This is a genomic window from Streptomyces carpinensis, assembly GCF_002154505.1.
Classification (GTDB): domain Bacteria; phylum Actinomycetota; class Actinomycetes; order Streptomycetales; family Streptomycetaceae; genus Streptomyces; species Streptomyces carpinensis.
Window position 1 is genome coordinate 1 of the sequence record NZ_MUBM01000073.1, and the last position, 48,776, is coordinate 48,776.

The 48,776-nt window shown below is 67.7% G+C and carries 42 protein-coding genes and 7 pseudogenes; 36 read left to right on the forward strand and 13 right to left on the reverse strand.

What is annotated here, in order from left to right; translation table 11 throughout:
- Window positions 1-51 precede the first annotated feature (51 nt).
- Complete coding sequence (locus tag BZY54_RS10360) at window positions 52-615, forward strand: HPP family protein (protein WP_244217075.1); 564 nt, start codon at window positions 52-54, stop codon at window positions 613-615.
- A gap of 128 nt (window positions 616-743) precedes the next feature.
- Here the strand turns inward: BZY54_RS10360 and BZY54_RS52995 are convergent.
- Both BZY54_RS52995 and BZY54_RS10365 read right to left on the reverse strand, forming a co-directional pair.
- Window positions 744-895 (reverse strand): annotated as a pseudogene (locus BZY54_RS52995) (IS5/IS1182 family transposase); the annotation flags it as partial.
- Window positions 896-1,009: 114 nt separating this feature from the next.
- Window positions 1,010-1,408: an OsmC family protein gene (locus tag BZY54_RS10365; RefSeq protein ID WP_086724779.1), complete on the reverse strand. Its 399-nt coding sequence runs from the start codon at window positions 1,406-1,408 to the stop codon at window positions 1,010-1,012.
- 695 nt (window positions 1,409-2,103) lie between these two features.
- Between BZY54_RS10365 and BZY54_RS10370 the strand changes: the two genes are divergently transcribed.
- Window positions 2,104-2,319, forward strand: a complete 216-nt coding sequence (locus tag BZY54_RS10370; RefSeq protein WP_244217076.1) for a DUF427 domain-containing protein — start codon at window positions 2,104-2,106, stop codon at window positions 2,317-2,319.
- A 190-nt stretch (window positions 2,320-2,509) separates the two neighbouring features.
- On the opposite strand, the gene pdxR is transcribed toward BZY54_RS10370, so the two are convergent.
- Window positions 2,510-4,207, reverse strand: coding sequence for a MocR-like pyridoxine biosynthesis transcription factor PdxR (gene pdxR, locus BZY54_RS10375; RefSeq protein ID WP_107419680.1), 1,698 nt, complete (start codon window positions 4,205-4,207; stop codon window positions 2,510-2,512).
- 288 nt (window positions 4,208-4,495) lie between these two features.
- Between pdxR and BZY54_RS10380 the strand changes: the two genes are divergently transcribed.
- From BZY54_RS10380 to BZY54_RS10400, 5 genes and pseudogenes are all read left to right on the forward strand, one after another.
- Entirely contained in the window at window positions 4,496-5,413 is a 918-nt protein-coding gene (locus BZY54_RS10380; RefSeq protein WP_086724780.1) for an NADP-dependent oxidoreductase, read from the forward strand.
- A gap of 147 nt (window positions 5,414-5,560) precedes the next feature.
- Entirely contained in the window at window positions 5,561-6,478 is a 918-nt protein-coding gene (locus BZY54_RS10385; RefSeq protein ID WP_086724781.1) for an NADP-dependent oxidoreductase, read from the forward strand.
- A gap of 336 nt (window positions 6,479-6,814) precedes the next feature.
- Window positions 6,815-7,036 (forward strand): annotated as a pseudogene (locus tag BZY54_RS53000) (transposase); the annotation flags it as partial.
- 528 nt (window positions 7,037-7,564) lie between these two features.
- On the forward strand, window positions 7,565-8,719 hold the full coding sequence (locus BZY54_RS10395) for an MFS transporter (protein WP_244217077.1): 1,155 nt from the start codon (window positions 7,565-7,567) through the stop codon (window positions 8,717-8,719).
- Window positions 8,720-9,142: 423 nt separating this feature from the next.
- A complete protein-coding gene (locus BZY54_RS10400; RefSeq protein ID WP_158103834.1) occupies window positions 9,143-11,107 on the forward strand; it encodes a SpoIIE family protein phosphatase in 1,965 nt (654 codons plus the stop codon).
- Between the two features lie 127 nt (window positions 11,108-11,234).
- Here BZY54_RS10400 and msrA read toward each other — a convergent pair whose 3' ends face one another.
- Complete coding sequence (gene msrA, locus BZY54_RS10405) at window positions 11,235-11,747, reverse strand: peptide-methionine (S)-S-oxide reductase MsrA (RefSeq protein WP_086724787.1); 513 nt, start codon at window positions 11,745-11,747, stop codon at window positions 11,235-11,237.
- 301 nt (window positions 11,748-12,048) lie between these two features.
- Here msrA and BZY54_RS10410 point away from each other — a divergent pair.
- From BZY54_RS10410 to BZY54_RS10425, 4 genes and pseudogenes are all read left to right on the forward strand, one after another.
- Window positions 12,049-12,252, forward strand: a pseudogene (locus tag BZY54_RS10410) (FAD-dependent oxidoreductase); the annotation flags it as partial.
- Window positions 12,253-12,596: 344 nt separating this feature from the next.
- Window positions 12,597-13,268 carry a TetR/AcrR family transcriptional regulator gene (locus BZY54_RS10415; protein WP_244217078.1) on the forward strand — a complete coding sequence of 224 codons (672 nt, stop codon included), beginning with the start codon at window positions 12,597-12,599 and terminating at the stop codon, window positions 13,266-13,268.
- A 443-nt stretch (window positions 13,269-13,711) separates the two neighbouring features.
- On the forward strand, window positions 13,712-15,469 hold the full coding sequence (locus BZY54_RS10420) for an AfsR/SARP family transcriptional regulator (protein WP_244217079.1): 1,758 nt from the start codon (window positions 13,712-13,714) through the stop codon (window positions 15,467-15,469).
- Window positions 15,470-15,601: 132 nt separating this feature from the next.
- Window positions 15,602-16,058 (forward strand): annotated as a pseudogene (locus BZY54_RS10425) (hypothetical protein).
- A gap of 166 nt (window positions 16,059-16,224) precedes the next feature.
- Here the strand turns inward: BZY54_RS10425 and BZY54_RS10430 are convergent.
- Window positions 16,225-16,806, reverse strand: a complete 582-nt coding sequence (locus BZY54_RS10430) for a GNAT family N-acetyltransferase (protein ID WP_086724793.1) — start codon at window positions 16,804-16,806, stop codon at window positions 16,225-16,227.
- A gap of 324 nt (window positions 16,807-17,130) precedes the next feature.
- Here BZY54_RS10430 and BZY54_RS53005 point away from each other — a divergent pair.
- From BZY54_RS53005 to BZY54_RS10450, 5 genes and pseudogenes are all read left to right on the forward strand, one after another.
- Window positions 17,131-17,409 (forward strand): annotated as a pseudogene (locus BZY54_RS53005) (SDR family NAD(P)-dependent oxidoreductase); the annotation flags it as partial.
- On the forward strand, window positions 17,355-17,708 hold the full coding sequence (locus tag BZY54_RS53010; RefSeq protein WP_244217084.1) for an SDR family oxidoreductase: 354 nt from the start codon (window positions 17,355-17,357) through the stop codon (window positions 17,706-17,708). The pseudogene BZY54_RS53005 and the gene BZY54_RS53010, both read left to right, overlap by 55 nt.
- Complete coding sequence (gene trxA / locus BZY54_RS10440; RefSeq protein WP_086724795.1) at window positions 17,693-18,022, forward strand: thioredoxin; 330 nt, start codon at window positions 17,693-17,695, stop codon at window positions 18,020-18,022. Before BZY54_RS53010 ends, trxA begins: the two co-directional genes overlap by 16 nt.
- Before the next feature lie 605 nt (window positions 18,023-18,627).
- Entirely contained in the window at window positions 18,628-18,975 is a 348-nt protein-coding gene (locus BZY54_RS10445) for a GNAT family N-acetyltransferase (protein ID WP_086724796.1), read from the forward strand.
- 187 nt (window positions 18,976-19,162) lie between these two features.
- Window positions 19,163-19,624 (forward strand): DUF5709 domain-containing protein, encoded by a 462-nt coding sequence (locus BZY54_RS10450; protein WP_086724798.1) that lies wholly within the window; start codon window positions 19,163-19,165, stop codon window positions 19,622-19,624.
- 142 nt (window positions 19,625-19,766) lie between these two features.
- Here the strand turns inward: BZY54_RS10450 and BZY54_RS10455 are convergent, their stop codons facing one another.
- Complete coding sequence (locus tag BZY54_RS10455; protein WP_086724800.1) at window positions 19,767-20,384, reverse strand: TetR/AcrR family transcriptional regulator; 618 nt, start codon at window positions 20,382-20,384, stop codon at window positions 19,767-19,769.
- 66 nt (window positions 20,385-20,450) lie between these two features.
- Between BZY54_RS10455 and BZY54_RS10460 the strand changes: the two genes are divergently transcribed.
- The 6 genes and pseudogenes from BZY54_RS10460 to BZY54_RS53015 all read left to right on the forward strand — a co-directional run bounded on the left by BZY54_RS10460 (window position 20,451) and on the right by BZY54_RS53015 (window position 25,983).
- Entirely contained in the window at window positions 20,451-21,713 is a 1,263-nt protein-coding gene (locus BZY54_RS10460; RefSeq protein WP_086724802.1) for a beta-ketoacyl-[acyl-carrier-protein] synthase family protein, read from the forward strand.
- Window positions 21,710-22,628, forward strand: a pseudogene (locus BZY54_RS10465) (IS481 family transposase). Before BZY54_RS10460 ends, BZY54_RS10465 begins: the two are co-directional and overlap by 4 nt.
- Window positions 22,629-23,541: 913 nt before the next feature.
- Window positions 23,542-24,126, forward strand: coding sequence for a sigma-70 family RNA polymerase sigma factor (locus BZY54_RS10475; protein ID WP_086724803.1), 585 nt, complete (start codon window positions 23,542-23,544; stop codon window positions 24,124-24,126).
- 222 nt (window positions 24,127-24,348) lie between these two features.
- A complete protein-coding gene (locus BZY54_RS10480; RefSeq protein ID WP_086724805.1) occupies window positions 24,349-24,948 on the forward strand; it encodes a sulfite oxidase-like oxidoreductase in 600 nt (199 codons plus the stop codon).
- Window positions 24,918-25,673 (forward strand): ferredoxin reductase, encoded by a 756-nt coding sequence (locus BZY54_RS10485; protein WP_086724807.1) that lies wholly within the window; start codon window positions 24,918-24,920, stop codon window positions 25,671-25,673. The genes BZY54_RS10480 and BZY54_RS10485 overlap by 31 nt, the downstream gene beginning before the upstream one ends.
- A gap of 1 nt (window position 25,674) precedes the next feature.
- Window positions 25,675-25,983, forward strand: coding sequence for a DUF6510 family protein (locus tag BZY54_RS53015; protein WP_086724809.1), 309 nt, complete (start codon window positions 25,675-25,677; stop codon window positions 25,981-25,983).
- A 38-nt stretch (window positions 25,984-26,021) separates the two neighbouring features.
- Here the strand turns inward: BZY54_RS53015 and BZY54_RS10495 are convergent, their stop codons facing one another.
- Window positions 26,022-26,639: a TetR/AcrR family transcriptional regulator gene (locus BZY54_RS10495; RefSeq protein ID WP_244217080.1), complete on the reverse strand. Its 618-nt coding sequence runs from the start codon at window positions 26,637-26,639 to the stop codon at window positions 26,022-26,024.
- Between the two features lie 19 nt (window positions 26,640-26,658).
- Window positions 26,659-26,844 (reverse strand): hypothetical protein, encoded by a 186-nt coding sequence (locus tag BZY54_RS10500; protein WP_086724813.1) that lies wholly within the window; start codon window positions 26,842-26,844, stop codon window positions 26,659-26,661.
- A gap of 464 nt (window positions 26,845-27,308) precedes the next feature.
- Between BZY54_RS10500 and BZY54_RS10505 the strand changes: the two genes are divergently transcribed.
- From BZY54_RS10505 to BZY54_RS10525, 5 genes are all read left to right on the forward strand, one after another.
- Window positions 27,309-27,863, forward strand: a complete 555-nt coding sequence (locus tag BZY54_RS10505; protein ID WP_086724815.1) for a carboxymuconolactone decarboxylase family protein — start codon at window positions 27,309-27,311, stop codon at window positions 27,861-27,863.
- Window positions 27,860-28,042 (forward strand): hypothetical protein, encoded by a 183-nt coding sequence (locus BZY54_RS10510; protein ID WP_086724817.1) that lies wholly within the window; start codon window positions 27,860-27,862, stop codon window positions 28,040-28,042. Before BZY54_RS10505 ends, BZY54_RS10510 begins: the two co-directional genes overlap by 4 nt.
- 129 nt (window positions 28,043-28,171) lie before the next feature.
- On the forward strand, window positions 28,172-29,062 hold the full coding sequence (locus BZY54_RS10515; protein WP_244217081.1) for an isocitrate lyase/PEP mutase family protein: 891 nt from the start codon (window positions 28,172-28,174) through the stop codon (window positions 29,060-29,062).
- A 59-nt stretch (window positions 29,063-29,121) separates the two neighbouring features.
- Window positions 29,122-29,769: a nitroreductase family protein gene (locus BZY54_RS10520; protein WP_086724821.1), complete on the forward strand. Its 648-nt coding sequence runs from the start codon at window positions 29,122-29,124 to the stop codon at window positions 29,767-29,769.
- A 165-nt stretch (window positions 29,770-29,934) separates the two neighbouring features.
- Window positions 29,935-30,318, forward strand: a complete 384-nt coding sequence (locus tag BZY54_RS10525; protein ID WP_086724848.1) for an MmcQ/YjbR family DNA-binding protein — start codon at window positions 29,935-29,937, stop codon at window positions 30,316-30,318.
- A 175-nt stretch (window positions 30,319-30,493) separates the two neighbouring features.
- On the opposite strand, the gene BZY54_RS55335 is transcribed toward BZY54_RS10525, so the two are convergent.
- The gene (locus BZY54_RS55335; RefSeq protein ID WP_244217082.1) at window positions 30,494-30,868 is read right to left on the reverse strand and encodes a GntR family transcriptional regulator; all 375 of its coding nucleotides are present in this window, start codon (window positions 30,866-30,868) and stop codon (window positions 30,494-30,496) included.
- 215 nt (window positions 30,869-31,083) lie between these two features.
- Here BZY54_RS55335 and BZY54_RS10540 point away from each other — a divergent pair, with 215 nt between their 5' ends.
- The 4 genes from BZY54_RS10540 to BZY54_RS10555 all read left to right on the forward strand — a co-directional run bounded on the left by BZY54_RS10540 (window position 31,084) and on the right by BZY54_RS10555 (window position 36,786).
- The gene (locus BZY54_RS10540) at window positions 31,084-31,998 is read left to right on the forward strand and encodes an NADP-dependent oxidoreductase (RefSeq protein ID WP_158103835.1); all 915 of its coding nucleotides are present in this window, start codon (window positions 31,084-31,086) and stop codon (window positions 31,996-31,998) included.
- Between the two features lie 325 nt (window positions 31,999-32,323).
- The gene (locus BZY54_RS10545) at window positions 32,324-33,715 is read left to right on the forward strand and encodes a C69 family dipeptidase (protein ID WP_086724826.1); all 1,392 of its coding nucleotides are present in this window, start codon (window positions 32,324-32,326) and stop codon (window positions 33,713-33,715) included.
- A gap of 104 nt (window positions 33,716-33,819) precedes the next feature.
- A complete protein-coding gene (locus tag BZY54_RS10550; RefSeq protein ID WP_086724828.1) occupies window positions 33,820-35,268 on the forward strand; it encodes an ABC transporter substrate-binding protein in 1,449 nt (482 codons plus the stop codon).
- Between the two features lie 81 nt (window positions 35,269-35,349).
- Entirely contained in the window at window positions 35,350-36,786 is a 1,437-nt protein-coding gene (locus BZY54_RS10555) for a purine-cytosine permease family protein (protein WP_086724830.1), read from the forward strand.
- Between the two features lie 65 nt (window positions 36,787-36,851).
- On the opposite strand, the gene BZY54_RS55020 is transcribed toward BZY54_RS10555, so the two are convergent.
- Together BZY54_RS55020 and BZY54_RS10565 are read right to left on the reverse strand one after the other, a co-directional pair.
- Window positions 36,852-37,316: a DUF6207 family protein gene (locus tag BZY54_RS55020; protein ID WP_341868679.1), complete on the reverse strand. Its 465-nt coding sequence runs from the start codon at window positions 37,314-37,316 to the stop codon at window positions 36,852-36,854.
- Between the two features lie 261 nt (window positions 37,317-37,577).
- Complete coding sequence (locus BZY54_RS10565) at window positions 37,578-38,483, reverse strand: Lrp/AsnC family transcriptional regulator (protein ID WP_158103836.1); 906 nt, start codon at window positions 38,481-38,483, stop codon at window positions 37,578-37,580.
- 157 nt (window positions 38,484-38,640) lie between these two features.
- On the opposite strand from BZY54_RS10565, the gene BZY54_RS10570 reads away from it, so the two are divergent.
- Together BZY54_RS10570 and BZY54_RS10575 are read left to right on the forward strand one after the other, a co-directional pair.
- Window positions 38,641-40,068, forward strand: a complete 1,428-nt coding sequence (locus BZY54_RS10570; protein ID WP_158103837.1) for a purine-cytosine permease family protein — start codon at window positions 38,641-38,643, stop codon at window positions 40,066-40,068.
- Window positions 40,065-41,684, forward strand: a complete 1,620-nt coding sequence (locus BZY54_RS10575; protein WP_086724836.1) for an amidohydrolase — start codon at window positions 40,065-40,067, stop codon at window positions 41,682-41,684. Before BZY54_RS10570 ends, BZY54_RS10575 begins: the two co-directional genes overlap by 4 nt.
- Before the next feature lie 33 nt (window positions 41,685-41,717).
- Here the strand turns inward: BZY54_RS10575 and BZY54_RS10580 are convergent.
- Window positions 41,718-42,340 (reverse strand): annotated as a pseudogene (locus BZY54_RS10580) (IS701 family transposase); the annotation flags it as partial.
- 338 nt (window positions 42,341-42,678) lie between these two features.
- Window positions 42,679-44,187 carry an FAD-binding oxidoreductase gene (locus tag BZY54_RS10585; RefSeq protein WP_086724838.1) on the reverse strand — a complete coding sequence of 503 codons (1,509 nt, stop codon included), beginning with the start codon at window positions 44,185-44,187 and terminating at the stop codon, window positions 42,679-42,681.
- Between the two features lie 296 nt (window positions 44,188-44,483).
- Here BZY54_RS10585 and BZY54_RS52160 point away from each other — a divergent pair, with 296 nt between their 5' ends.
- The 3 genes from BZY54_RS52160 to BZY54_RS10600 all read left to right on the forward strand — a co-directional run bounded on the left by BZY54_RS52160 (window position 44,484) and on the right by BZY54_RS10600 (window position 48,440).
- A complete protein-coding gene (locus tag BZY54_RS52160) occupies window positions 44,484-44,909 on the forward strand; it encodes an NUDIX hydrolase (RefSeq protein ID WP_208640613.1) in 426 nt (141 codons plus the stop codon).
- 156 nt (window positions 44,910-45,065) lie between these two features.
- A complete protein-coding gene (locus tag BZY54_RS10595; RefSeq protein ID WP_158103838.1) occupies window positions 45,066-46,487 on the forward strand; it encodes a vanadium-dependent haloperoxidase in 1,422 nt (473 codons plus the stop codon).
- 378 nt (window positions 46,488-46,865) lie between these two features.
- Entirely contained in the window at window positions 46,866-48,440 is a 1,575-nt protein-coding gene (locus BZY54_RS10600) for an FAD-binding oxidoreductase (protein ID WP_244217083.1), read from the forward strand.
- Window positions 48,441-48,776 lie beyond the last annotated feature (336 nt).

The following is a 48,776-nucleotide window of genomic DNA, read 5'->3' on the forward strand; positions in this document are numbered from 1 at the left end:
GTGCCGCGGAAAGGAACAGCAGTCGACCGCCCGCCCCTGTTCAGAACACGGGTGTCCGCGGGCGGTCGACTGCTGTTCCTTTCCGCGGCACTGCTCACGGCCACCGGTTTCATCGGTCACGCAATCGGCTGGATCCTACTGACAACGACCCTGGGGCCGACTGCGTGCCTCCTGCTGGCGCACCCCGACAGAGCAGGCCCACGAGTGAGAGATGCAGTGCTGGGGCACGCGTCAGCAACTGCCTGCGGACTTGCCTGCCTTGCAGTCTTCGGGCTGTGGAACCAACCCTCGGGGCTGGAACAGCACCACGACACCCTGCCGCAGATCGGCGCACAGGCGCTCGCAGTCGGGGTGACGCTGTTGATCCTCACCCTGTTCTGTGCCCACCATCCCCCGGCCGCTGCCACCGGCCTGCTCATCACCTCCGGCATCACCCGCCCCGGGCCTCTTCTGTACGGCATGCTCACCGGCCTCGCCATCGTGATCTGCGGCTCGGCCCTCCTGGCAAAGACTCGGTGGCACCGTACGCGCATCCGCCCTGGCCTCTTCGACTCCTCAGCCGGCAGCGCTGAGACCCGGCCGTACCCGGAAGCGACCGGCAAGCGCAGTGGCTGACGCCTACACCACACACCGCCCTTCAAACACGGTCGGCCTGCAAGCCGGGGTCTTGGCGGCCCGTACTTCTTCCCGCTCGGACCTTTCACCCCGGCGCCGCAGCAGGCTGCCCGGTAACGTCATATCCTCGAGCCGAAGCCCAGCTCCTGCGGCAGGTGCTCCCACGCGATGCACAAGCAGGATGCCCCCGCAGAACCCGCCGGTCGTCCAGGCGCTTACGGCCCCGGTAGCGCCTACGGCGTTCGATCTTCGGCAACAACGGCTCGACGACCGCGCGCAGTTTGTCACCAACCGCTCACGGCTTCGACCGAGCCACCAGAGCCCCCTCAGCGTGATCAACCTGGCGCCGAGGCAGACAGGCCTCCACGCTGTCGCGCGGAGCTCGTCTTGCGTCTCAGCCCGCGGAGCGGGTGACCGCGGCACCCTGGCGCAGGGCGCGGGGGATCTCGGCGACCTCGTCGACGGTTGCGATCAGTGCCGCGATGAGCGCCTGTGGCGCGTCGCTGTCGACCTCGACGGCGTAGGAGATGCCGATCGATGCCCATCTGGAGGTGTCGAAGCCGCCCTCCGCCCGCACCCGGACACCCCGCAGTTCCACCCCGCCGGCCTCGGCCTCGCGGTAGAGGTCGTTGAGCACGCACGCCGCCACCGCCAGGTTCAGCACGTGGCCACCGGTGAACGCCGACCGCACCCCGACGCCGCCGGGCGTCCACCGGTGCGGGAACCGGACGTCGTCGCCGTCTTCCTTCAGGAACGACCCGGCGCTCGCCACCACCGCGAACCGCTCATCCATGACCTGCCTCCTGTGGCCGCTTGCGCAGTTGCAGCCCAACCCGGATCCGTCCATGCATCATGGCGCAACTCGAAGTAATTAGGCGGGGACTTCGGATTCCCGGTGTCTACCCTGGCTCGATGCTCCTTGAGCTCACACCGCTGACCAGCATGGGGGCGCTGGTGCGGCGTGTGTTCGACCTGATCCGCGCCCGCCCGCGGGGGCACGATCACCGCAGTCTGCCCCTTTGTGGTCGACTACCTCTCGCGAACGGCCGCCTACGCCGATCTGGTCGATGCCCGACACTCGTGCTACTCCGATCGTGCTGCTGCCGAATCGGCGCGAGTGGCGGCCGGTGGCTGAGACTCCCGCGCCGCAGTCGGGAGTCCCCCGGAGGAGCCCCATCGCGGCCTCACACGTGCTGCCTCGAGCTCCTGGTGGCGGAGTACAGCGACCCAGCCGCAGGCCAGGGTGATTCGGCGCGGCTGGTCAACGCCGGTGAGCTCGCGTCTCCCCGATGGCCCGTGGCGTCAAGACATGGGTAAGAAGCGGAGTCCACCTGACGCCAACCGTCGGCCGAATGCGCGGGCCGGCTCTGGGTGCACCGGCTGGATGCCCGACTGAAGCCCGCCGTCTCGACTGGTACCTCCGGGCAACGCGCCTGGAGACGAGGGCGGATGTGGCCCACGCAAAGGGATCGATGAGGGGAAACACTGATGAAGGCAGTGGTCGGGGAGACCGTCGTGGCCGAGGCCGCGAGCGAGGCGGTAGTCAGTATCGAGGGAAATGTCTACTTCCCGCCGGACTCAGTTGCGGCCGGCACGCTCCGCGACAGCCCAACCCCCTACACCTGCCCTTGGAAGGGGAGGGCGCAGTATCACCACGTTGTGGTCGGCGAGATGGCGCTCACGGACGGGGCTTGGTCTTACTAGAACATCAAGGAGTCGGCGGCGACCCGTGTCGGTCGCGACTTCAGCGGCTACGTCGCCTTCGATGTACGCCAGGTCAGGATCGAGAGCTGACGAGGCACACCGATCACTGTCGGCAGAACAAATCCGTCGTTGGTGGCGCGCGATCGGAGGTGTTCTCGGCCGTCTATGTGCCCGGCCACTCGGGGGCGCGTCAGGAAAGGACCCGGACGAGTGCGGAGAGGGCCTGAGGCCACGCAGCGTCGGAGGGCCTCCCATATCCAACGACGAGGGCATCGGCCATGGCGTTCAGGGACTGTTCATGGCGGTATCGGGACAGGCCGGCCACCTTGAGGCCCTGCCGGGTCGCCGACTGAAGGACCCGCTGCTCGGTCCCGGGCGGCAAACCGAGCACGGTGTGCAGGCCGGCCGCTGTCCCGATGACGCGCACCTTTGGGGCGTGCTGGGCCAGGGCTGCAACGAGAGCGTCTCGTCGATCGCGGTAGCGCCGACGGGCACCACGTACGTGACGGTCGTAGGCGCCGGAGGTGATGAATTCGGCCATCGTCAACTGGCTGAACACCTCGCACGAGTCGATCTGCCCCTTGGCCGCCACGGCTTCCTCAGCGAGGGTCGGAGGCAGCGCCATCCAGGCCAGCCGCAGACCAGGAGCAAGGGTCTTGCTGGCGGTACCCAGGTAGACCACGCAGCCGGGGTCGAGGCCTTGGAGCGCCCCGACAGACTGGCGGTCGAACCGGAACTCACCGTCGTAGTCATCCTCCAGGACCAAGCCGCCGGTCCGTCTGGCCCAGTCCACGACGGCCGTCCGGCGATCGCGCTGCAGAGCCGTGCCCACAGGGAACTGGTGAGCCGGTGTGAGTAGGACGGCATCGGCGCCGACGGGCGGCACAGGGTCGGTCCCGTGGGTGTCTAAGGGAAGCGGGAGGGTCTTCAGCCCAGCAGCCGCCAGCAGGCCGCAGTCCCTGTCCAGGCCGTAGGACTCGACGGCGACGTTCCTCGCCCCCCGCCCGGCCAGGACTTTGCTCAGGATCTGCAGGCCGTGGGAGACGCCGGCGCAGATCAGTATGTGCTCCGGACTCACGTACACGCCCCGGGCTCGAGCGAGATGGTCTGCGAGCGCGGCCCGTAGTTCCGGCCGACCGCGGGGGTCGCCGTAGCCGAGCGCGTCGTCGGGGGCCGCGGCCAGGGCGCGGCGTGTGGCCTTCAGCCAGGCTGCACGAGGAAAAGCGGTGAGGTCGGGGCTACCTGGGATCAGGTCGTGGCAAGGGCCGCCGGGCGGCTCGGCGGGCGAGCGCTCCAAGATCGGCCGAGTGATCATCCTGTCTGCCACGAGTGTGCCCGAGCCTCTGCGGGCGGTAAGCCACCCCTCGGCGACGAGGTCGGCGTAGGCGTCAGCCACGGTGTTGCGGGCAAGGCCGAAGTCGGCGGCGAGCCGGCGGGAAGAGGGCAGCCGTGCGCCCGGGGTCAGGTGGCCGGTGCGGACGGCCTCGCGCACGGCTTCGGCCAGCGCACGGCGCACACCTCGTCCAGCTCGTATCAAATCATTCTCAATGGCCTGCCGTAGCTGCGCTGGACTGATCGTGGTGCGGCCGCCGAGGGGCTCAACAGCGGCCGCGTCGTTGATCGGAGTATCGACCGGGTCGTCGGACAGCAGGTCGTCGATGGCCGTGGTGCGCTGGCTTTCGTTGGTCAGATCGGTAGTCACGATGCGAACCTCAACACTCGACGCACTTGCTCTGATGGCGTCGGTGGTCTCGTCGAGTTGGTCGGCGGTGCGGGCGAGAAGGATGACATCGACTCCGGCCTGGGTAAGTCCGGTCGCGATCGCTGCGCCCATGCCGTGGCCAGAGCCGGTGATCAGTGCGGTCTTGCCAACAAGCCCAGCTGTCATGCATGAGGGTTCCTTTCAACGCGGTGTGTGGGATGGGCTCTCCCACACCCCGTGGCGCACCACGCGACTCCGATGAGCGGGAATGTCGACCGGACTGCCTCTGCACCCGTCTGATGAGCGTCGATCCTTCGCGCCGTCTTACCGAAATTTCGCCGTTGCGCTTGTTCCTCGACGCCCTCGCGCCCCACCCCAATCGATCAGCGTGGTAAGACGCCGAGGTCTGGCGCCGCTATTACTGTCGAACCGAGAAGACCGTGCAGGCGTGGACTGGATTCAGAGAGGCGCCGGATGAAGGCGATTGTGGTGACGGACCAGGCTGCGGGAACGGCCGGGATGACGCTGGTGGAGCGGCCCGAGCCGCAGGCGGCGCTGAACGATGTCGTCGTTCGGGTTCATGCGTCGGGATTCACTCCGGGTGAGCTGACGTGGCCCTCGACCTGGACCGATCGCTTCGGCCGCGACCGGACACCGTCGATTCCCGGGCAAGAGCTGGCCGGAGTGGTCACCGCTCTCGGCTATGGCACGAGGGGACTGTCGGTGGGGCAGCGGGTGTTCGGCCTCGCGGACGGGCATCGGGGCGGCACCCTGGCGGAGTATGTGGCGATCGAGGCGCGTAACCTCGCGCCGCTGCCGGCCGATGTCGACTTCACGGTGGGCGCGGCCCTGCCGATGCCGGGCCTGACCGCGTGGCAGGGGCTGTTCGAGCACGGCCGCCTTCAGGCGGGGCAGAGCGTCCTCGTGCATGGTGCGGCGGGCGCAGTCGGGTCGATGGTGACGCAGCTCGCGGGAGAGGCCGGCGCCTACGTCATCGGCACCGGACGTACCGCCGATCGACAGACGGCGCTTGGCTTCGGTGCGAGGGAGTTCGTCGACCTCGAGAACGACGCGCTGGAAGAGATCGGCGGAGTCGATCTGGTGTTCGATGTCATCGGCGGAGACATCGGCAGGCGGTCCGTAGATGTGATCCGTGCCGGAGGAACGCTGGTGTCCATCGCCGGCCCGCCTGAGGTTCGTCCCGCGGACGGCCTGGCGATCGATTTCGTCGTCGTGCCCGATCGTGCCCAACTGGGCCAGGTCGTCCAGCGGGTGCGGGACGGACGGTTGCGGACCAATATCGGCAACGTCTCGACCCTCGATGACGCCGTCGCCGCCTTCAATCCGACCGAGCGGATCACCGGGAAGACGATCATCAGCGTTCGTCCGTGAGCGACACGCGCCCATCGATGCACGCCGCCGGCCGGCGCCGTCGAGCTCGGCCGGCTGCTTCCTGGCCCCTGGCATTAGGTGTCGAACGCGCTTTCCATCCCTGCAACATTTCCACCAAAGAGACAAATGGGCGAGGAGACATTTCCCATGAAGGCGATCGTGGTGACGGACCAGGCTGCGGGAACGGCCGGGATGACGCTGGTGGAGCGGCCCGAGCCGCAGGCGGCGCTGAACGATGTCGTCGTTCGGGTTCATGCCTCGGGATTCACTCCGGGTGAGCTGACGTGGCCCTCGACCTGGACCGATCGTCTCGGCCGCGACCGGACGCCGTCGATTCCCGGGCACGAGCTGGCCGGAGTGGTCAGCGCCCTCGGTTATGGCACGACGGGGCTGTCGGTGGGCCAGCGGGTGTTCGGCTTCGCGGACTGGACTCGCGACGGCACCCTGACGGAGTACGTGGCTGTCGAGGCGCGTAACCTCGCGCCGTTGCCGGGCGACGTCGACTTCACAGTGGGCGCGGCCCTGCCGATTTCAGGCCTGACCGCGTGGCAGGGGCTGTTCGAGCACGGCCGCCTTCAGGCGGGGCAGAGCGTCCTCGTGCATGGTGCGGCCGGCGGCGTTGGATCGATGGTGACGCAGCTCGCGGGAGAGGCCGGCGCCTACGTCATCGGCACCGGACGTACCGCCGACCGACAGACGGCGCTTGGCTTCGGTGCGAGGGAGTTCGTCGACCTCGAGAACGACGCGCTGGAAGACGTCGGCGGAGTCGATCTGGTGTTCGATGTCATCGGCGGAGACATCGGGAAGCGGTCCACGGGGCTGATCCGTGCTGGAGGAACGCTGGTGACCATCGCCGGTCCGCCTGAGGTTCGTCCCGCGGACGGCCTGGCGATCGATTTCGTCGTCGTGCCCGATCGTGCCCAACTGGGTGAGGTCGTCCAGCGAGTGCGGGACGGACGGCTGCGGACAATCATCGGCAAGGTCTCGACCCTCGATGACGCCGTCGCCGCCTTCAATGCGACGGAGCGGATCAACGGGAAGACGATCATCAGCGTTCGTCCGTGAGGACTCGGGAACAGCGGCCGGTCCTGCCCTACCCGTGGATCGGCGTCAGATCCGAACCGGGTCGGGCAACTCGTGCCGGACGCGTGTGGGCTTGATCGGGGCTTGATCCGCTTTGACGGACATCGGAGATGATCAGGGGCTTCGGCCCCGGAAGGATGATGTCCGCGGGGTGAGCGCTCGGTGGGCCAGGTCGCGACCTGGTCCTGACCTCTGGCCCGACCCAGGCGCGTTCGACACCCGCCGGCGCGACGCCGGCCCAGAGTCGCCAACTCCGCATGGAAACCGGGCTGCAGGTCTACTTCACCGACCCGCACAGCCCCTGGCGACGGGGCACAAACGAAAACACCAATCGAGTCGGTCAACGCGCGGATCCGTCGGGCCGTCAAGAATTGCGGTCATTTCCCCGCGAGGCAGGCCGAGTTGAAGTACGGCTACATGGCGATCACGTCGATCGACCCCACCGGCAACGGGCAGACCCGCTGGACCAGCCGGTGGAAGACCGCGTTGAACGTCTTCGGCATTACCTTCGACGGCCGCCTCTCGGTAGCACGTCAGTAACCCCAACCGACCTGGTCGCACTGCTCGTTTGACCGACCCAGTCTTGGTGACGTGGAGTCCAACTGGGAGCTGGACGTCCTCAACGACGCGGCGGAGCACGGTCGCTGGATTGCCAACCTCGGTGCTGAATCGATCGCCGAGATTCTTAAATGCACCGCCCCTCGGCGTCGTACTACGCTCACCGGCGCAGGCAGCGATGGGAGAGCGACGAAGAACGGGGCGAGATCGCGACGTTGTTGGTAAGACGGCGCCGCGGGTCGACGCTGATCAGACGGACGTTGACACCATTCGTTGTGCCTTCTTGCTTACGGGCGTGGCGTGGTGCGTCATTTGGCCGGATGTGCCGGCCCAGCTCTGCCCGGCGTCGGCGCCTTGGGCGGAGACACAGCCCGGGACTTCCAGAAACTCCGGGGTGGTTCAGAAACAATCGAAAGGCACGGCTCGATGCAAGACGTGGCACCAGTGATCAACCTGGCTCGCCGGGGCAGAAGGCTCCGGCTGGCATTCTCATCCGCGGTGGTCTCCCTGGTGGCCTCGTTTGCCGCGTCGGCCGCACCGATCCCTCTGTTCAACACCTACCGGGCCGAGGACGGGTTCACCAACGTCGGCATCTCGCTGGCCGTCGTCACCTACTCCGTCGGCACTATCGCCGCACTGTTGGTGCTGGGGCGACTGTCCAATCATCTGGGCCGACGGCTCACCGCGATCGCCAGCCTCGGCCTGCTCCTGCTGGGCTGTCTGCTGCTGCTGAACGTGCACGACATCGGCGCCCTGCTGTCCGGTCGGCTATTGATGGGCGTCGGAACGGGGTTGGCCAGCAGCAGCCTCACCTCCTACATCGTCGACGCCGCACCCACCAGGCCGGAATGGCTGGCCTCCGTCGCCTCCAGCCAGGGCCCCATGCTCGGCCTCACCCTCGGCGCCGTCGCCTCCGGCGCCCTGGTCCAGTTCGGCCCCTGGCCACGCGACCTCATCTACCTGGTTTGCGCCGGTCTCCTCGTACTGTCCGCCGCACTTATCGTCATCAGCCCGGAAACCGCGAAGCCGACGCCGGGCGCTTGGCGATCACTGCTGCCCCGGGTCCGCGTACCGGCCCGGGCCAGGCATCTGCTCCCTGTCGCGGCCGCGCTGTTCCTGGCCACCTGGGCGACGGGGGCCTTCTACCAGGCCTTCATGCCTGCGCTGGTCGAAGATCAACTTCACACCCGCAGCCCGCTCATCCTCGGACTGGTGTTCGCCGCCTACATGGCCCTCAGCGTTCTCGGCGCTCCCATCGGCGGCCGGTTCACATCCGCGGCGGCCCAACGCATCGGTATGATCATCTTCCTGACCGGATGGATCGGCATCATGACAGCGATCGCCATCGGCACACTGGCGTTGTTCATCGCCGCGACCATCGTCGCCGGCGCCGGTCAAGGCATCGCCATCAGTGCCGCCACCCGCGGCCTGCTGCACGACAGCACCCTGGCCGACCGAGCACCGATCTTCAGCGCGATCTACCTCCTCTGCTACAGCGGCGCCGCCTTCCCCAGCCTCATCTCGGGGCAACTCTCCAACGCCTTCTCACTACCGCAGATCGCCCTCGGATACTGCGGACTTGCCATCGTCGCCACCCTGTTCACCGTCCTCGCTGCACGCAACCCGCACACCGACGCGACCGGGAAGAGTCGGCACGGTGAGTAATCATGACGAACCTCACCGTCATCCATGCCTCACTCGACCCCTGAGCAGGGTTGCCACCCGCGCTCGTCGACGCACGTCGATCGCCGTGTGGATCGGCGCAATGAGCCAGAACCGGATCGGCGCCCTGCTCCTATTGGTCGCGACGCTTGCGGCGATCGTCTGTGCCGACGTGTCCCTGGCGTCGTACGAGACGCTCTGGGGCCCACCGCCGTGACTGACCGCGCCATCTTCTCGCAGTCCGGGTGAATCGGCTTGCACCGGCGGGGACCCTGCTCCCGGCTGACCCGCACCTGCCCTCGATCGGGTCGGCGAGCGGGGATCTTGCTCGTCATGAGCCGCAGGGGAGGCGACCTGCCCTGCGGCAGATACTGTTGTTGCAGGACGACGAGGTCATATCGCTCGACGATGGTCAGGGACCGGCTCATGGACGCCTCGGACGAACTTCTTCAGAGGGATACACCGTCGGCTCTTCTGACACTGGACGGTGTCATCCGCGCCCTCAACGCCGCGATGGCCACGGCACTGGGCAGGCCGTGGGAACAGTGCGTCGATCATAGCTTCGTTGATCTGCTCGCCGAGGATCAGCGCATCTCGGCTGCGAGCCTGCTGGCGCACGGGGCCACGACGAAGAGGCTTGCGATGCGTGTGCTGGAATTTCCCGGCACGGGCACCGCATCCGTGGTCTGCCTCGTCGAGGCGCGACCGGTGACGGATCCCTCGAGCGGCGAGCGGCTTGTGTGGGCGCATTCGTTGGACGCGAGACACGACCTCGGCAGTCTGCTGATCCCATTCCAGCTTGCGGCGAAAGATGCCGGCCTCGGCCTCTGGATGTGTTCCCCCGATGAGCACCAGGTGGAGTCACTGGGTGGCGCACCCGCCCTGGCCGCGCTCTTCCCGCAGGCGTCGGTGCCCCTGTCCGAGATGATCAGGCGAGTGCATCCTGATGACCGGAAGGACGCGCGGCGGCTTGTGCGCTCGTCCGCCGCCCAGTCTCCGTGGATCAGGTCGCGGTTCCTCACCGAGCACGATGGCTGGCGCGTTCTCGCGGGCCAGACCCGCCGGATACAGTTGGGATACGGCGGCCCCGAACGGGTCTTCGCGGTGATCCGCGACGACACCCAGTCGGAGGCACACCGCCAAGAGATGCTGGCCGAGGTGAGCGCGGAGCGGGAGCGCGCCGACGGGATCACCGCGTTCTCCTCCGCGCTGTTCACCGCCGCCTCCGAGCAGGAACTGCAGCAGGTTGTCCTGGCCCGGCTCGCCGCGGCCGTCGGAGGTTCCGGCGCTCTCTTCGCCGTCGTCGACGACGGGCGCTTGCGGGTCTCCTCGGATGCCGGGATTCCCACATGGGAGGCTGATGCTCTGCACGGCCTGTCGCTGGATGAGGACCGGCCGTTGCCCTGCGTGATCCGTACCGGTCAGGCGCAGTTCTTCCCCGACCATGAGGAGCTTGTTCGCCGTTGGCTGCATGATGACGATCTGCCCCTCCCGCGCCCCGTCCCCGGCACCGCCTTGTCGATCACCCCCCTCAGCCCGGCGGGCGACCGGCCGCTCGGGGCCTGGGTGGTGACGTACGAGAGTGAGCACCCCCCGTCCCCCGAGAAGCTCGCCTTCATGACGGCTCTGGCCGAATTGGCAGGCCAGGCACTGCGGCGCATCAGGTTGCAACAAGCCCACGTCGAGCTGTCCACGGCGCTCCAACAGAGCATGCTCCCGACGCTGCCGGAGCACCTCCCAGGCCTGGAGATCGCTGCCCGCTATCAGCCCAGCCAGGATGGGCTGGATATCGGCGGAGACTGGTATGACGCGTTCTTCCTGCCCGACGGTGCGGTCGCACTGGAAATAGGTGACGCTCAAGGGCACGACGTGGATGCCGCGGTTTTCATGGGCCAGGTGCGCTCGTCCATGCGCGCGATCGCCGCCCACGAGCCTGAGCCGGGAACGGTGCTGACGCGTACCAACGATCTGCTCGTCGCGATGGATGCGCCACGCTTCGCGAGCTGCACCATGCTGCACCTCGATCCGCATGACGGACAGGTCATCGGCACCACCGCAGGCCATGTGCCCCTGCTCCACGCACGCGACGACGGCAGCCACACCGTCCGCGCACTCCCCGCCGGGCCGGTCCTGGGAATCGTGCCTGGCACCGAGTACCCCGAGGAGACCTTCACTTTGGAAGAGGGCACCGCGCTGGTCATGGTCACCGATGGTGTGGTCGAAGGGCCGCGCCTGACCCTGGAAGCCGGACTGGAGCGAGCGGGAGCGCTGGCCGGCCGAGCCCTCCAGGACCGGCTCGACGTCGAGGCGACCGCGGACCGAATACTCGACGCGGTGGCCGCGGTGGACCACCTCGACGACGTGGCCGTGCTGGTCATCCGACGCGCATGAGACTCGATGGCTGGCCCCCGGTCATGCTGTCGTACTCCGCATACGGGCCTCCTCTCCTCCCGGGTGGGCCACAGGGGCAGCGAAACCTTGCCGGCCCCAGAGGCGCCGGGCTGCCGAGGCACCCGCGTCAGGCCACGGTGTCAGGAGCCTTGGGCAGCCGCCATTCCGGGCGGATGCGGTGGCAGGTGTACCCGTAGGGATAGCGCTGCAGATAGTCCTGGTGCTCTGGCTCGGCCTCCCAGAAGGCGCCGGCGGGCGTCACCTCTGTGACGACCTTCCCCGGCCACAGGCCTGAGGCGTCGACGTCGGCGATCGTGGCGTCCGCGACGCGCCGCTGCTCATCACCGAGATAGAAGATGGCCGACCGGTAACTCAAGCCGACGTCGTTGCCCTGCCGGTTCAGCGTGGTGGGGTCGTGTACCTGGAAGAAGAACTCGAGGAGGGCCCGGTAGTCCGTCCGGGCGGGGTCGTAGGTGATCTCGATGGCCTCCGCGTGACTGCCGTGGTTGCGGTAGGTCGGGTTCGCCGTCTCGCCCCCCGTGTAGCCGACACGCGTCGAGACCACGCCGTCCAGGGCCCGAAACAGCCCCTGCATGCCCCAGAAGCACCCGCCTGCCAGAATTGCTCTCTGGTGTGCCATACCGTGTCGCCCTCCTGTGAATTCCACCGTCCGGATACAACGGGCCGGAACGCATGGGCCGTGCTCTGTCGCCCTGGCCGTGTCCCGCCAGCACCATGCCCTGCGGCTCGGGGCGCCACGACAGCGGCCGTGCAGCGCCCACAGTGGTTAGCTGCACGGCCCGCGGACTCCTTACGCCCTTTTACGGCCCTGTCCGAAGCCCACCGGAGGCGCACGCTCAGACGGGAGGGCGTCGGAGGGGGACGCCCTGTACGGAGGACCTCACTACGCATGGAGTCGTGAAGTCCATCCTCGCCGAAGGCAGCATTTCGAGGCGGAGGTACTCCTCGTCGCCGTCGGCCGCGGCCCGGTCTCTCAGGGCCTCGGCTACGGGGAGCAAGGTGCCGCCATGGACCGGGGCTACGTTCTGGTCGACGAGTACATGCGGACGAACGTCTCGCCCCTCTCCGCCGTCGGTGACCTGGTCCCCACGCTCCAGCTCGCGCACGTCGGCTTCGCCGAGGGCACGTGAAAGGGGCCTGCCGGGGACCGGCTCGGACGCGTGGTGAGCACTCCCGCCGCAGCTCCTGGCAGCGGCTGGTCCTGTGTCCTGGTCGGCGAGGAGGGGGTGGGGACCGTTCTGTCCTCAGGGGAGGCGGCGCCGGAGGCATGGATTGCCCCGGTATTGGTGGGCCGGGCCCGAGCGCACTCGGTCGAGTGCGTGGCTCCGGCAGGCCGGCGCGGCCACGGGAGAGCCCGGGACGATGGCTCCGGATCGGATGGGCCGAGCGCCGGAGGGCGGGGTAACAGAAAAGGACCTTGTGGTCCCTTCTGGATCCTGCTAACGTGCGCGCAGGTAATCTGGCCCATGTGGCGGAACAGGCGCGCGAGAAGAACGACTCCCGGCTGACTGAGCGCGGGCGGGCGACTCGACATCGCATTTTGAGGGCCGCCGCCGACATGATGTACGTCAAGGGCGTGTCCTCCACGACCCTCGACGAGGTCAGGGCGGCCAGCGGAACGAGCAAATCCCAGCTCTACCGCCACTACCCCGACAAGGATGCACTGGTGCGGGACGTTGTCGCGTTGCAGGCTGCAGAATTGCTCGAACGTCAGCACCAGCTGCTGCGGCGGCTCAACTCCGTTCGCGGGCTGGAGCGCTGGCGGGACGCACTGATCGAACACAACGCGCTCCGAAACGGAGCGTACGGCTGCCCGCTCGGCTCCCTCGCGAGCGAGCTGGCCGATCAGGACGAAGAGGCGCGCAAGGCGATCGCCCGGCACTTCGACACCTGGGAGGGACTGCTCAAGGCCGGCGTCGAGCGGATGAAGGACTCTGGAGTCCTTCGTGCCGACGCGGACGCCGGAGAGCTCGCCACCGGCGTCATGGCCGCCCTTCAAGGCGGCTACCTCCTCGCGCAGACAGCCCAGGACGTCAAGCCCATGAGGATCGCCCTGGACATGGCGATCGGCCACGTCAAGGCCTATGCCGTGCTTGCCGAGGACGTCAATCCGCCGGAGGGGGACGCGGGAGGGCGCTGAGCCGGCTGGGGCGAGGCGGCGCCGAGAAGTCCGGGTGCGACGCCACAGGCGGTTGCGTCGCGGCCTTCGTAACCCGACTGGACTTCAGCGTCCCCCCGGCGGCGGAGGCGGCTTGGTCGGTGGGGCGTGACGGCGGGAGGATGCGTTCGTCCCTACGGACTGTGTGCCCGCACATGGCCCCAGCCGCCAACCAGAAGCGGCGGCCCCTGCATAAAAGGCAGGTCTCCTCCACCAGGAGAGGACTATTTGGTCCTGAAAGTTCGCCGATCTGCGGTACCTTTGGTGAGAGCGGTCCCGTACGGACAGCCAAGCAGCCAAGCCTCACAAGGATCTCCAGGGCGGTAAGCACCATGCACGCGGGCGTCCAGTTCTCAGTGCTCGGCCCAGTCCGGCTACACAAGCAGGGGCTCGAGGCCGGAGCCGGTCAGCCGAGGCAGTGCGCCGTGCTCGCTTCGCTGTTGCTCAGGGCGGGCAAGCCTGTAAGCCTCTCGAAACTGGTGGAGGACGTGTGGGGCGACGACGCCCCACCGTCGGCCGTAGGCTCCGTCCGCACGTACGTCTACAGGCTCAGGCAGGCACTGGGGGAGCAGAGCGACAGCTCCGTGAGCCTGGTCGACGGGGGCTACCTGCTGCACATCCAACCGGACGCTCTGGACCTGAACAGGTTCAAGGAGACAACGGCAAGGGCGAGGGAGGCCCGCAGCACCGGCGACCTGGCGTCGGCGGCGAGCCTGCTGACCGAGGGCCTCGAGATGTGGAAAGGAGTGGCCCTCGCCGGGGTGCCCGGGCCGTTCGCGGCCCAGCAGCGCAGCGTCCTCGGCGAGCTGCGCCTCGCCTGTGCGGAGGAGCAGCTCGCCTGCGAAGTGGAGAGAGGGCGCTACACCGAGGCCGCCGCGGAACTGTCCGCCCTCCTTGTCGAGCACCCGCTTCGAGAGCGCATGTGCGGCCTCCTCATGACCGCGCTCTACGGTGCTGGGCGGCAGTCCGAGGCCCTGACGATCTACCACACGACCAGTCACCTGCTGCGTCAACGCCTTGGCGTCAGCCCGTCGCCGGAACTGCAGGAAGTCCACGAGCGCATCCTCTCCGGGCGATTCCAGCTCCCGCGAAGCGCCGACCGCCCGAAGGGCGCGCCTCGGACGCCCCCGCCCCACGCCCCGGCTCAGCTCCCAGCCGCCCTGCCGAGCCTCGTCGGCCGCGAGAGAGAGCAGGAGCAGGTCGAGCGCTTGGTCGCCGATGCAGAGGCGTCGTCCTCTGTGGCCATCTGCGCGGTCGGCGGACTGGCCGGCGTCGGCAAGACAGCTTTCGCCACCACCGTCGCCCACCGTCTGGCCGACCGCTTCCCGGACGGCCAGCTCTTTGCAGACCTTCAGGGAGCCGGACCGGAGGCGGAGCCGCGGGACCCCGCGCACGTGCTCAAGGACTTCCTGCAGTCCTTGGGGGTCCGCCTCGAGGACCTGCCCGAGACCGCGCAGGCGCGGGGGCTCATGTTCCGCGGCTTGCTGGCCAACCGCCGAGTGCTCGTCGTGCTCGACAACGCATGGAACACGGACCAGCTAAAGCATCTCCTCCCCGGAGGCCCCGGCTCCATGGCCCTTGTCACCAGCCGCATGCAACTGCACGCGCTCGTCGCTGCCTACCAGGCACTTCCCCTGACACTCATGCCCCTGAGCCAGACGGACGCACGCAGCCTCCTCGCGCGCCGACTCGGCGCAGCGAGGACAGCAGCTGAACCAGAGGCCGTCGACCGCATCATCCGGCTGGCCGGGCAGCTCCCCTTGGCCCTGGCCAACGTCGCCGCCCGCGCGGCCTATCGACCGCAGCTGCGCCTGTCGAGCCTGGCCGACGAGTACGAGGCGCCGGAGCACAGCACCCTTGACGCCTTTGCGAGCGACGAGGACCAGGCGCTCGACGTCCGCGAGTCCATCACCCGCTCGTACCGCCTGCTCGACACGGAAACAGCCGCGCTCTTCCGCGACCTGGGCGCCTGCCCGGACCCCATATTCGCGGCATCGCAGGTCGCGGACCTGGCCGGACGGCCCGAGTGCCGGGTTCGCCAGGTCTTGTCGCGCCTCACCCGAGCGCACCTCGTCTCGGAGATCGGCCCGGGCCGGTACAGCTGGAACCGGCTTGTGGCCGCGTACGCGGTGGAGCAGGCGGGGCTGGGTTTCCTCGACCAGGGCGAGCCGGCTCGTTGGTAGGGCGAGCAGGGGTCGGCATCCATGTCGTTGTCACAGGCACCCTGCCGAGACGGTGCCACGGCCAGTGGCCGAGACCGAGCAGTTCCCGAAGGGGGCATGCCCTACCGGGCGGCGCCGTCATACGAGACAGAACTGACCAGAGGATCTGAGCGCCCCGACCCCTTTGCGTGCATTCAGGCCGAACTGGCTGCGGCCGAGCAGGAATGGCAGGAGTGGACGATCGCCTGCCAGCGGGTCCGTGTGCTGCTCTCCGCGCCAGACGATGCCGGGATCGCGGATGAGGCTCCGGCGCCGCCGACGGCGAAGCAGCAGTCGCAGGTGCCGGTGTGGCGGAAAGGGCTGGCCTGGTCGGCGCTGTCGGTCGGCTACCAGTGCATCCTCAAGACACTCGGGGACCGATCCCGGCTCGGGCAGGGGTCGCGGACTTGCCAGGAGATGGCTGCCTTGTTCGGCATGGACGTGGTGCCGGCGCGGGTGGAGGTGCTGCGGTCGAAGGCGAAACGCCTGGTCGCGCGGCTGGCTGGCCGAATCGGCGCCGGGCCGGTTCACGTTCGTGCAGGACGTGAGCGGATCGGGCGGCGGCTCATGAGCCGGATCATCGACCAGTAGACCATCGCCACCTGCCTTGACGGGCGGCCGGCATCAGCCGGGCGGCGTGAACTTACTCCGGGAACCGGAGCGCCCCCCGGCCGCCGTCGTCGTGCCGGAACCGACCGGCTCCGGCACGACGGCGTACGGAGAGTCCTCCGAGCCGGCTACGCGTCGTTCGCTTCTGAGTCGTGCTCGGCGAGAGGTGCGACGTCAAGGTCCCCCTCACGGAGACGGTAGACCTGCAGGGTGAGGCCGTAGTACTTGTCCGTCTCGCCCACCCACTCCATGCCCACTCGCTGGGCGGTCGCGATGCCGCGCGCGTTGTTCGGCCGCACCACGGCGAAGACCTCATCCACCCCTCCCGCGAACGCGTAGTGCGCCGCGGCGTGACCGGCCTCGGTCGCCAGACCCTGGCCCCAGAAGGCGCGCGCGAGCTGCCAGCCGATCTCCAGGTCGACGCCGTCCGGGGGCAGCGGCAGGATCGCGGCGCCGCCGACGAGCTCGCCGGTCTCCGCCAGCTCGATGGCCCAGCGTCCTGCCGGGAGCTCCAGCGCTGAACACTCGCTGATCCACTGGCGGAGGATCCCCTCCATGGCGTTCCTGCCAGTCACCCTTGCCATCGCGGGGGCCAACCAGCGGGCCACGTCGCCATCGCCGTACACGGCCAGGGCCGCCGCGGCGTCGTCCGGCGACCACGGCCGCAGCACGAGCCTGGCCGTCTGGATGCGAGAGCCCTCGACTTTCATGCGATGGCGGGGGCCTGGGGGATTGGACACGTCCGTGATCACCTGACTTCCGATTAACCACCGGGCCGACGCACAGAGTTGGCCAGTCGCCCGGCGGGCAGCGTGCGGACGGCAGCGTCCCGCGCTCAGCGCCGACACTGCCTTGATGGCAGCAGACCGTACCGCGACTTACCTTGCGGCTCGCACACGGGCCGTTTTCGCGCAGCAATGCGCACAAGGCAGAAGCGGCAGGCAGGACAGATACATGCAGCTTCCGCTTGTCGGACCACAAGGCTACTGCGATCGGCACCGTAGAGGCCTTGTAGAGCTGCCGTAGACACTGCCATGGCAGGGTCGAATGCAACACACGCAAGGGTGTTCACCGCTCATTGGATTCGCGGGGCCCTGGGCTTCGAAGGCAAGAAACTCGTCGTGATCGGCGATGCCAGCGGAGTGGGACTCAAGGTCGCCGAGAATGTGATCGCGGAGGGAGGCAGCGCGGTGATCGTCGGCCGCACGGGTCAGAAGCTCGACGACGCCGTGGCAAGCCTGTCGCGCTCCGGCAGCGCATGGTCGATCGCGGCCGACCTGGCGGACCGGGACCAGGTCGTCGAGGCGCAGAAGCGGCTGGCGGAGGACCACCCCGACGCCACCCTCCTCGTCAACTCGGCAGGGTTCTGCACCCGCTCGGCCGGGTCGGCACCCCGCAGGACCTGGCCTCCGCGATCGTCTTCCTCCTCTCTTCGGCCTCCAGCTGGACCACGGGCGCCATTCTCAACATCGACGGCGGAGTCATGGCAGGCCGCAACGAGCCACACCCCTCACGCCCGGCCCGAAACAGTCACCTGCCCCGAGCAGGGCAGCGAAAAGGCATCGATCAATGCCGCCCGCGCATGAAGGAGCCCATATGGCAGGCAATCTGAGAAGCGTGACCGACGAGACCTTCGCGGATGAGGTGCTCAAAAGCGGCAAGCCTGTGCTCGTCGATTTCTGGGCCGAGTGGTGCGGGCCCTGCCGCCTTGTAGCACCGATCCTTGAGGCGCTCGCCGCCGAGCACAGTGACAAGATCACGATCGTCCAGCTGAACGTCGACGAGAGCCCCCGCACCGCTGCGGAGTACGACGTCCGGTCCATCCCCACGCTCAACGTCTACCGGGACGGCAAGGTGGTCAAGACGGTCATCGGGGCCAAACCCAGGTCGGCCCTGGAACAGGACCTGCTGGAGTTCCTGAGGTGACCGGGCGCTGAAGGGGTGCACCCGTCCGCCGCCGCGCCCGCCGTAATGCGCTCCGGCAAGCGAGCGCGGGCGGGGCAGGCCGTCGGTCGGGGCAGCTTCCAGCCTTCTCAGACGTACTGGCTCATGTGCTGCGGTAGTCCGTCCCGGACGGGTCGTAGGTGACCTCGACCGCCTCCGCATGCCCCTATGCCGGTACCACGTTGTGTTCCCCCTTCTGTGAGGCCGGAATCGACTGAGGCAGTCCGACACGAGACCGGCCTTGACGGGCGAGGCCCGCGCTCCGCCTGGTCACGGCAGCCAGACAGGGGCGTCGACTCAGCGGCGTCGAACCGCCGGCTCGTGCACCGTTAGGTGCCTCGGTGGCGGACTCCTTACCCGGCGTCTGCAGGTGCCAAGCCGGGGACCCCTGCAGGGGGTCCCAAACCTGCCCGGGCTGCGGCGCAGTCCCGTGTCCCGGAGGCTGCCCCAGGACAGCCCGGACATAGTCCGAAGCAAGTTGCGCGCAGGCAAACGCTGCTGCCTTGGACGTCCCCCCCCGAGAAAGAAGCATTCGTGTACCTGCTCAGCAGCGGCGTCGAGCCGTGCAACCGAGGAATGAGAAGTCCATGACCAGTAGGGAACCGGGCCCAGCAGACGACTGTCGCGTCGAGATCGCGGACAATCCCGAGGGGCGTTTCTACGAGTTGCGCTATGGCGACCAGGCGGTTGGCATGCTCGTCTACGAGACGGCCGGCTCGCGACGCGTGCTGACCCACACGACTATCCGGGAGGAATACCGCGGCCGGGGCTGGTCCAAGCTCCTGATTCGTTTCGCCCTCGACGACCTCGCTGGCAGGGGAGTGACGATCACCAACTACTGCCCGGTGGTGGACCGGTTCATCGAGGAGAATCCCGGATACGCGCAGCTGATCGACCGCGACCACCCTGGCAACTGGGGCCGGTCCGGAAGGTAGGAGTGTGGCGGGGCAGCCCTGGGGGCCTCCTGACCACTCGGCTGGAGCTGATGGCCGGCCGCCCGGGCGACTATGCCGGATAGACGCCTCGTCGACACCGTGCCGCTTGAATGGCCTTCTCCCGCCGCGCCGTCACCGAGGCGCCGGCACCGAGATGTCGCGGGATCCCGATGGCATGGAGGCCGTAATGACTTCACCAGACAATTTCCCGCCCTACGAAGACCTGGCCGCCTCCAACCCTCTGCGCACGCAGGAGGAGTACGACGAGGACGAGCTGGGAGAGGATGTCCTGGACCGAGGTTACTCACCCGCCAACACACCCCTCGCCGTCAACGACTGGGGTGTCACTGCGACGGAGGGCGCCTCCCACGAGGACCTCGCGCATCGGCTCAGGCGCGAGGTGCCGGAAGTCAGCGCATCGGACGCGGGTGATGGTCTGGGCGACACGATCGGCACGGACGGAGAGCTCATCGACGACCAGGTCGGCGACGTGCGCGCGGGACGCCTCCTCAGCTGGGACACGGACGTTGTTGCCGCAGGATACGACGGCGACGACTACTGGGCGCGGGACGTGGGCATCGACAACGGTGCCGCCCCCGCCGAGGAAGCGGCTGTCCACGTGGTGCCTGACACCCAAGAGGACTCCTGAGCAACCGCCGGCCCCCGGCGGTTCTTGACGCCTTGCTCTAGCCGCAACAGTGGAGTTCGTCGGCGACGGCGAACGTGCCGACGGCGACAAGGCCACCGTCGCGCGGGCGCACGTCGTCGCCGCGGGACCGTTCGACTGAGCGCTAGCCGGGCTCGGGTTCGTCGTGGATGGTCAGTGCTCCGGCGAGGTCGAGGTCGGCGACAGTGCCGTGTGCCCCGGCGCGGACGAGCAGCACTGCGCCGAGCGCGGTGCTCCAGAACGTCCTGGCCTCCACGTCGAGCGGTCGACGGGCCCTCCAGCCGCGACCGTCGATGAGCTGGCTCACGAAGCGCTCGGATTGCCGGAACAGCAACTGGAGGTGCTGGTCGACCACGGGGGCGAGTTCGGGCTTGGAGATCCCGGCGGCGAGTGCTCGCGCGACCGATGGGAGCGAGGGCATGGCCAGTACGGCGCGGGCGATGTTGCGCCGAAATGTCGCCGCATCGGGGGCTTGGCGACCGATGCGCTCAATCCGTCGGGCGTCGTGCAGCAAGCCGAGAAAGGCGGCGTGCACGAGCAGAGAGTCCTTGGAGCCGAAGTAGTACGTGACCTGATTGGGGAAGACGCCTGCCGCGTTCGCGATCTCTGCGACGCTCACCTCAGCGCCGGGCCGCTCCTTGCAGAGCTGTGCAGTTGCCTCAATCAGCCGACGCCTCGTCGCGCGACCGCGGTCACGTGAGCGAGTCGACGTTGACCGAGCTTCAGTTCGCTTCTTCTCCACGCCTGAATTGTATGTGATACAACAATGCCTGTCTGCTTGTATCGCATACAAGAAAGGTCGAAGGGCATGCACCGGACTGAAGTCGTCGTGACCGGACTCGGCGCGATCACACCGCTCGGTGGAGACGTGGAGTCCACCTGGACAGCCCTGCTCGCCGGCGAGTCCGGCATCCGCTGCGGCGTCCTGCGAGGCCAAGAGGACACCGGCCTTCCCGACACCGTCGCGGGGACGATGGCGATCGACCCCGCCGAGTCGCTACTGCCGGTGCAGGCCAGGCGGCTCGACCGCTCGCAGCAGGCAGCCCTCACCGCGGCGGCGGAAGCCTGGGCCGATGCCGGTGCCCCGCGGGTCGACCCGGACCGGCTCGCATCATCGATCGGCACGGGTATCGGGGGCGTGCGGACGCTGCTGAAGGAAGACGACGTGCTGGAGACGGCCGGGACGCGGCGCGTCTCCCCACGCACGGTCCCGATGCTCATGCCCAATGCGGCGGCGGCGCTGATCAGCATCGAATACGGTGCAAGGGCCGGTGTCTACACGCCCGTCTCGGCATGCTCCTCCGGTGCCGAGGCAATCGCCCTGGGAGCCAGGCTCATCCGTGCCGGCGAGGCGGACGTGGTCATCGCGGGCGGGACCGAGGCCGCGATCACAGCGATCACCGTCGCCGGCTTCGCCCAGGCGCAAGCACTGTCGCGTCACACCGCTGAACCCGCCTCAGCGTCCCGGCCGTTCGCCGCGGACCGCAGCGGATTCGTCCTCAGTGAAGGCGCCGCTGTCGTGGTGCTCGAAAGCGCCGAGCACGCCAGCGCCCGAGGCGCGCGCGTCCACGCGGTGCTCGCGGGTGCCGGCATCGCCGCAGACGCTCACCACATCACGGCGCCCGCTGCCGACGGGTCCGGTCAGATATCGGCCATGCGGAAGGCCCTCGCGCAAGCTGGATTGGCTCCTGAGCAGATCAGCCATATCAACGCCCACGCCACCGGAACGCCTGTCGGCGACGTCGCCGAGGCGCACGCGATCAGGGAGGTCTTCGGCCGCGCCACCGTAACGGCCCCCAAGGCGGCGCTTGGTCATCTCTTTGGCGCGGCGGGTGCGATCGAGGCGCTCATCACCGTCCTCAGCGTGGAGCACGGCGTCATCCCGCCGACTCGCAACCTCACCGCGGCCGGCGTCGGACCCGACATCGATCTCGATGTCGTCGCAGAGCGACGAGACGTCCCACAGGAGGCCGTGCTCAGCAACTCCTTCGGCTTCGGTGGGCAGAATGTCTCACTCATTGTCACCGGCGCACGGCACCACGCGTCCCGTACGGCCTCGACCACACCATGACCCACGCGAACGCACCATTGTCCGTGGAGGGTCGCCGCCGGTGAACCGGCACCGGCGACACGGCGGACTCGGCTTGATTGATCGAAGCTCGACGCAACACCATCAGCCGAGTGCGATACCAGTCGACGTGGTCACATGCATTGAGGCGATGCGGCGTGCCACAAGTGGTCGGCCCCTCGCATCGCCTACGAGCTCGCCGTCGACGGGATTGCGGTCTCGCGCCGCACGGTCACCCGCCACCTGGCCGCCCTCGGTCTGAACCGAAGGAAGTTCATCGACCCCAACGGCGAGACCGACCGAGAGCTGCGGACGACCACTGCTCGACGGCCCGGGCACATGGTGCACGTCGACGTGAAGAAGACCGGCCGGATCCCCGACGGTGGTGGCTGGCGTATCCACGGTCGCGGAAGTCAACAGGCAAAGGCAGTCGAGCGCCGCAAGGGCAAGAGCGAGCGCGGCGGCCACGTGTACCTCCATTCCGCCATCGACGGGTATTCCAGCCTCGCCTACACCGAAGAACTCCCTGACGAGAAGGCGGCCACTGCCGTCGCGTTCCTCCGCCGGGCGCGAGTCTGGTTCGCTGCCCACGGCATCACCCACATCGAGCGAGTCGTGACCGACAACGGTGCCTGCTACAGGGCTGACGCATTCGCTCGAGCCCTGCTCGGGTCACACCACCAGCGGATCACCCTGTACACGCCTCGACATAACGGGAAGGTCGAGAGATACAACCGCATCCTTGCCGAGGAGTTCCTCTACGCCCGCGCTTGGGTATCCGAAGACCAGCGTAGAGAAGCACTCGCGATCTGGAACACCCACTACAACTTCCACCGCCCCCACAGCACCGCTGATGGAGGACCTCCTGCGTCGCGGCTACGCCAAGGCGTCAGTAATGTCCTGGCCTCCTACAGCTAGGGAGCAGGGGCGAGTCCGAACTGCCCGGACCGGAGGGGCGCTGAGCCAGGGGCATTCCCGCCTCGCTCAGCGCCGTGCGAGATTCGAGGAGGAAGCCCTCCCGCATCGCCGCACCCTCTACGCCGCCGCCTGGCGCATGACCCGCCACGCAGCAGACGCTGAAGACCTGGTCCAGGAGGCGCACGCGCGCGTACGCGTCGTTCGACCAGTTTCGACCAGGCACGGACTTCGCGGCCTGGATGAAGAAGATCATGGTCGATCAGTGCATATCTACCCGCCGCAGAGAGCAGTGCAGACCGCACCTGTGCTTTTCCTCCGAGGTCGGAGACCAGCAGTTGGCGCGTCTTGGCGCCTACGCTCCCGAAGTGTCGAAGTCGGCCACGGCAGACGCGCTGGAACGCGTCTCTCCTACCGCGAAATCGCGGAAACGATGGGGACCCCTGTGGGCACGGCACCGTGATGTCGCGCATCCACAGGGGACGCCGGCAGTTCCGTTGGCTGCTGCCGCAGTACACGCCCGGGCTGCGCACAGAGTGACCGCCCGCCACCGGTGTGTAAGGTCGCAGGCCTCCGCGGCCGGCCTGCTCACCAGCCAGTCGCGACAGTACGGGAAAGCGCGCCCCACGCCGCGCGCGAGTCGCTCGTCGAAATACGCCGGAAACCCCGTCCGTGAAATCCCGGGACGGTCGCACGGTGAAGGAGAAAACAGCGACTTCGCGTAGACGGCCTGTAGATGGTCTCGTGATTGGCTTGTCCGCGGAAGATGACCTGGGGATTGAGAACCATGCACTCTACGGATGTCAGAAAAACGTGCCGCTCGGTTCCGGATGGACATGCCGGAACCAGCGGCAGCGCCACGGCAGCGGGGCCCGCCACGGGACGAGGGCAACTCGACCCGGAGTCCGCCGCCTGGGTGGACGCGCTCGACTGCGGCCGTGGGCCGCAGTACGAGCAGGCCTGCACGCGGCTGCACGAACTGCTGGTGCGGATGGCCATGGACGAAGCGTTCCGCCGGGGTCCTCGTTACCTGATTGCCGGGCCCGAGCTGAACGATCTCGCCCACCAGGCGGCCGCCGACGCACTGATGAGGATCACTCACAAAATCCGGGAATTTCGAGGCGACGCCAGGTTCACCACATGGGCGTTCCGATTTGTCGTACTTGAAGTGTCCAGCAAGCTGGGCCGCCATTTCTGGCGTGTTTCGAATACCCGGTTCGACTTGGACGAATGGGCGCAAGTGCCCGACCGCTCCGGTACCGACCCCGTCAGCAACTGGCAGGCGCGAGAGTTGGTCGAAGCCACGCGCGACGCAGTCGAGACAGCACTGAGCACCCACCAGAGGCAGGTCTTCACCGCCGTCGTCAACGGGATCCCTCTGGAAACGCTCGCCAGTGAGCTGGACACGAACCGCAACGCGCTCTACAAGACGATGTTCGACGCCCGTAAGAAACTGCGAGCTCAGCTGATAGCCAGCGGACATCTCAGCGCCGTGGGCTGATGCAGAGGCGACGACGTCGGCCCGGGCAGCGCTGACCAGGGGACCGGCACCGCAGCCGCACATGTCCCGGCGGGCCGGCAGTCGTCCCCCGGGGACGGACAAGAGACTGCGTCGCCAGGACCTCGCCTTCCCGAAGGGCCGGAGGTAAGAAATCGCCCCCCTCGGGCGCTCACCTCCGAAGGGGCCCACAGGGGCCGCCCCGCACTGACAAGGACGGCGAGCATGGCGTTCATCTCGCGCGGTTTCCACGGCCGAAGGCCGTCGGCAGGCACGAAGCTGCCGCCCGGGCAGTACGAGACGACCGGCTTCCCGGTGCTGTCCGCCGGGCCCACCCCCCGCATCCGGCAAGACGACTGGAAGCTGTCCGTGACCACGGAAGCCGGGAAGCAACACGTGTGGGACTGGGCAGGCCTGATGGCACTCCCGGCGGAGTCACCGACCGTCGACCTGCACTGTGTGACGAAGTGGTCGAAGTTCGGCACCGAATGGCGCGGCGTGTCCCTTGACGTTCTGCTCGCGGACGTGGAGACGGCCGCAGAGCACGTACTCGTCACCTCGTACGGGGGCTACACCACGAACATCCCCCTCGCCGACCTGGTCGACGGCAAAGCCTGGATCGCCTACGGCTACGGGGGCAGCGATCTGGCACCCGAACACGGTGGCCCCGCTCGGCTGCTGGTCCCGCACCTGTACTTGTGGAAGTCCGCGAAGTGGGTGCGCGGGATCGAGCTGCGGCAGAGCGACGTGCCCGGCTTCTGGGAGAGCGCCGGCTATCACAACTACGGAGACCCATGGCGAGAACAGCGGTACCAGGGAGACTAGGTGACCGACTCCGGTGGCGGACCGCCGAGGTAACGGGCCGGCGCGTGGAGTCGGCGACGGCCGTCACTCTGACACTGGACCTGCCGGACTGGCCCGGGCACCTGGCCGGCCAGCATGTGGACGTCAGGCTGACCGCAGAAGACGGCTACAGCACCCAGCGCAGCTACTCGATCGCCTCAGCCCCCAACGGCGGAGGTCTCGACCTGACGGTTCAGCGCACGCCCGGCGGGGAAGTGTCGCCGTACCTCGTGGACGAGCTCGTGCCCGGGGACCAGCTAGAGCTGCGCGGGCCTGTAGGCGGCTGGTTCGTCTGGAGGCAGCAGCAGACAGAGCCGGTTCTCCTGGTAGCGGGCGGATCGGGACTCGTGCCTCTGATGTGCATGATCCGCGTGCGGGAGGGAGTCGGCAGCCGGGCCCCGTTCCGGCTGCTGTACGCAGTGCGGACCCCGTCGGACGTGCTGTACCGCTCGGAGCTCCGCAAGGGGGCGCCGGGGCTGGATACGACGTACCTCTACAGCAGAGAGGCCCCCGCGGACTCACCGCGCCCGCCGGGGCGCATCGCTCCTGAGGACTTGGTCCGCGGCGGCTGGCCCCCCGACTTCGAGCCGACCTGCTATGTCTGCGGGCCCACGGCGTTCGTCGAGAAGACAGCTGCCTACCTGGTGCTCCTGGGACATGCACCCGAGCGAGTACGTACCGAGCGCTTCGGCGACAGTGGAGGTTGAGATGGCGTCCGCAGAGGTCGGCGGCCCAGATGCGGACGGTACCCATGCCGGGTATGTCGACGGAAACGCACTCGCAGGGCCCCTGTCCGAGGTCTTCGCCGTTGATGTGACCGCCGCGACGAGCCGATGCTCCAACTGCGGCTGCACAGGTCCCCTCGCTCGCCTGCACGTGTACAGGCACGCACCGGGCCTCGTCGCGCGCTGCCGGCAGTGCGGGAGAGTCGTGCTGCGTACGACGCGCACGAGGGACGGGGTCTGGCTCGACATGAGCGGCGCGGCCTCCCTGACAATTCCATTGGGGGAGGCCTGAGTTCCCACGAACGCGCTCGTGGAGCTGCGAACGTGGGCTCAGCTGCGAGCGAAGGATGCGATGTGGTCCAGGGCCATGTCCAGCGCCACGGCCATCGGCTCGGAGCTGCGAGCGTTCTGTGCAAGCACGTAACCACCCTGCAGGGCAGCCAGCAGACCAGTACCCAGGCGTTGCGGGTCCGCGTCCTCGGCGAGTACGCCGAGGACGCGGAGCCGGGTCAGCGTTTCGACGAGCATCCACCGCCAGGCATCGAATGATGCGTTGAGCGCTTGGCGGGACTGCTCATCGTTGTCGGACAGCTCAATCGACATCGCGCCCAGCGCGCACCCGTACGAGCCGTCCTGCAGTGAGTTGGCCTGTACCAGGGCGTCACGCCAGCGACGCAGACCGGTGAGGGTCTTCACGCCGCGCAGGCGCTGTTCCTCGCGGGCGAGGACGAACTTCGACTGCACGTCGATCACGGCGTGGATCAGCGCGGGTTTGCCCTCGAAGTGGTTGTACAACTGGGACTTACTGGTGCTGCTGGCCAGCCGGACGTCATCGAGGGTGGTGGCGTTGACGCCCTTGACGTAGAACAGCTTGGCTGCCGAATCAACGATCCGTGAACGGGTCTCCAGGCCGCGTGGCGTGCGGCGTGTACCGCTGGTTCCGGGCACGGTGTCTCCCTCGGGCATGTCACTCACTCGTGCAGCTTGACCGCGGAGTGCGTTCAACCGCGGTGACCTCGTTTTCCAGGCGGACACTGGGCCGGATCAGCTGTGGCACTACTGCGAGCATATAGGCCGGTCGGTGAGAGATGACGTCCTTGCGAACCTTCACGTAGGCGTCGGTGGCGTCGATGAACTGTGTTGCGGCGGTCATGTCAGCGGAACCCTCTCCTCACCTAGTATTGGACTAAATCGTCCACTTACGTCGATCGATCGCACCCGGGCTGACCTGACTCGAGTCGGCTTGAACTCGCTCGCTTCGACCGGTCGAATGGCTCACGGCATAGCCCTCACGTGCCTCTGACCTACGTATTTACTGATCCGATGCGACATTGACCCGCTTGTATCCAGCGCGGTCGACTTGGCTCGCCTGAGTAGGGTTGGCGTTGGAGGTTCTGGTCTGTATAGTCCTTCATATGCGGTGCCCCGGTTGGGAAGAGATCCGGAACTCGGGGCCGACGGAGTCGCCCCCTCGCAATGCAGGTCACCAGGCGTCCGGCGCAACCGACGCCATCGGCCAGATTGCGGCCGGCGCAGGTAAGGCCCGGGGCTCCGAAGCACTGCGAGCCCGACTCGGGCTCGACGACTACTCACACCCCGACCGGAGGTCGGTTCGCCGTGTCACGACTGAACGTTCCCCCGCAAGAGGATGTCCCCGCCGGCGCGCAGCGGATACTCGACAACGTTGGTGCGCAGCTCGGCTTCGTCCCGAACATGTTCAAGACCATCGCGTCGAACCCGACCGTTCTCGAGGTCGTCACGACTCTTCAAGGCGCCTTGAGCCGGGTCCTCGATGCGAGGACGCGGCACAGCATCGCGCTGGCCGTGTCGCAAGCCAACGGTTGCAGCTACTGCCTGGCGATGCACACCTACGTCGCGACCGAATTCGGCGGGATGTCGGACGACGACATCGAGCTCGGCCGCGTCGGGAGCTCGGTCGATCCCAAACGCGCCGCGGCCGCTCGCTTTGCGCAGCGGGTGGTCGAGAGCCGCGGGCGGGTCAGCGACGCCGAGCTCGCGGGGGTGCGGGGCGCCGGGTACACCGACCCGCAGATCCTGGCGATCGTCGCGGTGATAGTGCAATTCCTGCTCACCAACTTCATCAACAACGTCAACCAGACCGAACTCGACATCCCCGCCGTCGGCTCGGTCGATACGACCGTGGCCCAGTGAACCCGCACCCGGAGCCGACGGCGCCCGGCGCGGCACGCGAGAGCGCGATCGAGCATGTGTTCCGCTCTTGGCAGCAAGTTGTGCCGGCCGAGGACGCGGACAAGACAGCCGACCTCTACGCGGCGGACGGCGTCATCGAAACACCCACGGCCGTGCTTTTGTCGGGAGACATGGGCTGAGCTCTGGCGGGGCCCAGGGCCGCGAGTCGATCCGTGCCTTCTCCGCCGGCAACTTCGCCGCCCGTCGCCGCGAAGGAGTCTTCGAGAACTGGGTGGCGTACCGGGACCTACCTCACCGACGGGCATCAGTTGATCCGGGAGTACCCCAGCCGGGAAACCCTCACCGACCCAACGACCATTCAGGAAAGGCTCGACATGCCAGGCTCCGAACTCTATGAGAAGTTCATGGCGCTGCACACCCGCGACGGTGGCCTCGTCATGCCGAACGCCTGGGACGGCCTCTCGGCGCTGATGCTGGCCGATGCCGGCTTCGAGGCGATCGCGACATCATCGGCGGCACTCGCCGCCACCCTCGGCCGGGCCGACGGACGTCACGAAGTCACCCGCGAAGAGCACCTCGAGCATGCGCGGCTGCTCGGCCGACTCACCGGGCTGCCCGTCAACGGAGACTTCGAGGACGGCTACGGCGACACGCCCGAAGACGTCGCCGCGACCGTGGAAGCCGCCGTCGAGTCCGGCCTGGCCGGTATCGGGATCGAAGACACCTCGGGCAATCCCGATCAGCCCATCCGCGACTTCGACGAGGCAGTCAACCGCATACGCAGCGCCGTCGACGCGGCCAAGGGCCGCATCGTCGTCACCGGCCGCACCGACAACTTCATCCAGGGGCGGCCCGATCTCGACGACACCATCCGGCGCCTGACGGCCTTCGCCGACGCCGGGGCCGATGTGCTCTACGCGCCATACCCACCCGACCTCGACGCACTCGTCGCAATCGTCACCGCCGTCGCGCCGACACCGGTCAACGTCCTCATCTCGCCGGCGGACAAGGTGCTGACCGTCGCTGAACTGCAGAAGGCCGGGGTCAAGCGCATCAGCGTGGGGCCGGCGCTCTACACCCACGCGATGGAGGCACTCGAACAGGCCACCAAGGCTCTCGTCGTGGGTGACCTCACCGCCGCGACGACAGGAATCGGCTTCGAGCGCATCAGCGACCTGCTTGCCCGCGGCACGAACTAGCTCAAACCCTGCGAACGGCCGTTCCTCACCCACTCATCGCAAGAAGAAGGCAGATTGACATGAATCTCGACAAGCTTATGAGCAAGCACCTCACCAGGTACTTCGACCCCAGCAAGACCATTCCGGAGGAGACCCTTCAGCAGCTGCTGAGGTTCCTGCGCTCCACGCCGTCATCGGTGAACGTACAGCCCAACCACTTCTACGTCCTCGCCACGCCCGAAGGCAAAGAGCGACTCGCCGACAACCTGGGCGAACGATTCCAGGACAACGCCGAGAAGATCCTGAACGCGTCGCACACCATCATCCTCACCACCCGGGCAGATGTGCCTGACAGCCACCTCGAGGCGGTGTTCACGAAGGAGAGGACTGACGGTCGGTTCCCTGACCCGTCAAAGCAGGAGCTGTGGGAATCAATGACCCGAGACTTCCTCAACCTGCGCAACTACGGCTACAAGGACCTGAACCACTGGATGGAGAAGCAGACCTACATGGCGGTGGGCCTGACCATGATGGCGGCCGCTGAGCTCGGCGTCGAGGCCACGCCGCTGGAGGGGTTCGACCCGACCAGTGTCGACAAGGCGTTCAAGATCCGCGAGACCGGACACAGCACGACGGTGCTGCTGGCCCTCGGCTACCCCGACCCGGAGAAGGTGTACACCACGCCGATCTCGCGATTCGACGCCGACCAGCTGTTCACCTTCATCTGAACACCCACCCGGAAACCAAAACCGAGAACACATAGAGCTCGTCACACGATCTTGTCGAGGTTGTCGGCGTGCGCCGCGACCGTTCGTGGCGGCCATGCGGGAGATGCCACCTTGTGCCTTGGCCGGGCGGTCAGGGCACTCGGATCGACAGAGGAGTTGATCACCTTGGACGGACAGGAGCTGCAGAAGATCGCGGGCGACTGCACTGTGGGACTGCCCGGCGTCGACCTGGAGCATCGTTTCGGCCCCGACTGGAAGGTCTACAAGGTGCGCGGCAAGGTCTTCATGCTCATGACGGACATGCCGGGGCGCCCCGTCGTGATCCTGAAAGCTGATCCGGACGACGCCGCAGCCCTGCGGGAGCAGTACGCAGACATCACCCCCGGCTATCACATGAACAAGAAACACTGGATTACGGCGGAAGGCGGGGGCACCATCGACGAGAAGCTGGTGAAGGAGCTCGTGACCGACTCCTACCGTCTCGTGGTCGGCGGGCTTCCCAAGCCGGAGCAGCCCGTGGATCCGCGCACCTACGGCCGCCGCGCCTGACCTGCGTCATGCCCATCGGCGGCGAGAAGCTCCAGGACAGAGCGCGCGACACGGCACTGGTGCTGCCCGGGGTCAGTCACGCGCGCCCGTTCACCGAGCAACTGGACGTCTACGAGGTGGCGGGCAAGGCCTTCCTGATCGTCACGGACGACCCGGGACGAACGCATCGTCACCCTCAAGGCAGAACGGAAGTACGGGCGGCTGCTGCGACACGAGGTGCTGGGTACGAAGGTTCGGTTGGTAGGCCCGGGGTGATCGATGGGCGTCCCCCCGAAGGGGCGTGGCGGGCGGACGTCCTGGCGAGCGGCAGACCGACAACTCGTACGCACTTGCTGTGCGAGGGCTCAGCGAATGTCTCCCGCGCCAACCGGGCTCCCCGCCCCTGACGAGCCGTCAACCACCCTTCGTATGCGTCGGTGACCGTGTTCCGCGCGACATGGATCTGCGCGAGCACTCGTGACGACGGCAGCGTGGTGCCCGGTGTCAGCCTCCCGCCCCGTACGGCCTGGCACAGCGCCTGTTCAAGGCGGGTCCGTGCGCCCCGACCCAAGGTCCAGGTGCAGATTTATTCCACGATTGGCCCAGTGAGTCACTCTTCAAATGGACCGCATGTCAGGGCCATTGACTGCATAGGCTCGACACCAATGCGGCTGAGACCACGAGCGATGTCCGTAGGGGATCCGGAGGTCGACACTGCTGCCTGTTTCGGGTTTCCGGCCCGTACCGCCCGGTCGGCCGGACTGAGTGAGAGGACAAAGATCTACAGTGAAGGCGTGCGGAGTATCAGGGGCCGAGAAGGAAGTCGCCCTGCTGGAGTTGCCCGAACCGCCCTCTCCCGGGCCCGGTCAGATCCTGGTGGCGGTTGAGGCGGCCGGGGTCGGCCCGTGGGACCAACTGCTGAACGGCGCCGGCTGGGACGTGGGGCTGCGCCCCCCGGCGGCGCTGGGAGTGGAGGGCGCGGGTAAGGTGCTGGCCGTCGGCGCAGGCGTCACCGGGTTTGCCGTAAGCGACCGGGTGCTCGCACACGAGGCCCCGCTGCCCGGGGGAAGCGGCTTCTGGGCCGAACGCGTTCTGATCAACGCGGATCACGCGGCAGCCTGCCCACCCGGGCTGGACGCCGTGCACGCGGCGGCGCTGCCGGTCAACGGACTCACCGCGTTGCAGGCCCTGGAGAAGCTGGACCCCGGCCGGGGACAGCGGCTCCTGATCACCAACGGAGGCGGGGCCACCGGAGCCCTGGCCATCCAGCTCGCCGCGGCCAAGGGCATCGAGGTGACCGCGACCGCGTCCGCTGCCGCTACCGAGCGCCTGCTCGGTCTGGGAGCGAGGGAGGTCGTCGACTACCACGACCCGAACTGGCCGGCCACGGTACGCGGCGGGTTCGACGCCGCCCTCATCATCGCCACCGGCACGGCGGACGCCGCCCTGCCTCTGGTGCGCGACGGCGGCCGACTGTGCTCCCTGACCTCGGACGCGCCTCCGGAGGCACGAGGCATCACGAGTTGGGACCTCTACGTAGAGCCCAACGCGGCGCAGCTTGTCCAGCTGGCGGAGCAGGCCGCCGCGGGAACCTTGAAACTCGCCCCGGAACCCCTGCCGCTGAGCGAGGGACCGGCTGCGTTCGCCCGAGTGGTTACCGGACGGGCCGGCGGTAAGAAGATCGTGCTCACCCGAGCATGACCCGACCGGGCACCGCCCGATCCCGAAGCTGGGCCACGGTGCCAGCCTGGCGCTATCGAGAAGCCGTGCACGGTGCCCTTGATTCTGCTCCGGTCTCGAGCTCGGCGGCCGGCTTCAGCTTTCGACGACTCTCGATCAGGCATATGGCCTGCGGTTTCCCATGACAGAGCAGGAAGTGTGAGGGAGGCCGGGAAAGTGCGTTGTCGACAAATGAGCCACTTGGGGTGATCCTGAGATCTCAAGTTCTCGATGGAGCCGGCAGCCGGCTCTCGCCGAAGCGGGAGAAACCACTGTGCTTCCCTGGAGCTGCGACACATTCGTGGCCATGGCCGACAGCGTGCCCGGAGGGCACGTCATGCTGGCCAAGAACAGCGACCGCCCTGTGTCCGACACACAACCACTGCGCTTCCAACCGCGCCGCACCGCACAGGCCGGTGCCACTCTGCGGCTGGCACATGTCGGGATTGACGATGTCGAGGAGTCCTACGCGCACCTGGGCGGCTCGCCCTACTGGTGCTGGGGGCACGAAGAGGGCCTCAACGAATGGGGTGTGGCCATAGGCAACGAGGCCATGTTCACCAGGGACTGGGCGGCCACGGTCTCCGCGGTCAAGGGCGGCGCCGCCCGGGACGGCGGCATCCTCGGCATGGAACTTGTGCGCCTGGGCCTGGAGCGGGGCCGCACGGCCCGGGAGGCACTCGACGTCATCTGCTCGCTGGTGCAGCGCTACGGGCAGTGGGGCTCCGGCGTCGTGGGGCAGCCGCCGGAAACAGGGGGGTACGACAACTCCTTCCTCATCGCCGACGCCCAGGAAGCGTGGGTGCTGGAGACCAGCGGTCACCGCTGGGCCGCCAAACAGGTCACCACGGGGACGTACGCCATCTCCAACCAGCCGACCATCCGCACCGAGTGGGACCGCGCCAGCGGCGACCTTGTCGAGCACGCGGTGGATTCCGGCTGGTGGGAGTCCGCGCCGGGGCGACCCTTCGACTTCGCTCGCGCCTACGTCGACCCTGGAACGCCTCTGCAGCTGTCCCACATCCGACTCCAGCGCTCACGCCAACTCCTCGGCGAGGCGGTGGAGGCCGGCGGGGTCGGAGTCAGTGAGGCCCAGCGGGTGCTGCGCGACCACTACGAGGACACCTTCCTGGGCGGCCCGTACTTCAACGCGGCGCTGCCAGACTTCCTGAGTCTGTGCATGCACTCCCACCCGTCGGACTTCACCTGGGGCAACACGGCCGGCTCGGCGGTGTTCGTGCTGCCGAAGAGCGGGGAGGGGCTGCCCCACCTGTGGTGGACGCCGCTGACGCCGTGCACCGGTGTGTACCTGCCGGTGTTCGTGGACGCCGGCAGGGTGCCCGAGATCTTCTCGGCGGCGGGGACGGCCGGCGTCCGGGAGTGTCCCCCCGAGCATGCGCCGGTGGACACGTATGACGAAGGGTCCTACTGGTGGCGCTTCCGCCACCTGCTCGACGTGGTCAAGGGCGGCGAGCAGGCGTGGACCTTCAACGAGAACCAGCCCATCGTGCGCCGGGCGTTCGACACCCTGGAACGGCAGTGGGCGGCCGAACTCCCGCAGGTGGAGAAGGACGCGCTCGCACTGCGCGGGCGGGGAGAGCACAGCGCCATGGCGGATCTCCTGGCCGACTACACCGAGTCGTGCGCGCAGAGGGCACTGGAGGTCCTCGACCGTCTCGTCGCCCAGCTGTCCGGCTGAGGGGCGTGCCGTGGCGCGGACAACCCTTGACAAGCCAGTCCGGGGGTCCGCATGCTACCGGCCTGAAATCAAATCTGAGATCTCAAGTACCGGATCGAGGAGTCATGGACCGTCCGGAAACCGTTCACATCCGCAGCAATGGGCAGGTCACCCTGCCCATGCCGGTCCGCCGTGCGGCCGAACTGCACGAGGGTGACGTCCTGGAGGTCGTCCTCCAAGACGATGGAACGATCCTGCTGCGCCCGGTCGCGGTCCTCGACCGCCTGCAGGCGGACCTTGTCTACCGGGTCGGGGACCAGTCCGTGCCGGAGCTTGCCGAGGACGACATCAGGGAACGGGCCCGCGGGCTGGTCCGACGCCGTCGGCTTCCGGTCACCACCGGGCGTGCGCTCGACGCACTGGTGGAGCGCTACCAGCGCGGTGACCTGACCCAGCGGGCGTTCATCAACGAGGCACTGATGCTGGGCCTGCCCTCGGCGTCGATCACGGCGCTGCTTTCGGGCATCGACCCAACCCCCGCCGAAGAGCCTCGCGCGCCCGCCGTGGCCGAGGAGGCACCGCAGGCGGCCGTACGAATCGCCCAGGCGTACCACTCGCTGCTGTATCTGCCGCTGTACATCGCCCATGACGTCGGATTCTTCGCGGACGAGGGGGTACGGGTCGAGATCACCACCGCCGGCGGCGGCACCGAGGCCTGGTCCGCGGTGGAGGCCGGCATCGCCGACTATTCCGTCCACGATCCGGTGTTCACCGTCCGAGCCTTCGAGCAGGGGATCGAGGACGCGGTCGTGGTCGGCAGCATCTGCAACGGGCAGGCCATCCTGGCGCTGGCCGCGGACCCGGCCGTGGAGGCCACCGACGACCCGCGTGTCTTCAGCACGCGCACCATCGCCGGGCGCACCGTCGCCACCCAGCCCCAGCCCGACTCGCAGTGGGCCCTGCTGCGCTACCTTCAGTTCCTTTACCAGGCGGGCCCCGAGTCTTCCTACCGCGGCCTCCAGGTGCCGATCGGCAGGGAGCCGGACCCCGTTCTGGCCGGGCAGGCTGACATCTGCCTCGCCTTTCCGCCACAGGCGGACGTGGCCATGTCGAAGGGCCTGCACGAGGTCTTGGACTTCTCCAGCTTTTTGGGCCCGTACCTGCTGTCAGCGCTGGCTACGCGACGTGGCACCGTGCAGGACAAGCCCGCACAGCACAAAGCGGTGATCACCGCGCTGGAGAAAGCCTGCCAGTACGCCCATGCCTTCCCGGACGAAGCGGTCCGGGTGGCTCAACTGGAATTCACCGACGTCGACCCGAAAGTGATCGAGAGCGCTACACGGCGCTGCCTGTCGCGCAACTTCCTGCCGCCCCATATCGCGGTGGATCGCGAGGCCTGGCAGGAGAACGGCGTTCTCAACAAGTTCGTCGGTACCACTCAGCGATACCACTCATCGGCCGAACTGGTCGACAACGAGATGGGTCTTCACGTCTATCGCACGCTCGGCAATCTCCGCCTCGTGTGGGACGGCCCCCGCCCCATCGGGAAACCGGTCGCCACAACAGGAGCGTGATCCGACGGACGTGAGGTGAGTCCGGCACAGCACGCCGGACTCACCAGACAGCAATCACCCGTGCCCGAGGAAAGCTGCAGCGTGAGCATACTAGAGAAGTTCAGAGGACCGACCACATCGATCGACGACCAGATCGAGAGCTTCGCGATCAACCGGGTGCCCGCGCATCTGCGGTGGCCCATACCCGCCATCAGCCTCGTGCTGCTCGGCAACGCCACCGCGATGTTCTTCTTCTCCTTCGGTGCCCAACAGGCATTCCTCGTGGGATGGCCCGGAATGCTTGCCCCGATCTCCTACTTCTTCTTCGGCGCCGTGGGCATCGGCATGCTCACCATGCGCATGGCGAGCCGGGAAGGCCTGTCGCAGAACCTGCTCAGCAGGGGTCTCGGCTTCGGCAGCCGCGGCGCGGCGGTCACCTCGTTCATCTACGCCGTCAACTACGTCTACTACTTCCTCTTCGAGGGAACGATCGTCTCGCACGCGATCGCGAGATATTTCAAGATCGACATCAACTCTGTCGGCGGCATCGCCATCTTCGCCGTGGTGGGCCTGGTCACCCTGCTGGTGGTCCGACGCGGCATGCACGCCATGTCGTTCCTCCAGTCCTGGGGCTTCCCACTGTTCCTGATCCTGCTCGGCTGGGGCCTGTTCAAGATGTTCACGGCTCACACCCCGGTCGGCGCGGGCGGCTGGCACGCCACCGGCGCCACGGGCAGCGCGGCGATGTGGAGCGCGTTCAGCCTGGCCAACGGCCAGATGATCTTCCAGGGCCTGATGGCGACCGACTACGGGCGTTTCGCCTCCCGCAACGTCCGCTACCGCGGCACTGCCGCCATCATGCTCGGTGAACTCATCCCGATGTTCGCAGTGATCTTCGTGGGTGCTTTCATCGGCGTCACGCTGCTGAACGAACTGCACGGACCGCACGCGCAGTCCAACGCCCAGGATCCGGGCTTCATGTTCGTATACCTCATGGGCGGGGTGGGTGTCGTCTTCGCCGTCATCACCCAGATCCGCATCAACGTCATGAACCTGTACGGCGGTTCCATCGCGCTCTCGTCCGGATTCGACGTCGCCGCCAACTTCCGCCCCGGCCGCCAGTACTGGACGTACCTGGTCTGGATCCTGGGTGTCGTCTTCTACGCGTTCAACGTCATCGACCACCTGGACACGTTTCTGGCGATCACGGGCGTCCTCACCAACACCTGGGTTCTGATCATCCTCGCCGACTACTTCGTGTGCCGCCGATGGATGAAACTCGGCCGGCCGGAGAACATCGAGTTCGAACCGCACGAGGTGCGGTCCTGGAACCCCTGCGGTCTCGCCTCACTCGCACTGGCGGTGCTGGTCGGCACGCTGGGCATCGTCGGTGTCTATCCGGTGTACTACGCGTCGTTCATCTCGATGTTGCTCGGCCCCGTCCTGCATGTCGCGTTCACCGCCGCGACCAGGGGCCGCTACTACAAGCCCGTCCAGGCGGACGGGGCCTCGGCGCAGCTGCACAGCGCCCTGTCATAGATACTGGAGAGGTCTCCTGTTGACGTCTTCCCCTGCTTCAGCTGGGGGAGACGTCAAAGCGCGGTTCACCCCTCGCTCGCACGCCGCTGTCCGCGAGCAGGTCGCCGGGCGGTGGGGTGCCGGCGCATGTCGAGGAAGCAGCGCCGCCGGACGTGGGGTTGTCCCGGTTCCCGGGTCGTGCGCTCCGCCGAGGTTGCCGCCCACATCGACGCCAGTGCCGCTTGGAACGTGAATGCCGTCTGGTCGTCGGCGGCTGCACCATCCACCATGACCAGACCGGGCTCCGACACGAATACCTCGTTGATCGCATCCACGACCCCTACGACGTGCCCCCTGGATGGGGGTCCTTCCGACGGCAAGGATTCATCCGACCGGGGAGCCGGTGGTTCGGGCGTCAGGGTGCCGGTGCTGGCCGCGGCGGCGGGTGAGGGGGCGATGATGAGGACGTCGTCGCCGGTGGCTGCGGGCCCGGGGGTGCGGTGGGAAGCCCGCGGGGGGTGGTGCGCCGGGTGCCCCGGCTGCGCGGGCACGACTCGATGGATGCCCTGGACCCTCGCTCCGTAGCGGTCGCGCGGCTTCTTGGCTCACCGGTGTTCCTCGTTCCGCGCCGGAGCCCGCGCCCTGCCGGCCAGCGAACACCGGTCTGGCGACGACCTCCGCGCCTGGCATGTCCGCAGCGCCCACCGTTTGCGCCGGCTGACATGCCGGCCATGCCGGCCGGGATCGTCGGCCGGCTGCGCACTGGTTGGCAGCTGCCAAGCCAACCCCGGGACTTCACGCCTGCCGATTGGTTAGCCGCCGACAATCCCGTAGCGCTCTTGAACCAGCCGCAGGTGCGTCCACGAGCGCAAGCCGACGACGCCGTCCATCGTCCCGATCCGGTCGAGCACGGCGATGGTGTCCTCGACCGAGGTGGTCACGATGGTGCCCACGGCGTCCGCGGTTCCGAGCGTCAGGGCCAGGAAGTCGACGGCGCCGATCTCCTTGATCTGGTGGAGAACGTCCTGCGCCGTCTCTTCGAGGTCGAGGGCGAAGCCGGTCATGAAGGAGCGGCCGAGCTTGGTCGGGTTCACCAGGGTGACGATCCGGATGACGCCCATGTCGAGCAGGTTGCGGACGCGTGCCCGAGTGGCCGCCGCTGACAGACCGACGTGCGCCGCGAGGTCGGCGTAACTGGTGCGGCCGTCGGCGCGGAGAAGATCGACCAGCGTGCGGTCGAGGTGGTCGACAGCGGGATCCGTGCCGACGGCGTCCCTCGGAGGAGGCAAGTGCGGCTCCATGACCACATCGGTGTAGACGAGCGTCTCGATGCGAGTGACGCCCTCGACGCCGCGGAGGCGGTCGACGACATTCCCAAGCCGGTGCAGGTCGGTGGTCCTGATCTCCGCGACGACGCCGGCACCTCCTGAGACGATGGAAACGAACACTGTCTCGTCCTGGTCGGCGAGCATGCGGGCGACATCGTCGCGGCGCGCCCCGGTCACGCTGACAGAGAGATGGGCGTTGGCGTGGATGCCGTCGAACTCGGGTCGGACGGTGGCCACCACGCGCAACACGCCGTCTTCGAAGAGCCGCAGCACGCGCGATCGGACGGCCTTGCGGGACAGGCCTACCCGCCCGGCGAGCGACTCGAAGGAGGCGCGGCCGTCCTCGCGCAGGGCCTCAACGAGCTCGAGGTCGGTTTCGGTCAGGTTCACCGGGCTCAGGGTAGCGAATCGGATGCGGTGAGACCGTTCAGCAATCAAAACGGGCGTTGACGATGAGCTACCGGATACATATCGTTTGAGCCGCTCGCGCTTGGCGAGTCATTCGGACCAACAGCCGGGGCCTCCGGCACGAATCGCAGGAGATCCGGTGAGAACAGACGAGCGCAGCCGCTCAGGTGGGATCGAGACCCACACCATCGACTTCATCCCGTCGACCGAGCGCCGCGGCAAGCCGTGGCACCTGTTCACGCTGTGGTTCGGTGCGAACAGCGTCATCGTCAGCGTGGTCACCGCCTCGATCCTGGTCGGCGGCGGCATGTCGTTCGCCTGGTCGGTCGCGGCCATCGTCATCGGCTTCGCGCTCGGCGGGTTCCTCGCGGCCTTCCACTCGGCCCAGGGCCCTCAGCTCGGCATCCCGCAGATGATCCAGAGCCGCGCCCAGTTCGGGTACGTCGGCGGTGTCGTCCCGATGATCATCGCGGAGATCAACTACCTGGTCTTCTTCGCCGCTGCGCCGGCGATCTGCGGTCTGCTGGCCAACGCGGTGTGGGGCTGGAACGTCTACCTGGTCGCCGTGGTCGTCACCGCGATCACCTTCGTGGTGGCGCTCTTCGGCTACGACCTCAGCCATCGACTGGCGAAGTACCTCAGCGTCGCCTCGGTGGTGGTCTTCGGGATCCTGACGATCCTGGTGCTCAGTCACTCGGGCATCGACCACCCGACCACGCACAACCTGCACACCGGCGGCTTCCAGACCGGCCTGTTCCTCACCGGCATAGCGGTGACCTTCGTCTACGCCGCGGGCTACGCACCGTACATCGCCGACTACTCTCGCTACCTGCCGGAGTCGACCTCGACTCGTGCGACCGCCTGGTGGACCTACGCCGGCATCGTGATCTCGGGCATCTGGTTGTTCGTGCTCGGCGCCTACCTGACCACCGTGACCGGCTTCGGCGTCGACACCCTGGGCTCGGTGGTCCAGGTGAGCGACTCCTTCAGCAAGGCCTTCACCGCGCTGCTGGTGATCGTGGTGATGGGCATCCAGGTGCTGCAGGGCTCGCTGTCGATGTACGCCGGTGGCAACACCGCGATCAGTATCGCCACCTCGCTGCGCCGTACCGTCGCGCCGGTCGAGGCGAGCCTGCGCACCCGACTGTGGTCACTCGTGCCCTTCGCGCTCGTCTGCCTGGTCGCGACCATCGCCTATTCGAAGAGCTTCACCAGCGCCTTCACCGACGCCCTCGGGGTTGTGCTGATCCTGCTGATCCCGTGGTCGGCGATCAACCTCGCCGACTTCTACTTCGTCCGCGACGGCCATTACGACGTGGAGGCGATCTTCGACCCGAACGGCGAGTACGGACGTGTCAACGTCGCCGGCGCGATCAGCTTTCTGCTCGGCTTCGTGGTCGAGCTCCCCTTCGCCAACCTCGGCTTCTGGGCCGGGCCCGTCGCGCACAAGCTCGACGGCGGCGACCTGTCCTGGCTGGTCGGCATCGTGGTCAGCGGTGCCTGCTACCTGTTCATGACCCGGACCGCGCGCGTCGCGGTCAGTACTCCGGAGGTGTCCACCCGATGAGCTCGACCATCCTGACCGGCGGCCCCGTCCGCACCATGACCGACGACGGTCACGTGCCCGAGGCGGTGCTGATCCATGACGGCGTGGTGCAGGCGATCGGCACCCTCACCGAGATGCGCCGCTCGGCGTACGAGACGCCCGAGATCGTCGACCTCGACGGCCGCACGCTGATGCCGGGCTTCGTCGACGCTCACGCCCACACCATCCTGCACGGGTCCGCGATCGACTGGGTAGACCTCTCCGGCGCCCGCAGCATCGACGACGTCGTGCACCTCCTCGGCGACCGTGCCACCGCGCGTCCCGGTGAGGCCGTTCGCGGCTACGGCTACGACCAGTCCAAGCTCGTCGAGGGCCGGCACCCGTCGGCGGCCGACCTCGACCGGGTGACCCGTGACCGCGTGGTCCAGATCCAGCACGCCAGCGGGCACGGCTACGTGGTCAACACGCTTGCCCTGCGCCAGGCGAACATCACCGCCGCGACCCCGACGCCCATCGGTGGCCGGATCGACCGCGACGCCGACGGCGAGCCGACGGGTGTTCTTTTCGACTCCGCGTGTGACCTGCTGACCGGTGCCGAGGGCGTCAAGGTGCGCAACCACGGCCCCAACTTCCACCTCCCGATGACGCACGCCGAGATCGACCACCTCTTCGACCTTGGTCAGCGCTCGCTGCTCGAGGCCGGCATCACCACGATGTGCGACGCCCAAGTCACGCAGCTGGAGATGGACAGCTATCTGCGGGCACGGGACGAGGGCCGGTTGCGGATGCGCACCGAGATGCTGGCGCTGTCGAGCAACCTCGAGCACCTCACAGGGCTCGGCATGAGCTCTCGGCTGGGCGACGACCAGCTGCGGCTGTGGGGCGTCAAGCTCTACGCCGACGGCTCGGTCATCGCGCGTACGGCGTACCTCAACGGGCACGCCTGCTGCGGAAAGCCCTCGCCCAACGGCTACCTCTACCACGAGCCCGAGGAACTCACCGCCCTCATCACCACGGCCCACCGCCTCGGCCTGAGCACAGCCACCCACGCCCAGGGGCCGCTGCCCATCGGCGTGGTCCTCGACGCCGTGGCCAGCGCCCGCGCCGAACGGCCGCGCACCGGCCTGGTGCACCGCATCGAGCACTGCGGCTTCCCGACCAGCGAGCAGATCGGCCGGATGGCCGACCTGCACGTCGTGCCCGTGCCGCAGCCGATGCAAGTGAGCCTCTACGGCGACTCGCTGATGGACGAGTTCGGCGAGTTCGGCGGCCGGTTCTACCCGTACGGCGAGTTCGAGCAGGCCGGCGTCCCGGTCGTCATCTCCTCCGATGCGCCGGTGACCATGCCCAACCCGCTCCAGGCGGTGTGGGCCGCAGTCACCCGTGAGACCCTCGGCGGTGCCGTCTCGGGCGACGAGGCGCAGCAGGCCAGCCGCGCCAACGCTCTGCGCGGCGTCACCGTCACCCCGGCGCAGATGCTGGGCCGCCAGGACATCGGCGTCATCCGCCCCGGCGCCAAGGCCGACCTCGTGTTCCTCGAAGCGGACCCCGTCACGGTGCCTGTCGAACGGCTACCCAAGATCGGCGTGACCGAGTCGTGGATCGGCGGAGAAGAGGTCACCCTCGGCTACCGGTAATTCGTTGAATTCGGCAGTAGAGGTCGATGCCGGCCGGTGGTGACTGCGTCGATCAGGGCTTGGAGCTCGAAGGGTGGGTCCTTGTCCGTCCAGGCTCGCCACCATCGCTTGAGGGTGGCGGCGGGGGTGAGCCAGCAGCGGATGGCCCGTAAGGCCTTGGCCAGCAGGGCGGTTGGGGCTGGTGGGGTAAGGCCGGGGCCCCCTCTCCGGCCTCTCGTCGGGCAAGGCTCCGGCGCGGTTGCATCCAGCGGTCCGCGTGGGTCGAACCACTGGTCCCAGCTGAAGGAGAAGGCGCCGTTGACCAAGGTCTGGTGGCGGCGGATGGCGCGGTTGGAGCGGACTTGGAAGTCGGCCCGGCCGAGTTCATCCTTGACCTGTTTGTAGCTCTGCTCGATCCACGGCCGCAGGCCGTAGAGGCGGACGATCTCGGTGAGGTCGGCGGGCGGGTGCGGGCTGGTGGAGGCGTGAAGGTGCGTCGGAGTGGGGCAGGGGGTGGTCAGGTACCAGGTGGCCTTCTCCGGCAGTCCGGCCTGGTCGGTGGTGGCCACGACCAGCCGGCAGGGTGAGCCGGGGCCGTAGCCGCCCAGCCGGGTGTCAGCGGCCCACCAGGTCTCGGTGTGCCCGTCGCGGAAGTGACGCTCCACCGGCGTCCAGTCGCGCCGGTCGTTGACCTGCTCGGCCTCCCAGGCGGGCTCGGGCAGGAAGAACTGCAGCCGCTGCACTACTGGGCGCTGCCTACTTGCGGACGAACCTGACGCTATGTCAGCTGACGGCTACCCGTCCTATCCGCCCACGGCTTCAAGGACCAGGGAGAACCCGACCACCGCGCCGGGACTTTGCCATGCCCAAGAGACAGAAGGCGCCTCGAACGTCCAGCAGTTGATGATCAGAGACGTGTCGTCATCGCAACCGAAACAGCGAGTGCCAGGACGTTGGGGGCATGGCTGAGCCCCTCGCCGCGCTCTCAGGCGGGAGGGGCTCGGGCGGTGCTCGGTCAGTGGGACGCGGGCGGGATGCTCTGGTCGTACTGGAAGACGTTCCGGGGGTCGTACTTCACCTTGATCTTTCGCAGTCGGTCGAAGTTGGACGCCCAGTAGGCGGTTTCCCAGTCCTGCATGCCGATGTTCGGCACGTTGACGTAGGCGCCGTGCACGTAGGGGCGCAGTGCCTGGCTGAATTCGGCGATCCAGGCCTGGGCCTTCGGGGTGAGCGGGTCGCAGACGCCCGGCTGGTCACTGCGCTTGCCCCAGCCGGCGCCGGGCTCGGCGTAGAAGAGCGCGTCGCGATGCGGGAACGCCGTGCCGCCGCGGGGGGTCTTCCTGAGCGCGCCCCCGAACGCCTGGACGAAGTAGTTGCTGTCGTCCGTGGGGGCTTCCCCCATGAACGAGGCGATCACGTCGATCGCCTTGGTCGGGAACGGCTTCTTGGTGAACTGCGAGTAGAACTTCCAGTTCGCGGGTTCGACCGCGATCGGGGTCTGGAATTTCGAGTACACGTCGCCCCAGTTTCCTACCCGCGTCGTCACCTTGGGGCTGTCGATCGACAGGAGCGGGGCCAGCAGCTTCTTCGCCTCCGCGGGTGTTCCTTCCGCGAGCACCGCGAACAGCAGGATCTGGTTCGGGTGTACTTCGAGCTGGGTGCCGAGGCGGTTGTCGGTGAACGGCGCCGTGCGCTGGTAAGCCTTGAAGATCCTGTGCAGGTCGCCGATTCCGTCCCACGTGGCTGTCAGATACGTGACGCTCTTGAGCGGGGCCAGCTTGTAGGTGAGCGAGGTGACGATTCCGAAGTTGCCGTTGCCCGCTCCGCGCAGCGCCCAGAGCAGGTCCGCGTTGTGGTTCAGATCGACCTTGATCACCTTGGCGCACTCGCCGTCCTCCGCGACGACGATCTCGGCGCCGATCAAGCTGTCGCAGGCCATGCCGAGCCAGCGGGTGAGGAAGCCGAAGCCGCCGCCGAGCGTCGCGCCGGCCAGGCCCACGCTGCCTTCGGTACCGGTCGTCACCGCGAAGTTCTGCCTCGCGAGCGTGGTCACCGCTTCCAGCTGGTTGAGTCCGGAGCCGACCGTCGCGACACGGGCGGCGGCGTCGATGTGGACCGACTTCAGCTCGCTGATGTCGATCACGAGGCCGTTGTCGACGTTCGACCAGCCCTCAAGGCTGTGGCGGCCACTCCGGACTCGCAGCGCGACGTCGTTCTGCCGCGCCCACGTCAGGGCGTTGACCACGTCCTGGGTGTTCTGGGCGAAGACGATGACCAGCGGATAGTGGGAGAAGAGCTGGTCCCAGCCGAGGCGCGCGTCCGTGTACCCGGAGTCCTCGGGACGGACGATGCGGCCGGTCAGCTTCGCCGGCGCACACTGCGCCCCGTACCCCTCGCTCACGGAGGTCTCGGTGACGGCGCTCGCACCGGGGGCCGCGGCGGCCGCGACGGCCGGCACGACGACCGCACCGGCACCTGCGGCTGCCGTCGCCTTGAGCACTTTGCGACGGGGGAAGTCGTTCATGGTCCGTGTCCTCTCGACTACCAGCGGCGCGAAGCTGTCCTTTATGGACCATTTATGCGAAGCGGACGTTAGCAAGTGCGACTACCGTGGATTGTTTCGACACGCTCGCAACCGCCGCCAAGGCACCCGACGCCGTAACTCCTCGCCTCGCATGTCGACCTCGCCCGGCCGAACTCCGTCAGCACAGCGACAAACCGGGCGGCGCTTTGTGGCGCACGTGGAGACCTGATGGGTCATCAGTGGACGGTGCTGAGTAGCTGTTGCCAAGGAGCCAAAAAGTCCGGTCGGCCGCCGATATGGACCAGGAGGCAGGTGGCCGAGGCCATACGCTTCCCGGCGGCATCATCAGGTCCGACGACGGAGACGCCACGCCGGGGGTGCTCGCCTGCGAGACGGTCGGAGAGATCCGCCTCGACCGCGAGGTCGGGCGGCTGCTCGCGGTGGACGAGGTGCACGGCGCTGGGCGACCGCCGCTGGTGGCGTACCCGTACAACGGCGGCGTCGTTGGCGACAGCGACGTCGCGGCGACCCACCTGTTGGAGAACGGCCACAGGCCAGGCTGGCTTGCCGGGCGAGCATGCTCTCTCGGCGGGTCAGTGTCAGACAGCCACCTCTCGGTGGATCCGGAAGTCGCTCACACGAGTGAGACCTTCACGCCTGGGCGATCCAAGTTCGGCTTGGCTGTAATCACGACCGGATGGGCGTTTCGGCGTAAACCCTGAAGTCACATAAGACACACGACATATCGGCGTGGTTGATCATCATTTGCGCATATCGACCTTACTCTTCCGCTGTCGATCAGCGACGTCGAAGGGAATGCCATGGCTCCCGAGCCCGATCCCGGCCGTCAGTCGGCCGCGAAGTCCGTGCCCCCATGCTTGAAGTCCCCTGCCGGCAGACGCCTGGGACGGCTACGGGCCGCCGCAGTGGCCGGTGCCGTGCTCGCCGGACTGAGTCCCGTGGCGGCCGGTGCGCCACAGGCTGCCGCCGCGACGGGGCACAAGGGGGATCCTACGCAGTACTGGAACAAGGTCCTGCTCCAGACGTTTCGCAATGCGCGGGGCTGGGACGCCTCGCCCGGCAAACTCTCCAGGGCCGGGGCGATGGTCTACGCGGCGATCTACAACGCCGAGAGCGCCTATCAGTACACCTACGGCACCTTGAAGTACCAGCCATACCTCAACCGGCCACTGAAGTACGCCCACAAACCGTCGCGGCCGCGTCCGGACGAAGAGGAGCGGCTGATCGACCGCACGGCGTACCGGATGATCTCGCAGTTGTTCCCGGGCGATCGGGCCTACATCGACGCCAAGTTCAAGGACCGGACCGGCCGCTCCCCCCACTCCTACGACCCCCTCGACCACCTGGTGGTCGACCCCGTGGTGAGGCAGATCAACAAAGCCCGGGCGGGCGACGGTTCCAACAACCCGGACGTCTACCGCGGCGACACCACCACACCCGGAGCCTGGCGGCCGACGGGTGAACAGGACTGCAAGCAGCCGAGCGACGCGGTGACCCCGAACTGGGGCAAGGTGCGGCCGTTCGTGCTCCGTTCCGGCTCGCAGTTCCGGCCTCCCACCCTGCGCGGCTTCACTTCCTACGCCGAACTGGTGGCCAGCCCGCAGTACGCGAGCCAGCGCGACGAGGTGCGACGGGTCGGTGCCGTCGACTCCACCGAGCGCACCCACGAGCAGACCGTCATCGCCTGGTTCTGGGACCATGACCTGGACGGCACCTACAAGCCCCCGGGACAGATGCTCCAGCTGACCGGGATCGTCGCCATGAAGTTCAAGCTCGACAAGTACAACACCACTCGCCTGTTCGCGGCGTCGGCGCTGGCGCTGGCGGATGCCGGGATCGCGGCCTGGGACACCAAGTACGACAGCCCGATCAAGCTGTGGCGCCCGGTGTCCGCGATCCAGGCGACGGGCGGCGCGAACGCGACCTGGGAGCCTCTCAACGCGGACCGCTCGGGAGCACCGTTCACCCCGTGCTTCCCCGCCTGGACCTCCGGGCACGCCAACTTCACGGCTGCGTGGGCAGGCGCGATGAAGCACTTCTTCGGGCGTGACAACGTCTCGTTCGTCGCGCACTCCGAGGACCCGCACACCATCGTGGCCAACCGCACGATGCACAGCTTCAGCCAGGTCGCCTACGAGGGTGAGTTCAGTCGTCTCTGGCTGGGTATGCACTACCGCTGGGACGCCGAGGACGGGAACGCGATCGGTACCCACGTTGCCGACTACGTGTCCGCCAACGCGCTGCTGCCGACACGACCGTGCGGTCCGCATCAGCACTGAAACGACACCCGTGGCCCACGCCTACGCAGGGCTGCCAGGCCTGGCCGTGGCCCCTGCCCGCAGCCGGATCGATGGGCGCCCCAGCCTCGCCACCGAGGAACTCATCGGGACCGCCTGCGACTTGTTGTCCCAACCGACGGACAGGGGTAGACCATACCGCTCTCCGACCAAGTGGATGTTCGGCCTTGATGGGCGAACAACGGTCCTGGGCATGCGCTGTTTGGCGGTGCGTCTCTCGTCCTTTCGATGGGTGGGTCTGGCGGGTGGGCAGTCGGCGGGGATGGCACCGGTCGACGATCAACGAACTGACCGATGGGATCGCAGGAGGAGCCTGCGACCGCTGCGTGAGAGTAGGTCATTGTGATCGACAGGCGGAACGTGCTGCGGGCAGGCGTGCTGAGCAGCGTTGGTGGGGCGCTGGGGCTGCAGGCACCGGAGAGCGCGGCTGCGGCAGCCGGGACAGCAGGGCGAGTTGACGCTCGGGACTGGAAGCGGTTGGCTGATGCGCTGTCCCCCGGGGCTACCCTCTACCGGCCGGGTGGCTCCGTATACCCGGCTCTGGCCTTGCCGTTCAACCACAGGTACGCCGGAATCCGGCCTGCCGGCATCGTCGCCTGCGCAACTACCGAGGACGTGTCTCAAGCCATCCGCTGGGCTCGCTCGGTAGGGCTGCCCGCCGTACCGCGCTCCGGGCTGGGACACAACTACGCCGGGTATTCGACCACCACGGGCCTGCTGCTGAACATGGCCCGCATGAAGAGCATCGTTTCCACCCCGGCGCCAGGCGGTGCCCACCCTCGGGACTACGGGCCGATGAAGGTCGTGCACAACGCCGGTACCGTCACCGTAGGGGCCGGGGTCACCAATGGCGACCTGCATCCGCTGTTGGAGGACCACGGCATGTTCGTGCCGACCGGTCGTTGCCCCAGTGTCGGGGTCGCAGGGCTGGTGCTTGGCGGCGGTATCGGCTTCAGCGACAAGATGTTCGGCCTGACCTGCGACCGGCTCGTCGCCACGACCGTCGTGCTTGCCGACGGACGCGCGGTCAAGGCCAGCAAGGACAAGCACCCCGACTTGTTCTGGGCCTGCCGCGGCGGAGCCGGCAACAACTTCGGTGTCAACACCTCGTTCACCTTCCAGTACGAGCAGTTCGAGGGCACCGTGGGTTTCTACCAGCTCCGCTGGAGCCTGGACTCCGTACTGCCGGTGATCGCCGCCGCGCAGCACATCGCCCAGGAGACCGTGGGCGACAGGCGGTTCCATCTGCGTCTGGGTATCGGGACCAGCGGGATGACCAGGACACAGATCCATGCGAATGCCAACGTCAACGCCATCGGTCAGTACTACGGCACTGTCCAGGAGCTGCGTGCCATCCTCGACCCGCTCCTCAAGATCGGCACGGCCGAGGAACGCGCCCGCAACAGCGCGTCCGTTCGTCAGGTCACGCCCGGTGAGGCGAGCGTACTGCTGAGCGCCACCACACCAATCGACCGCTTCGCCACCAAATCGGCGATCCTGAACTCCCGCAATCTCCTGACCGATCAGCAGGTCAGCGCGGCAGCCCAGCGCCTGCTGGACTGGCCCGGCAGCAGCAACGAGGACGGAGCCGGGTTCGCCATGTTCGCCCTCGGCGGCGAGATCAACCGGGTACCGCCGAACGCGACCGCGTTCGTACACCGAAACGACCTCTTCGTCTTCGCCGCGGAGACCTCGTGGGCAGACTACGACCGCCCCAGCGTCGCCGAAGCCAACCTCCACTGGCTCAAGCAGTTCTACGCCGACATCTTCCGCGACAAGTGGCCCGAGCACGCGTACCAGAACTTCCCCGACCCGACACTGAAGAACTGGCGGCAGGCCTACTACGGCACGAACTACCCCCGTCTGGTCGACGTGAAGCGGAAATACGACCCGACCGGCTTCTTCGACTACCCGCAAGCGATCGGCACGCGTTGAGTCCAAACCGCCAAGTTCCCTATCGATGAGTGCCTGATGAGACGGAGTCCGTTGTGTTCGGCCTTGTCGAGGCTGCTCGGCAGACTCCAAAGTCGCAGTGAGCGAGGTGTTCGGGCCGGTGGCCTCCACGTCCACCGCGTGGCGACTGCTCGCCGACGCCGACGAGAGGGTGCTGGCCCAGCTGCGATCGGCACCTTCTCGTGCTCGGGAGACACGGTCAGTGATCGCGTAGCGGTCCTGTACGAACATGTCACGTGCCCTGCACGGACGAGGGTTCCCCAAGCGCAGGGTTACTTGCTCCCTGGGTCTGAGCCGGCACTCCGGGGCCGGCCCCGG

Excerpts from the sequence above, each read along its gene's own strand:
- pdxR (WP_107419680.1), bottom strand. The coding sequence starts at position 4,207 with ATGACAGCTGGGCTTGTTGGCAAGACCGCACTGATCACCGGCTCTGGC.
- BZY54_RS10370 (WP_244217076.1), top strand. The coding sequence starts at position 2,104 with ATGAAGGCAGTGGTCGGGGAGACCGTCGTGGCCGAGGCCGCGAGCGAG.
- BZY54_RS10585 (WP_086724838.1), bottom strand. The coding sequence starts at position 44,187 with ATGAACGACTTCCCCCGTCGCAAAGTGCTCAAGGCGACGGCAGCCGCA.
- BZY54_RS53010 (WP_244217084.1), top strand. The coding sequence starts at position 17,355 with ATGGTCGATCGCGGCCGACCTGGCGGACCGGGACCAGGTCGTCGAGGC.
- BZY54_RS10445 (WP_086724796.1), top strand. The coding sequence starts at position 18,628 with ATGACCAGTAGGGAACCGGGCCCAGCAGACGACTGTCGCGTCGAGATC.
- BZY54_RS10460 (WP_086724802.1), top strand. The coding sequence starts at position 20,451 with ATGCACCGGACTGAAGTCGTCGTGACCGGACTCGGCGCGATCACACCG.
- BZY54_RS10575 (WP_086724836.1), top strand. The coding sequence starts at position 40,065 with ATGAGCTCGACCATCCTGACCGGCGGCCCCGTCCGCACCATGACCGAC.
- BZY54_RS52160 (WP_208640613.1), top strand. The coding sequence starts at position 44,484 with ATGGACCAGGAGGCAGGTGGCCGAGGCCATACGCTTCCCGGCGGCATC.
- BZY54_RS10545 (WP_086724826.1), top strand. The coding sequence starts at position 32,324 with ATGGCCGACAGCGTGCCCGGAGGGCACGTCATGCTGGCCAAGAACAGC.
- BZY54_RS10480 (WP_086724805.1), top strand. The coding sequence starts at position 24,349 with ATGGCGTTCATCTCGCGCGGTTTCCACGGCCGAAGGCCGTCGGCAGGC.
- BZY54_RS10365 (WP_086724779.1), bottom strand. The coding sequence starts at position 1,408 with ATGGATGAGCGGTTCGCGGTGGTGGCGAGCGCCGGGTCGTTCCTGAAG.
- BZY54_RS10485 (WP_086724807.1), top strand. The coding sequence starts at position 24,918 with ATGGCGAGAACAGCGGTACCAGGGAGACTAGGTGACCGACTCCGGTGG.
- BZY54_RS10550 (WP_086724828.1), top strand. The coding sequence starts at position 33,820 with ATGGACCGTCCGGAAACCGTTCACATCCGCAGCAATGGGCAGGTCACC.
- BZY54_RS10380 (WP_086724780.1), top strand. The coding sequence starts at position 4,496 with ATGAAGGCGATTGTGGTGACGGACCAGGCTGCGGGAACGGCCGGGATG.
- BZY54_RS10385 (WP_086724781.1), top strand. The coding sequence starts at position 5,561 with ATGAAGGCGATCGTGGTGACGGACCAGGCTGCGGGAACGGCCGGGATG.
- BZY54_RS10430 (WP_086724793.1), bottom strand. The coding sequence starts at position 16,806 with ATGAAAGTCGAGGGCTCTCGCATCCAGACGGCCAGGCTCGTGCTGCGG.
- trxA (WP_086724795.1), top strand. The coding sequence starts at position 17,693 with ATGGCAGGCAATCTGAGAAGCGTGACCGACGAGACCTTCGCGGATGAG.
- BZY54_RS10500 (WP_086724813.1), bottom strand. The coding sequence starts at position 26,844 with ATGACCGCCGCAACACAGTTCATCGACGCCACCGACGCCTACGTGAAG.
- BZY54_RS53015 (WP_086724809.1), top strand. The coding sequence starts at position 25,675 with ATGGCGTCCGCAGAGGTCGGCGGCCCAGATGCGGACGGTACCCATGCC.
- BZY54_RS10520 (WP_086724821.1), top strand. The coding sequence starts at position 29,122 with ATGAATCTCGACAAGCTTATGAGCAAGCACCTCACCAGGTACTTCGAC.
- BZY54_RS10400 (WP_158103834.1), top strand. The coding sequence starts at position 9,143 with ATGGACGCCTCGGACGAACTTCTTCAGAGGGATACACCGTCGGCTCTT.
- BZY54_RS10450 (WP_086724798.1), top strand. The coding sequence starts at position 19,163 with ATGACTTCACCAGACAATTTCCCGCCCTACGAAGACCTGGCCGCCTCC.
- msrA (WP_086724787.1), bottom strand. The coding sequence starts at position 11,747 with ATGGCACACCAGAGAGCAATTCTGGCAGGCGGGTGCTTCTGGGGCATG.